Source organism: Halomonas lysinitropha (genome assembly GCF_902500215.1).
In the GTDB taxonomy this organism is placed as follows: Bacteria; Pseudomonadota; Gammaproteobacteria; order Pseudomonadales; family Halomonadaceae; genus Halomonas; species Halomonas lysinitropha.
Genome location: NZ_CABVOU010000038.1, coordinates 56282 through 99724, shown reverse-complemented (window position 1 = coordinate 99724; position 43443 = coordinate 56282). Strand labels below are relative to the sequence as shown.

At 65.2% G+C, this 43443-nt stretch carries 34 protein-coding genes and 1 pseudogene (1 of these 35 running past the window's edge); 19 read left to right on the top strand and 16 right to left on the bottom strand.

Translation table 11 applies throughout. From position 1 onward, the window contains the following. Window positions 1-124: 124 nt before the first annotated feature. Window positions 125-328, top strand: a pseudogene (locus HALO32_RS11595) (transposase domain-containing protein); the annotation flags it as partial. A gap of 1 nt (window position 329) precedes the next feature. Here HALO32_RS11595 and HALO32_RS11590 read toward each other — a convergent pair. From HALO32_RS11590 to HALO32_RS11550, 9 genes are all read right to left on the bottom strand, one after another. Beyond that, a complete protein-coding gene (locus HALO32_RS11590) occupies window positions 330-1217 on the bottom strand; it encodes a nuclease-related domain-containing protein (protein ID WP_151444032.1) in 888 nt (295 codons plus the stop codon). Window positions 1218-1492: 275 nt separating this feature from the next. After that, window positions 1493-3217 (bottom strand): SWIM zinc finger family protein, encoded by a 1725-nt coding sequence (locus tag HALO32_RS11585; RefSeq protein ID WP_151444031.1) that lies wholly within the window; start codon window positions 3215-3217, stop codon window positions 1493-1495. Further along, window positions 3214-3393, bottom strand: coding sequence for a hypothetical protein (locus HALO32_RS11580; protein ID WP_225809960.1), 180 nt, complete (start codon window positions 3391-3393; stop codon window positions 3214-3216). Before HALO32_RS11580 ends, HALO32_RS11585 begins: the two co-directional genes overlap by 4 nt. Before the next feature lie 420 nt (window positions 3394-3813). Beyond that, a complete protein-coding gene (locus HALO32_RS11575; protein ID WP_151444030.1) occupies window positions 3814-4488 on the bottom strand; it encodes an SDR family oxidoreductase in 675 nt (224 codons plus the stop codon). Between the two features lie 86 nt (window positions 4489-4574). Continuing rightward, window positions 4575-5939: a CHAD domain-containing protein gene (locus tag HALO32_RS11570; protein WP_151444029.1), complete on the bottom strand. Its 1365-nt coding sequence runs from the start codon at window positions 5937-5939 to the stop codon at window positions 4575-4577. Window positions 5940-6027: 88 nt separating this feature from the next. Continuing rightward, on the bottom strand, window positions 6028-7335 hold the full coding sequence (locus HALO32_RS11565; RefSeq protein WP_151444028.1) for a carboxypeptidase-like regulatory domain-containing protein: 1308 nt from the start codon (window positions 7333-7335) through the stop codon (window positions 6028-6030). After that, on the bottom strand, window positions 7335-7715 hold the full coding sequence (locus HALO32_RS11560) for a hypothetical protein (protein WP_151444027.1): 381 nt from the start codon (window positions 7713-7715) through the stop codon (window positions 7335-7337). Before HALO32_RS11560 ends, HALO32_RS11565 begins: the two co-directional genes overlap by 1 nt. 195 nt (window positions 7716-7910) lie before the next feature. Then, window positions 7911-8861 carry an ABC transporter substrate-binding protein gene (locus HALO32_RS11555; RefSeq protein ID WP_151444026.1) on the bottom strand — a complete coding sequence of 317 codons (951 nt, stop codon included), beginning with the start codon at window positions 8859-8861 and terminating at the stop codon, window positions 7911-7913. Between the two features lie 128 nt (window positions 8862-8989). After that, window positions 8990-10159, bottom strand: coding sequence for a TauD/TfdA family dioxygenase (locus HALO32_RS11550; RefSeq protein WP_151444025.1), 1170 nt, complete (start codon window positions 10157-10159; stop codon window positions 8990-8992). Window positions 10160-10303: 144 nt separating this feature from the next. On the opposite strand from HALO32_RS11550, the gene HALO32_RS11545 reads away from it, so the two are divergent. The 3 genes from HALO32_RS11545 to argE all read left to right on the top strand — a co-directional run bounded on the left by HALO32_RS11545 (window position 10304) and on the right by argE (window position 13581). Continuing rightward, window positions 10304-11182, top strand: coding sequence for a LysR substrate-binding domain-containing protein (locus HALO32_RS11545; RefSeq protein ID WP_151444024.1), 879 nt, complete (start codon window positions 10304-10306; stop codon window positions 11180-11182). A 192-nt stretch (window positions 11183-11374) separates the two neighbouring features. Further along, entirely contained in the window at window positions 11375-12286 is a 912-nt protein-coding gene (locus HALO32_RS11540) for a homocysteine S-methyltransferase family protein (RefSeq protein ID WP_151444023.1), read from the top strand. A 149-nt stretch (window positions 12287-12435) separates the two neighbouring features. Then, window positions 12436-13581, top strand: a complete 1146-nt coding sequence (gene argE, locus HALO32_RS11535; protein WP_151444022.1) for an acetylornithine deacetylase — start codon at window positions 12436-12438, stop codon at window positions 13579-13581. A gap of 141 nt (window positions 13582-13722) precedes the next feature. Here the strand turns inward: argE and HALO32_RS11530 are convergent, their stop codons facing one another. Then, window positions 13723-15429 carry a DEAD/DEAH box helicase gene (locus HALO32_RS11530; protein WP_151444021.1) on the bottom strand — a complete coding sequence of 569 codons (1707 nt, stop codon included), beginning with the start codon at window positions 15427-15429 and terminating at the stop codon, window positions 13723-13725. Window positions 15430-15853: 424 nt separating this feature from the next. Between HALO32_RS11530 and HALO32_RS11520 the strand changes: the two genes are divergently transcribed. Continuing rightward, window positions 15854-16309: a YaiI/YqxD family protein gene (locus HALO32_RS11520; RefSeq protein WP_151444019.1), complete on the top strand. Its 456-nt coding sequence runs from the start codon at window positions 15854-15856 to the stop codon at window positions 16307-16309. 194 nt (window positions 16310-16503) lie between these two features. Here the strand turns inward: HALO32_RS11520 and HALO32_RS11515 are convergent, their stop codons facing one another. After that, window positions 16504-17535 (bottom strand): glutathione S-transferase family protein, encoded by a 1032-nt coding sequence (locus HALO32_RS11515; protein ID WP_151444018.1) that lies wholly within the window; start codon window positions 17533-17535, stop codon window positions 16504-16506. A gap of 98 nt (window positions 17536-17633) precedes the next feature. Continuing rightward, the gene (locus HALO32_RS11510) at window positions 17634-18548 is read right to left on the bottom strand and encodes a LysR family transcriptional regulator (RefSeq protein ID WP_151444017.1); all 915 of its coding nucleotides are present in this window, start codon (window positions 18546-18548) and stop codon (window positions 17634-17636) included. Between the two features lie 100 nt (window positions 18549-18648). Here HALO32_RS11510 and HALO32_RS11505 point away from each other — a divergent pair, with 100 nt between their 5' ends. From HALO32_RS11505 to HALO32_RS11495, 3 genes are all read left to right on the top strand, one after another. Next, complete coding sequence (locus tag HALO32_RS11505) at window positions 18649-19497, top strand: pirin family protein (protein WP_151444016.1); 849 nt, start codon at window positions 18649-18651, stop codon at window positions 19495-19497. 224 nt (window positions 19498-19721) lie between these two features. Beyond that, on the top strand, window positions 19722-21503 hold the full coding sequence (locus HALO32_RS11500) for a peptidoglycan DD-metalloendopeptidase family protein (protein ID WP_151444015.1): 1782 nt from the start codon (window positions 19722-19724) through the stop codon (window positions 21501-21503). A gap of 308 nt (window positions 21504-21811) precedes the next feature. Further along, window positions 21812-23500: an ABC transporter ATP-binding protein gene (locus HALO32_RS11495; protein WP_225809964.1), complete on the top strand. Its 1689-nt coding sequence runs from the start codon at window positions 21812-21814 to the stop codon at window positions 23498-23500. A gap of 37 nt (window positions 23501-23537) precedes the next feature. Here HALO32_RS11495 and HALO32_RS11490 read toward each other — a convergent pair whose 3' ends face one another. After that, window positions 23538-25160 carry a L,D-transpeptidase family protein gene (locus tag HALO32_RS11490; RefSeq protein WP_225809958.1) on the bottom strand — a complete coding sequence of 541 codons (1623 nt, stop codon included), beginning with the start codon at window positions 25158-25160 and terminating at the stop codon, window positions 23538-23540. A gap of 168 nt (window positions 25161-25328) precedes the next feature. Here HALO32_RS11490 and HALO32_RS11485 point away from each other — a divergent pair, with 168 nt between their 5' ends. From HALO32_RS11485 to HALO32_RS11470, 4 genes are all read left to right on the top strand, one after another. Next, window positions 25329-26063: a murein L,D-transpeptidase catalytic domain family protein gene (locus HALO32_RS11485; protein WP_151444013.1), complete on the top strand. Its 735-nt coding sequence runs from the start codon at window positions 25329-25331 to the stop codon at window positions 26061-26063. Window positions 26064-26358: 295 nt separating this feature from the next. Then, window positions 26359-27711, top strand: a complete 1353-nt coding sequence (locus tag HALO32_RS11480; RefSeq protein ID WP_151444012.1) for an MFS transporter — start codon at window positions 26359-26361, stop codon at window positions 27709-27711. Between the two features lie 145 nt (window positions 27712-27856). After that, window positions 27857-28543 (top strand): SDR family oxidoreductase, encoded by a 687-nt coding sequence (locus HALO32_RS11475; RefSeq protein WP_151444011.1) that lies wholly within the window; start codon window positions 27857-27859, stop codon window positions 28541-28543. 69 nt (window positions 28544-28612) lie between these two features. Beyond that, window positions 28613-29101, top strand: a complete 489-nt coding sequence (locus HALO32_RS11470; RefSeq protein WP_151444010.1) for a peroxiredoxin — start codon at window positions 28613-28615, stop codon at window positions 29099-29101. An 81-nt stretch (window positions 29102-29182) separates the two neighbouring features. Here the strand turns inward: HALO32_RS11470 and HALO32_RS11465 are convergent, their stop codons facing one another. Then, complete coding sequence (locus tag HALO32_RS11465) at window positions 29183-31930, bottom strand: nitrate reductase (protein ID WP_151444009.1); 2748 nt, start codon at window positions 31928-31930, stop codon at window positions 29183-29185. 403 nt (window positions 31931-32333) lie between these two features. Here HALO32_RS11465 and HALO32_RS11460 point away from each other — a divergent pair, with 403 nt between their 5' ends. The 7 genes from HALO32_RS11460 (at window position 32334) to HALO32_RS11430 (ending at window position 41206) form a co-directional block, all read left to right on the top strand. Continuing rightward, the gene (locus HALO32_RS11460; RefSeq protein WP_151444008.1) at window positions 32334-32933 is read left to right on the top strand and encodes an ANTAR domain-containing response regulator; all 600 of its coding nucleotides are present in this window, start codon (window positions 32334-32336) and stop codon (window positions 32931-32933) included. Next, window positions 32930-33961: a CmpA/NrtA family ABC transporter substrate-binding protein gene (locus HALO32_RS11455; RefSeq protein WP_151444007.1), complete on the top strand. Its 1032-nt coding sequence runs from the start codon at window positions 32930-32932 to the stop codon at window positions 33959-33961. Before HALO32_RS11460 ends, HALO32_RS11455 begins: the two co-directional genes overlap by 4 nt. A gap of 234 nt (window positions 33962-34195) precedes the next feature. Beyond that, window positions 34196-35512: an NAD(P)/FAD-dependent oxidoreductase gene (locus HALO32_RS11450; protein WP_151444006.1), complete on the top strand. Its 1317-nt coding sequence runs from the start codon at window positions 34196-34198 to the stop codon at window positions 35510-35512. Next, window positions 35509-38031 carry a nitrite reductase large subunit NirB gene (nirB, locus tag HALO32_RS11445; RefSeq protein ID WP_151444005.1) on the top strand — a complete coding sequence of 841 codons (2523 nt, stop codon included), beginning with the start codon at window positions 35509-35511 and terminating at the stop codon, window positions 38029-38031. Before HALO32_RS11450 ends, nirB begins: the two co-directional genes overlap by 4 nt. A gap of 12 nt (window positions 38032-38043) precedes the next feature. Then, window positions 38044-38439, top strand: a complete 396-nt coding sequence (gene nirD, locus HALO32_RS11440; protein WP_151444004.1) for a nitrite reductase small subunit NirD — start codon at window positions 38044-38046, stop codon at window positions 38437-38439. Window positions 38440-38531: 92 nt separating this feature from the next. Further along, entirely contained in the window at window positions 38532-39566 is a 1035-nt protein-coding gene (locus HALO32_RS11435; protein WP_151444003.1) for a patatin-like phospholipase family protein, read from the top strand. A gap of 227 nt (window positions 39567-39793) precedes the next feature. Next, entirely contained in the window at window positions 39794-41206 is a 1413-nt protein-coding gene (locus tag HALO32_RS11430) for a PhoH family protein (RefSeq protein WP_151444002.1), read from the top strand. A gap of 178 nt (window positions 41207-41384) precedes the next feature. On the opposite strand, the gene HALO32_RS11425 is transcribed toward HALO32_RS11430, so the two are convergent. Further along, on the bottom strand, window positions 41385-43196 hold the full coding sequence (locus tag HALO32_RS11425; RefSeq protein WP_225809956.1) for a complex I subunit 5 family protein: 1812 nt from the start codon (window positions 43194-43196) through the stop codon (window positions 41385-41387). Next, window positions 43193-43443, bottom strand: the 3' end of a protein-coding gene (locus HALO32_RS11420; protein WP_151444001.1) for a complex I subunit 5 family protein. 1255 nt of this gene lie beyond the right edge of the window; the window shows 251 of its 1506 coding nt (coding positions 1256-1506); its start codon lies off the right edge, out of view; its stop codon occupies window positions 43193-43195. Before HALO32_RS11420 ends, HALO32_RS11425 begins: the two co-directional genes overlap by 4 nt.

Genomic DNA, 43443 nt, shown 5'->3' with positions numbered 1-43443 from the left:
GAAAACCACGATCCGGCTGCCGGCACTCGAGGGCGTTGGCGCTGGATCGTGGCCGGGGCTATGCAGGCCACTGCGCATAATCCGGAACTGGGCATAATTGCGGTTATGCGCAGCTGCGCATAACCGCAAGAACTGGCTCTTCAGCCAAACACCGAGCGGTGCGCAGGCCAGTGCGGCGATCTACAGCCTGATCGAGACGGCCAAGGTCAACGGCCTCTCGCCCTACGAGTACCTGCAGTTCGTGTTCGAGACACTGCCGACACTCGGCGAGGATGACGACCTCGGCACGCTGCTGCCCTGGCGCTGGAAAGACACTCTACCGGTCTAACTCAGGCCGCAACAGGTGGGGTTCGTGGAGCGCTTACGTACTGGCCGTACATGCCGGTGAGGCTGTTGGCTTCGCCGCACTGCTTGCAGGCCAGCGGGCTTTGGCGCTGTGCGGTGGGCTCGGTCTTAAACGAAGCAATATCCGGCGCCGGCGAAGCCGAAAAGTGAGGTGCAGGCTCGTCAACGTGGGAGCCCGGTTCTGGCGTTGCGAGTGCGCTAGCACTACTGGCCGAGGCGGTGCTCACTTGGGCGGTATGCTCGAGCAGGAAGCTGGCGACATCGGTGAGCTCTTGTTTCGAAAACTTGGGTTTGGCTTTTAGGTACTCCGTGAAGATATTGCCCACCACCTCTCGAATCTTATTGGCCAAAAACTCAGTCTTGACCACCCTATCGGCAACATCCTTGGGCATCTTGTCACGGTGCAGGATGGCGGTGCTGGAAATGGCACAAAGCACCTGCCAATCGCGCCCGCCTACCTTGGTCTGTATGCCTAGCACCTTGCCAAGCATTTTCTCGACGTTATCCCTGATCAAATGGTGCAAGAGTTGCTTCTGTAACTCACCCTGGCGAATCGGCGACGGCATGCCCATCCAGTTGCCCTGGTAACTGCGCGACCACTCGCCGGCGGCATTGACCGTGACCTCACCGACAATGCTCTTGGACTCGATGACGATGAAGCCGTAGGGATGGAGGATCAGATGATCGATCTGGGCTCTTTCGCCACGGTGTTCGAGGCGCAGGTCGTTGATGACGTGGATCTGCTGATGCTCGCCGAACTCGCGGCGCAGCTGGAAGGCGACGTCCTGTTCCTGCTTGTGGCCGTAGAAGGCGCGCTCGTCGCCGTCGCGGCCAACCCCGTTTGGGGAGACATCCTTTTCCTTAAGGATCATGGGCTATTCCCTGCATATCGGCCCGGTTGGCGGGCCATCGCTGACGCTGTGCAACGTTTCGTTACCAATCAGCCTGACACCAACGCAGCCTGAGGGCCAGCCATGCAAAGGTCGCAGGGGGGATGTTGGGGCGCCTGCGGCGCCTATCGCGCTGCCACAATAGCGAGGAACCACTGGGCAACGACGCGAGTCGGGCGCGTCTTGCTCAGCGGATAAGCGAAGCGCTCGCGAGTGAATGGGCTCCCAGAACGCCTGCTGCCTCTACCGGCCAACAGTCAGGTCGGGAATGCCTCGTTCAGCCACTTGATGAAGTTGCGCTTCTGCTTGAACTCCGTGCGCAGCTGGGTCAGCACCTGCTCGAATGCGGCTTGCTGGGCCGGCGTGACCAACGAGCCCTTGAGCTCCTGCAGCAGGGCGATGCCATTACGGTAAGCCGGGTTGTTGGTCTGTTGCACCTCATGGCGTACCAGGCGGAGGTACAGCGGCTGGCTCTCGTCGGGCTCCTTCAGCGCCTTCGCCAGATGGTGCAGCAACTCGGGGGCCACGGCCCGCTCGGCGCAGAGCGCCTGGGCCTCGGCCAGACGCCCCTCGAACAGCTCGATTTCCAGCAGGCTGTTTTCCGCACGGGGAGCGAAAGCAAAGGGTGAGGATGCCTTGTCGAGCCGGGCCACCAGCCAGTCACGAGCACGCTGACGATAATCGACGGCCAGGCCATGCTCGTCTGCCATCGCCACCAGCCGGCGATAGTCCTCCAGATGCTGCGTCTGCTGGTAGATGTCCCATTGCAGTGCCGCCGCCGCTTCCGCGTCACCGCGATGCAGCAGCAGGCGTACCTCGAGGCGCTGCCGTTCGACCTGCTGGAGGGGATGCTGGTCGGACATCGCCCGCTTCGCTCGCGCCAGCCAGGTCTCCAGCTCGTCCCAGGCCCCATGCTCGATGCACAGCTCGGCGGCATCCAGACAGTCGCGCTCCTTGCTGGCGGTCTTCTCGAAGAGCGCCAGCATCGCCGGCAGGTCGCCGGCGGCCTCGGCACGCTCGAACAAGGGGCGTCGCAGGCGAATGTAAGGATACTGCTCCGACCACCCCGCCCCAGCCGGCAGCGCCGGCAAGGCGTCCCAGGCCTGCTGCAGGCGGGCATGATAGGCCGCCATGCCCGCCTCGCCCAGCGCCTGGGCATAGGCCCCGGGAATCTCCGGGTAGAGGTCCTCGTTACCGAATGCCTTCTCGTAGAGATACGCCGCCAACCTGTCGGGCGACCAGTCGAGCCGCGTCACGGTCTGGACGTGCAGCGTCTGCAGCGTCGCCTCGCAATGAAAGCGAAAGCCGCCGGAGTCGTCGATAGTCTCCAGCGCCCGGCCCAGGCGTGAGAGCGCATAATCCACCAGCTTCAGGCACTGCTCCGCCGGAAGCTGCGGCGCCTGCTCGGCGAGCTGTTCGACGACGGCCTCCGCCCTGGCAAAGTAGGCACTCACCTGGCCGTAGCGGAAGAGGTCCCGGTTGACGGGGAACGCCGCGGTGATGCGCTTTTTCAGCGCCTTGTGGTCCAGCACGCCGAGCACCGCGTCGGCCCGCAGCGACCACTGCTGGCGCAGCACCGGGTCGCTGTCGATGAGGGTCTCGAGCGCCTCGACGAGAGAGGCCTTGTCCATCTGCTGCAGATAGGCGCGAATCCGGTCCGAGGCATCGCCCTCCGTCAGGCGCGTCTGCTCGGCCTGGTCCGCACGGTATGCCAGGGCGGTCGCCACGCAGTGCTTGCAGAAGTCGATGCCCTCTGAGGCCGGGCAATCGCAGCCGCCCTCCAGGCCCCGCTTGCTCAGCTTCAGCACCACGCGATAGCGCTCGCTGCCCTCCACGTCGGCGGTGATGGTGGCGCCCTTCCGGTTCCAGCCGACCACCATCCCTTCACGGTAGTACTCCAATCCGCGGCCGAAGGCAGCCTCGCCGGCGAGCATGGCCAGTTGCCGATCGGAGAGGAGCTCCATTTCATCCTGCTGCATCATGACGCTGTCACTGCCTTCAGGCGCCCCAGCGCCAGCATCGCCTGGTTGATGCGGCCCTGCAGTTTCCCGTCCAGCACCAGTGGCGGCCGGGGCGGCAGCGGGTCGGGGATGAACGCCTGACAGCGCACGCCGCCGGCGATGCTGCCTTCGTAATGGCCTGTGAGTCCGCGTTCCATGGGGCTCTACCTCACCGCTCGAAAGCGAGCCTGGGTAAAATTGCGTCACGCCTTATTTTAAATTACGTGCGAAAGTAAAATAAGGCGCGGCGTTATTTTAACTTCGCCGCACTGCTTGCCGACCAAGGTGTCTACGTCATCGACATGTGGCCAAGACATGTTTAAAGAACGCCGTTTTTTCGACACGTCCCGCGGATATGTCGATAGCATGGACATGTCCGGGCGCCTTCGGCGCCAATCGCGCTGCAAGCAGCGCTCCCACAGGTATGGCTATCCGGTTGAGAGCTGCGAATCATGATTGTTGCCCATCAGCTCACTTCCCAAAGCGCGTCGTTGAGGGCTTCGAGCACTTTGTGGAGGTGGTGGTCGAGGACGATATCCAGGCACTTGCGCTGGGGCTAGACGCTCACAGGCAGCGCCTCACCAGGGCAGTTCCTCGCCGTTGCTGTGCCAGAAACCACCGCTGGTAGGCAAGGTCAGCTCGTCGATGCGCTGGGCGATGCCGTCGGCGGCTTCCTGTGCGCTGATCAGGCCACCGAAGTTGACCATGCGCGTCTGCACGTAGCCGGGGTGGATCTGCGCCACGGCGATGCCGCGGGGCTCGAGATCCACCGCCAGCGACTTGCCGAAGGCGTTGAGGGCCGCCTTGGAGGCGCGGTAGCCATAGCGCCCACCGGAGTCGTTGTCGGCGATGGAGCCCATGCGGCTGGTGATATTGGCGACCTTGCCCCCCTCACCCAGATTACCCAGCAGCGCCTCGGTAACCCGCAACGGCGCGTAGGCGTTGATCTCCATCTGTTCCCGTATGGAGTCGAAATCGATCTCGCCCAGGCTCTCGTCCCTTAGCTTGCCGGCATTGTTGATCAACAAGTCCAGGCGGCGCCCCGCGACTTCCCGTTGCAGGCGTGCGACGTCTTCGGCGCGGGTCACGTCGATACCCTCGATCAGTGTATCGGCAACCTCACGGAGCTCAGCGACCTCCTCGCTGCCGGAACGGCAGACGCCGATGACCGCCCAGCCGGCGGCATGGTAGTGGCGGGCCAGAGCCAGGCCGACGCCGCGGTTGGCGCCGGTGATCAGTACGGTGGATGTCATTTGAACTCCAGGATCGAAAAAAGGTGATACCCGAGGAACGTGGGGGCCGTGTGCCGCAGTTCAACCCGATGCCACAGGCGGCATGGTCAGGTGCCCAATGGCGCCAATGAGATAACCTGCTCGCGCAATGCCCGCTTCTGCTCCTCGAGGGCTTCTCGCCAGGCATCGCACTCCTGCTTTCGCCTGGGGGCGTTGCGCGAGTTTGTGCTGAAGACATCGATCCAGGCCTGGCGGGTGCAGAGGTCCTGCAAGTCGCCGAGCAATCGCTGGCGGTGTTTCAAACCTTCAAGGAAGCGTTTCTGTCGCTGCGGCTCCAGTTCGGCCAGGTAGCGAATGCGCTTCACGCTCTTGCGCAGCTCATGAAAGGCCTCGTCGGTGCTGTCGATGGAGAGCGATGCGAGATCCCGGTCATGGCCAGCGATGCGCTCGGCCAGTACCGCCTCGATGCGCTTCGACGAGAGCTTTTGCAAGGCCTTGTGAAAGCCCTTGGAGATGATAAAGCCGTGCCAGTCCTGCATGTCCTCGTCATAGTCGGGGGTGCTTAGCTGCTGGCACAGCGCCTCATGCTGCTCCTGGTGGCGGGCCTGCAGCCAGCGCTCCAGGGCCTGGAGGGAGCGTGGCGAAAGCGGCGGTGGGGTCTCCGTCAGGCTCTCCAGAAACACGTCCAGGTCACGCAGTTCGCTGGTGGCACGGGCGCGGCGCTTGAGCCGTTTCAGCCTCTTCTTGAGGCCAGGCACCTTGGTGGTGGCCAGCACGGATTCGCCGATCGCTCGGCTGCGACGCAGATTGACGCGATACTGGTGCAGGAACTCAGGATCGACGCCAGCCGTCACCCCCGGCTCCAGGGCCCTGACCATCCGGTACTGATACTCCAGCAGCCCCCGAATGCGCTTGGCCAGACCGACCTTGCGCAAGGAAGGCTTCACAGGTGCCTTGCGCTTGAAGAGCGCATGGCTGGCCTCGTCCGGATTCAGTCTCGCTGCCAGCTCGGCAGAGTGCTGCTCCAGTGCCGACCAGGGCGTATCGGGCAGGGTGACATGCAGCAGGCTGCCGATGGGCAGCGCTTGAGGTACCTCCCCGCAGAGCCAGTGAACCAGCTCGAGCAGGGCCGGATTGTGGCCGATCACCAGCACCCTGTCGGCCTCGTTGGGCAAGGCCTTCAGCCACGCCAACAGTGCCTGGCCATCGAAGTGGTAGAGGGCCTCATCGAAGCGGGCCCGCTCGACCAGGGAGGTTTCCTGCAGCTGCCCGGCGATCTCGTCGAGCGTCTCCCGTGTGCGCGCCGCATCGCTGACGAGGATCTGGCCCTCCAGCGCCTGCCATTGCTGCAGCACCCTGGCCATGGCGGCCGCCTGGCGCCTGCCCCGCTTGCGCAACGGACGCTGATGGTCATTCACGTCGCCGTCGCCCTTTTTCGCCTTGGCGTGGCGCATCACGAAGAGATGCCGCATGGATTCACTCCCAACCACGATGTGTGGTGCCAAGCTTAGGACAACTCGGCCAGCTTCTCCTCAGTGGCACTCGCCTGTTCAGCGATTGCTATCCGCAACCGGTCGATCCTGTCTCGTTGTTCAGCTCCCGCAACCTGACCTCGAGATCATGGCGCTGGTATTCGGTATCGAAGGCCATCACCTCGAAGACGGTAGGGTCACGCGGGCCGACCAGCCTGGGGCCCGAGTGGTGCACGAAGGTCTCGCCAGCCATCGTCAATTGCAGGCGCGGCAGGCGCTCCTGCTCGTAGTCCATGCGCACCGATTCGAAGCGCCACACCAGCGGAGCGTCATCGGCACAGCTTGGCAAGTCCACAGGAACATTCGGGGTGAGCTCGACACCTTGCCGCTCCAGTTCCCTGCCCTGCGCATCCGTTACCACCAGCCGGTAGGTGCGCGGCCCGGCATACGGCTCACCCCCCTCGGGAAGCTCCGCCTGCAGCGCGGCGCGCACGGGCTCGACTGGAAACAGCGGCGGCTGATACGGCAACTGCCGCCCCGGGGTGGGACGATAGACAAAGCGCAGCGAGAACAGCCGTTCGCTGGTGGCGTCCAGTCCCGGGACCGAGCCGGTCATGGCCATTACCACCCCAGGCTCCCAGGCCAGCTTGGCGTATCGATCCTGCGGAGTTCGCAGGAAGAGCGTGCCGGGGGTGCCATCCAGCGTCAGCCGTAATGCCATGGGCGGCTCGGGCGAGGCATCCAGGTAGCGCAGCAGATAGCCCCAGGATTCGTGGGCAATCCCCTGCTCCTCCGCCGATACGAAGTGAAGCCCTCCCCCATCGGGCACCGCCAGGGTGACTCTGAGAGGATCGCGTTTCAGCGCGAGGGGATAGAGGTCGACAAGCGACAGGTCACGGGTCGGAGCGTCGTCGATGAAGGACCAGCCGAACGGCTCGCCCTCTTCATCCCAGCCCAGATAGGCGGTGCCGCCGGGAAGGTGCTCGTCGCGGTCGACCACCGTCTGCAGGGTCAGCTCCGCTCCCGGCGGCACATGGCTCACGTCCAGGGTGTGAAATCCCTCGGCCTCGGCTTTCAACCGGCCTGAGCCGCTACCTACCAGCCATACCGGCCCGGGCATGGGCACGCGAAATCGCCCCTCGGCGTCGGTGGTCGCGGTGGCCAGATAGCGCTTGTCCCAGATCAATTCGCCATGATGCTCGCTGCGGCCCCAGCCATGACGGCTCACGGTGATCACGGCACCGGGCACAGGCGCATCAGCGTGGTATTCGACTAGTCGGCCCGAAACCGGTGCCGGCGACAGCCACCACAGCGCCAGCCATGCCAGTAGCGCCAGCGTGGCCAGAGTCGTGACCAGCCCGATGGCAAGGCAGCGGAAACGCCCCGCGCGGGCCATCAGGGGCCCTTACCGCGCAGAAATTCCGCCGCCTGCCGGGTGACCTCCGGGCGCCGCGAGACCAATACGATGTGCTCGGGGCCCAGCAGGGTGCGAAGTTCCGCCTCCAGCAGGGGCTCGCCGCGGAAGGTAACGGCAAGGCGCTCGCCAAGATGAGAAGCGAGCAGGCCATGGAAGGCCTCAAAACAGACGGCGGTGTCGATCATATCGAAGCGAATATGCACGAGGTCATCCTCGGCGACAGCGTAATCGACCCGCTGGGCGCAGGCCGGGGTCAGGACGTATTGCTCGCCGCCTATGGCGAAGACCACTCCGGCCTCATCGGCCGTGGCCATGGACACCGGCAGAATCAGAACTGCAAGCAACGGCAGGTGCAGCATGACTTCCTCCCAACCTCCACTGCGATCAGCTTAGCGAGGCCAAGGACGTGGCGGAAGGTGCCTGCTCTTTACTGGCCGGATGTTGCGTCACCTGGTGCAGGAGAAGTGGCAGCAGAAGCCACCCGCCTGGTGGTCACCCTCATTTGTAACCGGCCTCGTCGCGTCGTGGAGATTGATGTGCCGAGGTATTGAACTTTAGGGGTTCAGGCCGGCTTCGATGATCGGCCAAGCCGCCTCGCCGTCGCGGTGGGTGACATCGCTGAGCATCGTCTCGACGCGTTCAGCGTTCTCGTTGATCCAGTCGTTCGCCACTTCTCTGGCATCGCGCTCTTCCTGACCGAATTCACGGATCATCCAGCTCTGCTCTTCGGCGCTGAAGGTGAACTGCTCGAAGAAGGTCACCAGATTGGGGTTGGCCTGAGCATAGCCACCACGGATCAGAGTCAGCACATCACTTTCACCATTGTTTTCACCGAACAAGTCCTTGGGATCGTCGAGATAACGCATCGGCAGTTCCAGGTTCATCCAGTGCGGGGTCCAGCCAACCCAGACAATAGGTTCTTCACGGGAAATGGCGACCTGAGCCGCACTGAGCATGCCCACCGTGCTGGTATCCACCAGGCTCCAGTCACCCAGGCCCCAGACGTCATCGTCGATAGCGGCGTTGAGAATCTCGCTGGCCGCCGAACCAGCGCCGAAGCCGTGAATCTGGCCATCGAATAGCTCACGGTTCTCGTCGAGGTCGGCGAAGCTCTGGATGCCCTGGTCGTAGATATACTCGGGCACGGCCAGCGTCATCTGGGCGCCATCGACGTTATTGCCCACGTTAACAATGGCGCCGCTTTCCTCACGCGGAACGAACATGTCGCGCTGTGCGGGCATCCAGCCACCAAGGAAGACGTCGATATCGCCGCTTTCCAGCCCTTGGTAGATCACCTGAAGGCCGAGTTCCTGACTGCTGGTGTCGTAACCCAAGGGCTCGAGCAGCTGCTCTGCGATCTCGGTTTTGACCGTGATGCCCGGCCAGGATGGAACGCCGAAATGCAGTGTGGCGTCATCGGCCTGGGTGGTGCCGGCAAACCCCAGCGCGAGGGGCAGTGCCAGTGAGGTGCGAGTCAGGAGTGCGCGATTCAGAGATACGCTCATGATGATTCCTTGTGTTGTGAAGGTCATTGGATAGTGTTGCGAAAGCTCTCTATACGTTGAGTCAGAGAGCCGACGAACCGCGTCGGTGAGGCTCTCTGGGTCTGATGAACGGATGCCTGGTGATTGGCTCAGGCGGCACGCGCCAGCACCCGCAGGCGTGACTCGAGCATATCGCGGTCGAGATAGGTGCCCTGCAGATGGCGCCGTCCGGTGTTCGGGTCGAAGGCACCACGGCCGTGCAGTACCCGGCGGTTGTCGAAGGCAACCATCTCGCCGGGGACCAGGGAGAATGCGATCTGGTGACGCGGGTCGTGCAGCAACTGCCAGAAACGGCGGTAGGCGCGGTACCAGGCATCGATGGTCTCCGCGGGGAGTCGCAGGGTGTCGCGGATCCAGTTGTTGAAGCGCACCTCCACGACCCGGCCTTCGGCGTTGCAGGTGAGGATCGGTGCGCGCACAGCAATATCCTGCTCCTCGTCCTGGAAGCGGAAGTCGATGGGCGTCTCACTAAGCAGGCGAAAGGCCTCGGGGTCTTCCTGGCGCAGAACCTCTGCGACTTGGTAGCCGTCGGCAAACTGCGACTCGCCGCCTTCGGCGTCGTTCTCGAGGCAGTAGAGCAATTGGATATCCGGCGGCTGGCGCCAGTTGGGCAGGTCGCTATGCAGGGCCAGGCCGATAGCGGTATAGGCGGCGTTGTTGGGGTTGGGCTTGGACTGGACATCGAAGCGAGCGCCGAAATTGGTGGCTCGCAGCGGACCGATGCGCGTGGCCAGGCGGCTGACCTCCTCGTCGGCCAGCGGGCCATTCTCAAGCAGCACAACGCCGTCGCGCAGTAGAGCTTCCAGCCAGGCCCTTTCGCCTTCAACACTGCCGGTGAAGGCAGCATGATCCACCCGTCTGGGAGTGAAGCCTTCTGGCCAAGGGCAGGGGTGGGGTAGCGTTGGCCCAGGCTCGACTCCGGGGCGGCGCTGGTGCAGCCAGCCACCGTCGAAGAGGCTTTCGTGCCCATCCTTCCAAGTGACATACAGGTTGCCACTCTCGACGCGGGCCCTGTCTGGGCAAGCTACATCTTCCAGCGGCAGGTAGAGGCGTTCGCGGGTCAGGGCATGGCGACAGGCGTTGCAGGGGCAGTGGTCGCGCAGCCACAGCCAGGGAAAACGCCCTGACTCGCCATTCACCCAGGTCAGTGTCATGCCGGCGTCGTCGGTGCGGCCGTCCTTCAGCCCGGGGGCCTCGGCATAGGGGGCGAGTTCGCGCATGTCCACGCATTCGGCGGCGTGGGGAGTAACAACATTCATGCGGGACCTCCTCGGGTGTCGAGTCGTGGTTTATCGTGATCGAGTGCCCCAAGGGTGATGATTGGTCCTGCGACTGACAAACGATTAATCTGACCCCTATGCCCAAGCACAGCTTATAGCGAGCTTTTCCATGAGTAACTTTCCTTGAGCGCCTTGCCTCCCTTGCTCTGGCTGCAGGCCTTCGAGGCGGCTGCCCGCACTTTGAGCTTCACCGCTGCCGGTCGCGAGCTGGGAGTGACCCAGGCGGCGATCAGTCAGCGCATCCGGCTGCTCGAGGACCGCCTGGGGCAGAAGCTCTTCGTGCGTCACCCGCGCAGTCTCACGCTGACGCCAGCGGGCCAGGCATGGCTGCCCAGTATCCTTGACGGTTTCGCGCGTATTGGTGAGGGCACGCGCGAGGTCTTCGGCAGCACTCCGACACGCTCGGTCACGCTGCGCACCACGCCGGTCATCCAGCTGCACTGGTTGGCTTCACGGTTGCTGGCCTTCCATCGCGCCCATCCGGCGATTGCCGTGCGCCTGGTCAGCGCCATCTGGTCCGATGAGTTCGGTCCCGAGGGGGCAGATATCGAGATCCGCTACGGACATGCTGGTTGGTCGGGCATGGAGGCGCTGTCGCTGGGGGAAGAAAGCCTGTTACCGGTGTGTGCCCCTGCGGTGGCACGCGGACTTGAGGTGCCCGCCGATCTTGCGGGGCTGACCCTGCTGCATGCGGCAGGCTTTGCCGTGGGCTGGTCAAGCTGGCTGGAGCAGGCTGGGGTGACGGGCATCGAAGAGCAGTGTCCGGCACTGACCTGCGACAACCAGGCCATCACTCTGGCCCTGGCTAGCCAGGGCGGTGGCGTGGCGCTGGTCCACCGTCGCCTGTTCGAGGATCGTGATGACCTCGTCATGCCGTTCGACCTGTCCGTGCCCACCGACGAGAAATTCTGGCTGGTGCGCCCGGAACGTAGCCAGCGCCAGGATGAAGCGTCACTGCTATGGTCTTGGCTGTGCCGGGAGGTTGACGCCGACTCGGATTGAATGAACTCAGTGGGCGGACAACCCGCCGGGGTGGGAGGCCGCGTAGTCCTTCTTCTGCTTGCTAATCTCGACCGTCCACTGGCGTGTCGTGTCGTACCTAACCGGGCGAACACCGCTGAGCAGGGATACCCTTACCCGCAACCCCACAGCTGACAAGGTCACGCTGGCAACTCAACAAAGGATAGTCATCTGATGAGCACTGAAAACCGTGACATCGTGCTGCTTGACGGCGGGATGGGCCAAGAGCTCAGGAAACGCAGCAGCCAACCGGTAACACCGCTGTGGTCCGCGCAGGTCATGCTGGACGAGCCCGAACTTGTCACCGCCGCCCACCGCGATTTCATCGAGGCCGGTGCCCGCGTCATTACCCTCAACACCTACAGCGCGACACCGCTGCGCCTGGCGCGGGATGGCGAGCCCGGCTTGTTCGAGCCGCTACATGCCGCTGCGCTGAGCGCCGCCCATCAGGCACGTGAGGAGAGCGGACAGGACGTGCGTATTGCGGGCTGCCTTCCCCCGTTGGTCGCGAGCTATCACCCTGACAGCGTGCCGGATGATGCCACCTGCCTCTTTGACTACCGCCGCATGGTGGAACTCCAGGCAGACGGGGTCGATCTGTTCCTGTGCGAAACCATGTCGCTGGCCCGCGAGGCGCGCGCCGCCACCTACGCCGCGGTGGAGAGTCAACGCCCGGTATGGGTGTCGTTCACGGTGGATGACGGCGATGGTACGCGGCTGCGCTCCGGTGAAGGGCTGGCCGCCTCGGCCCGGGAAGTGGTGGCCGCCGGCGCCGAGCGTGTGCTGGTCAACTGTTCGGTGCCAGAGGCCATCACGACCGCCATGGGCGAGCTTGCCGGACTCGGCGTGCCATTCGGCGGATACGCCAACGGCTTTACTTCCGTGGCGCCCCTCAAGCCGGGTGGCACGGTCGATTCGCTTGAGTCGCGCACCGATCTGGGACCCGCTGCTTACGCCGAGCATGCGCTGGGCTGGATCGAGCAGGGGGCAACGCTCGTCGGTGGCTGCTGCGAGGTGGGCCCCGCCCATATTGCGGCCCTGGCCGAACGCTTGACCGCCGAGGGATACCGGCTGGTCGCTTCTTGACGGCCTTCGGGTCGGTCGAGCAGGAGAAAGCGCCGTGCGCAGTGGCATTGTCGAGGGCAAGCTCGATGCACTCCGCTATCCGCAAGAAGGGAAGCCGGCACGATCAGGCGTGTTAGGCTTGGCCAACACTTCTACCCGGGAGCCTGATCATGACCGCCGCCGAGATACTCGACCGCCTGGTGGGCTTCGCCACCGTCTCGCGGGATTCCAACCTGGCCTTGATCGAATGGGTCGAGGGCTGGCTCGACGACCACGGCGTGGCGCACTGGCGGGTGGAGAGCGACGACGGCCGCAAGGCCAACCTGCTGGCGCGCATCGGCCCCGCCGTGGCCGGTGGCGTGGTGCTCTCCGGCCATACCGACGTGGTGCCGGTGGATGGCCAGCCCTGGTCCACCGATCCCTTCACCCTGGTCGACAAGGGCGATGGCCGGCTCTATGGCCGCGGCACCTGCGACATGAAGGGCTTCATCGCCTGTGCCCTGGCAGAGGTCCCCCGCTGGGTGGATCAGGCGCTGGCGACGCCCCTCTGGCTGGCCTTCTCCTACGACGAGGAGGTGGGCTGCATCGGCGCCCCGCGAATGATCGAGCGGCTGCTGGCCGACCACCCTCGCCCCGCGGCGGTGATCGTCGGGGAACCGACCATGATGCACCCGGTGGTAGCCCACAAGGGGGCGACCAACCTGTGTACCACCGTGACCGGCCGCGCCGCCCACTCCAGTCAGGTCAGCCAGGGGGTCTCGGCGATCCATGTGGCGGCCCGTCTGGTAACGCGGATCGAGGACGTGATGGCCGAACTCAAGGCCGAGGGGCGCGTGGACGAGGCCTTCAATGTGGTGCACTCGAGCCTGCACGTCGGCAAGATCCAGGGCGGCACGGCCATCAACATCATGGCCCGGGAGTGCAGCTTCGAGTGGGAGATCCGCCACCTGCCCTCGGATCGCTTCGAGGAGCTGCTCGCGCGGGTGAACGATACCGCGGCCGAGCTGGAAGCCGAGATGCGAAAGCGCGCGCCGGACGCCGCCATTGTCACCGAGGCGCTCAACACCACGGTGCCGGCACTGGCCGACGACAACAATGCCGAGGTGCTCGAACTGTGCCGCGACCTGCTCGACGAGCGCCCCGCCGGGGCGGTGGCCTATGCCACCGAGGCCGGCCAGTTCCAGCGCGAGGGACTGCCCACGGTGATCTGCGGCCCGGGGAGCATCGGCCAGGCCCACCAGCCCGACGAGTATATCGACATCGAACAGCTCGAGGCGGGCGCGGCGTTCATGGCGGCACTGGGCAAGCGGCTGTAACGAAAATAGTGCCCGATCTCTGCCATCCGTCGCCTGAAGCGAGACGGAGACCGGATGCGACGCTGAAGACAAAAGGCCCCCGCACCATGATGGAGTGCGGGGGCCTTGGTGTTGCGCGGCCGGGCTCTCGCTCAGCCGGGATCAGGCGATGGTGCGACGGGGAATCGGCGCGTCACCGTCCTGGCGACGACGCGGGGCACGCTCGGGGGCACCCTTGTCCTCGCTGATCTCCAGCGGACGGCCGGCAACGCGGGCGCGGGCCATCTTGGTCAGGATGCTTTCCGGCAGCGAACTCGGCAGCTCGACCACCGAGAAGGCGGTGCGGATGTCGATCCGGCCGATACGGTTCCCCTCGATGCCACCCTCGTTGGCGAGTGCGCCAACCAGCTGGCCGGGCTTGACGCCATCCTGGTGACCCACGGCAACGCGATAGCGGGTCATGCCCTCGCGGGGCGCGCTGTCGCGACGCTTCGTCGGCTTGGCGTCACGCGCGTTGCGGTCGTTGTTGCGCTCGGCACGCGGAGCCTGCACACGACCGATGGGCGCCTCATCGGCACGCGCCATGCGCGCGAAGGCACAGGCCAGCTCGATGGGGTCGTGACCCTCCTCGACCATCCGCTCGACCAGAGCGCGCTGCTCATCGGCCCCGGCCGTCAGGGCAGCGACCACGCGCTGATGGAACATCTCGTCGCGGTGGGCGCGAATGGCGGCCTCGTCGGGCACCGCCATCTCGGTCATCTTCTGACCGGTGGCCTGCTCGAGCCAGCCCACCTTGCGGCCCTCGCGGAAGCCGACGAAGGTGATCGCGATACCGGTACGCCCGGCACGGCCGGTACGGCCGATGCGGTGGGTGTAGGCCTCGGCGTCCTGGGGCAGGTCGTAGTTGATGATGTGGGTCAGGCGCGACACATCGAGACCGCGTGCCGCCACGTCAGTAGCGATCAGGATATCGACCTTGCCACGCTTGAGACGCGTGATGGTGCGCTCGCGCAGGCTCTGGTCCAGATCGCCGGAGAGGCTGGCGACATTCATGCCGCGGGCGGAAAGCTGCTCCATCAGGGTGGTGCAGGCGGCCCGTGTCCGCACGAAGACGATGGCGCCGTCAACCGGCTCGACCTCAAGAATGCGCGCCAGCGCCTCCTGCTTGGCACCGCCGTCGACCCGCACCATGCGCTGTTCGATGCTGGCGGCGGTACCCACCTGGGACGCGATGGCCACCTTGACCGGATCGACCAGGTAGCGATTGACGATACGCTCGATCTCGGTCGGCAGGGTGGCGGAGAAGAAGACCCGCTGGGCGTTCTTCGGGGTATCGGCCACGACGCGCTTGACGTCGTCGATAAAGCCCATGCGCAGCATCTCGTCGGCTTCGTCGAGCACCAGGGCAGAGAGGCCGTCAAGCTTGAGGCTGCCGCGATCCAGATGATCGATGACACGGCCCGGGGTGCCCACTACCACATGGGCGCCACGACGCAGCGCGGAGAGCTGCTCGCGGTATTCCTGGCCGCCGCACAGGGTGGCGACCTCCAGGCCCTTGAGGTTCTGGCCATACTTGCTGAAGGAGACGGCCACCTGCTGGGCCAACTCGCGGGTCGGCGCCAGCACCAGCACCTGGGGCTCGCGGCGGGTCAGGTCGAGACGGGACAGCAGCGGCAGGGCGAAGGCAGCGGTCTTGCCGGTACCGGTCTGGGCCTGGCCCAGCATGTCACGGCCTTCCAGCAGCGCAGGGATGGTCTGCGCCTGGATCGGTGACGGGATCTCATAGCCCTGGGATTCTACAGCAGAGAGAACGTCAGGCAGCAGGGCCAGATCGCCGAAGCTCGGCGAGGCGACAGAAGTCGAGGTCATTAATCACACCTTGGTAAGCCGACGGAGTCGGCAGAAATTCAGTGGCGTCCCTGACGCGTGCAACACGCTCAGGCATCTGCGTTCCGTCCAACGGATCGTCAGATGAGCAAATCGGAGTCGGGGACGCCGGTCGCACCTGGCATTCGGTTCACGCCATCAGGGATGGCCCATGAACCGCTGTGGCGACCGTTTGCGCCGATCTCGCCCGGGTGGCGTGATCTTGGTGGCGCTCCATCTACACAATTCGAACGCGTGTGGGCCAGTACTTGCGTCACTGAGCCCGGCGTTTCGGCGCTCACCTGCCAGAGGCAGCGTGGCGTCGTCATGATGGTGGGGTCAACACATGCGAGGAACGCGCATGCTACCATCGTCGACTGTCACTGACCAGCCTTTTTCGAGGCCCCTACCCCGTCGGGAGTGTTGCATGCCGAATCTGTGGGTCGATGCCGATGCCTGCCCCAGGGTGGCGCGCGATATCATCGTGCGCGCCGCCGAACGTACCGCCACACCGACCTGGTTCGTGGCCAACCACGCGGTGCCACTGCCGCCCTCGCCCTGGGTCAAGGGCCTGGCGGTGAGCCAGGGCTTCGATGCCGCCGACAATGAGATCGTCGAGCGCATCCAGCCGGGCGATCTTTTGATCACCTCGGATCTGCCGCTGGCCCTGGAGGCCATCGAGCGCGGCGCCAGGGTGATGACCACCCGCGGCGAGGCGCTGGATAAGAACAATATCCGCGCTCGGGTGCAGATGCGGGACTTCATGGAAACACTGCGCGCCAGCGGTGAGCATACCGGCGGCCCCAGCGGCTACTCCGATGCCGACCGCCGGGAATTCGCCAATGCGCTGGATAGGTGGCTGGCGAAGAATCCCAGCCGTTGAGGCTGCCGCTTCGCGGCAGATCGCGCTGCAAGCAGCGCTCCCACAAGGATTCGGAGCCACTGGACAGGTTGTCGTAGGAGCTTTGCTCGCAAAGCGATGGGTACACGCCCCTGAGGCTGCCGCTTCGCGGCAAATCGCGCTGCAAGCAGCGCTCCCACAAGGATTCGGAGCCACGGGCCAGCTTTCGTGGGATCTTACCCCTTTTCCCGGATCCCCTTACCCGGCAGACGCTCGCGGTCATGGGGCCGGTCCAGTTCGAGCAGCGGGCCGTAGGGCACGATGCCGGTCGGATTGATGGTGTCGTGGCTTGCGTAGTAGTGGCGCTTGATGTGGTTGAAGTCCACCGTCTCCGCGATGCCCGGCCACTGATAGAGCTCCCGGACATAGTTCGCGAGGTTGGGGTAGTCCTCGATACGCCTCAGGTTGCACTTGAAGTGGCCGTGGTAGACGGCATCGAAGCGGATCAGGGTGGTGAAAAGCCGGATATCAGCCTCGGTGAACCACTCGCCGGCCAGATAGCGGTTCTCCGCCAGGCGCGCCTCCATGCGATCGAGCGCCTCGAACAGCGCCACCACATGTTTCTCGTAGACCGACTGCTCAGTAGCAAAACCGGCCTTGTAGACGCCGTTATTGATGTGGTCGTAGACGTCGGCATTGACCGTATCGATGATCTCGCGCAGATCGGCGGGATAGAAATCCAGGCGATTGCCGGTCAGGTCATCGAAGGCGTCATTCAACATCCTCAGCTGGTCCGCTGACTCGTTGTTGACGATACGCGCCGAGCGCTTGTCCCAGAGCGCCGGCACGGTAACGCGCCCCGTGTAGTGAGGATCGGTCAGGGTATAGAGCTGATGGTGAAAATCCACACCGTTGATCGGGTCACCGCTAGAGCCCTCGTCCTGGCGATAGGTCCAGCCCTTGTCGAGCATCAGCGGGCTGACATGGGAGACACCGATGACCGACTCGAGCCCCTTGAGCCCCTTGAGCCCCTTGAGCCCCTTGAGCCGGCGCATGATGAGAATGCGATGTGCCCAGGGACAGGCCAGTGATACATAGAGGTGGTAGCGATTCTCCTCGGCGGGCAAGCCCGGCTGGCCGTCGGGCCCCGGGTGGCCATTCGGCGTGATCCAGTCCCGCAGCTTGGCGGATTCGCGCACGAATTCGCCGCCGTGCTTGTCGGTGTCGTACCACTGGTCGTGCCAGATGCCATCGATCAGAAGTCCCATGGATGTCTCCTTTATGCCGGTGAGCGACTGCTCGTTAACGGGAATACCCCCAGCATAAGGCGAAAACATCGACGCTCAAGCGCAGGTTTTGCGCTCCATCATTCGATAGCCTCGAATGATTCTCCCCGTGGGCAGGTACTCGCCGCCGCCTTGAGGGCCTTGGCCAGGGCATGAGTCGCCGGTCCCGCCCGATCCCGGTCGCGATGGATCAACTGCACCGGATACTCGCGGCTAGCACCGGCGGCCAGCGGCAGCGGCTCGAGGCGCCCCTCGGCCAGGGCCTGGCGCAGGCGGGTCTCGGGAATCCAGGCAAAGCCGAGGCCTCGCTCGAGCATGTCGATGGACGTCTGCAGGTGGCTCATTGTCCAGCGCTGCTCGGCCTTGAGCCAGCCGGCATCCATGGACTGGTGCAGGGCGGAGTCGCGAACCACCAGCTGGCGGTGCTGTTCCAGGTCACGCAGGTCGAGCGGGCGCCCCAGGCAGTGCAGCGGATGTCCGGGGTGAGCCACGGCAAGGAAGTGCACCGTGACCAGCGGCTCGCCCAGGAAGCCCTGGGCCGAGATACCTGAGACCACCAGGTCGGCACTCCCGTCATAGAGCATCTCGATACCGCCGTTGAGCACCGTCTCGTGGAGCTGCACACGCACATGGGGATAGGCCGCCGAGAAGGCTTCCAAGGCCCGGGCCAGGGCATCGGGAGGAAAGATCTGGTCGACGGCCAGCACCACCTCCGCCTCGAGCCCCTCGGCCAGGCGCCCGGCCACATCCTCCAGCGAGGCGGCATTCTCGAGTAGCTGCCGTGCCCGGCGCAACAGTAGCTCGCCGGCCTCGGTAAGACGCACCTGCCGGCCCACCGGCTCCATCACCGCCACCCCGAGCTGCTCCTCGAGCTTGTGTACGGCGTGATTCAGGGTCGAGGGGCTCTTGTGGATCGCCTCGGCGGCACGGGCGAAGCCGCCATGGTCGACCACAGCCGCCAGCATCTGCCATTGGGCCAGAGTGACACGGGACATTTCGAATTCCTCGAATCCAGAGAGCGAAACATTGCGCTTAATCTTCGAAAAATCCGGCCTAAAATGCCAGTCATACCTCTGACAGATTGGAGACACCCTGATGACCCCCACCCCAATCACTCGACAGGTCGACCATCTGATGGCCAGCCAACCAAGCCAGGATGGAGACGGCGTCAATATCAGGCGCATCCACGATTTCGGCGGTGGCCTCGATCCCTTTCTGATGCTCGATGAGCTGGGATCCGATCGGCCAGACGATTACATTGGCGGCTTTCCTCCCCATCCTCACCGCGGCATCCAGACACTGACCTATGTGATCCACGGCGGCCTCACCCACGAGGATCACATGGGCCACTCAAGCACCATTCAGGCCGGGGATGCGCAATGGATGCATACCGGCCGCGGCATCATCCACTCCGAGATGCCGCTGACCGACCAGCAGGGGCTCCATGCCTTCCAGCTGTGGTTGAATCTGGCGGCCCGTGAAAAGCTGAGCCCGGCCACCTACCGAGACGTACGCGCCGCGGAAATGCCACAGCTGCCCGGCCGAGACGCCATCCTCATCGCCCTGGGAGGACACTGGCAGAACACCGCCGGCGATAGCGTAGCGGGGCCCCTTGATGCCCTGGCCGGCCATGGCGCGGTGGCCCATGCCCGGCTGGCGGCAGGCGGCGAGCTTGCACTAGCCACCCCGACCACGACCTTGCTGGTGTATGTCTTTGCGGGCAGTCTCGATATCTCCGGAACCTCGGTGTCACCAGGACAGCTCGCCCGGCTAGGCAGCGGCGAGTGGCTCGCGTTGGCCAGCCAGGAGGGTGCCCAGGCCCTGTTGCTGGCCGGCGAACCCCATGGTGAACCGATCGCCCACTACGGCCCCTTCGTCATGAACGCGCACGCCGAGCTGGAGCAGGCACTGCGCGACTACCGCGATGGCACTCTCACCGATTGAGGCGACGATTTCGGGACAGGGTTGAAACTCCCCGCCCCAGAGTGTCCAATGGAAACTTAATAAACAGTGTTCGCATACCTGCACCGACCTCGTCTTGCGCAGACGAAAAGATCGGTGCGGGGTATTTCTGTATGTCCGTACAGACTAGGCATCCCCTATGTCATGGGGTATGGTTCTGAAGTCATTATTTTAATTTCCTTTTCATCTGTTACGGCCTGTTACCCATGATGCGAATCCTTCATTCGCTGCCCCGCACTCACAAGTTATTGCTGTTACCCGTTGCCACCATGGTCACCGTGCTGGGCGCACAGAAAATCGTCACCACCCTCGAAGATGTTCAGCGTGATCGTCAGACGCTCGACACCGTCCTTATTCCCCTCGAAGCCGATGCCACTCCCGGTCTGCCTTCGCTACGCACGGAGCGCACGCCGGTGGCCGATGCCATCGAGATGGCCAGCCAGGCCCTCGATGCCACGCGTGGCCATGTCCCGCTGTCCGAGCTCACCGCCTCGGAAATCGTCGATATCGATCTCGTCACTTCGGCCAAGGCCAGCAAAGCCGAGCCGGCAATTCCCGAGACGCTCGCCCTGCCGGTACAGCGCCGCGATATTTCCGAAAGCCATCCTGAAGCATTGGCGGGTAACGTCCCGGGGTTCAACCCCGAAGGCTCTGCCGACGTCCTGACCGATGGCGCAATCAGCCTCGATGATGGCGCCCTGCACATGGCCGTGGTCATCGGGACCATCGGTAGCGGCATGCTGGATCACGATGGCGGCCTGGTGGCCGATGCTACCTCCTACCAGGATGTTTCCGAGGACGAGCTCGCGCTGTTCGACGAGGGACCGATACAGCTGGAGCAAGAGATCGCCGCCAGCGAACCCTACGTGCCAGAGTGGCAAACCTACGAGGTCAAGGCGGGCGATACCTTCGCCATCATGGCGCAGAACCACCTCGGCATGGGGTACCGCGAGGTGATGACGCTGCTGAAGCACCTGCCAGAACCCAGGACCCTGACCCACTGGCGACAGGGCAATCGCTTCGAGTACCAGCTCGACGAGAAGGGACAACTGCTCGCCCTGCGCCTGATGAAGAACGTCCGCGACGGTTATCTGATCGAGCGCCAGGAAGGGGGTTTCGAGGTCGCCACCATCGAACGCGCCGGCGAGGCGACCCAGCGCCTCTTCGCCGGCAGTATCAGTGGCAGCTTCGCACGCTCGGCCAGGGCCACCGGCCTGACCAATGCCGAGATCTCGGAACTCTCCCGGGTCCTGGAAAAGAAACTCGACTTCCGCCGCGACACCCGTCGTGGCGATCGTTTTCAGGTGCTGGTGGAATCCGACATCATCGACGGTCAAAGCCTCGACCCGCGGGTACTGGCGGTGGAATACGATGGTGAGCGTATGGACCTCACTCTGGTGCGCAACTCGGATGACAACCGCTTCTACACCCCTGACGGCGAAAGCCTCGATCCGGCCTTCAACCGCTACCCCTTCGAGGGACGCTACCGGCTGAGCTCGCACTACAACCCGCGCCGCAAGCACCCGGTTACCGGCCGCATCAGTCCCCACAAGGGCACCGATTTCGCCATGCCGATCGGTACCGCCGTACAGACGCCTGCCAATGGCCGCGTGGAGAAGGTTGGCAACCATCCGGCGGCAGGTCGCTACGTGGTGATTCGCCACGACAACGGCTACAAGACCCGCTATCTGCATCTTTCCAAGCCTTTGGTCAGCAAGGGCCAGCGCGTCGCCATGGGCGAGCGCATTGCGCTATCCGGCAACACCGGACGCAGTACCGGCCCTCACCTGCACTACGAGGTACTGGTCAACAACAGCCAGGTGAATGCCATGAAGGTGGCCCTGCCCGAAAACCAGAGCCTCCAGGGCGAACAGCTGGTGGCCTTCAAGCGCCAGTCAGCGCCTGTGCTGGCCGCCCTGCAGAGCGGCGCGACCGGTACCGTGGTGGCCAGCACCGGCGAGGTCGAGGCAATCGACGACGAAGGCTGATCCCGCCGCGCCTCACTCTGCACCGTGCCCCGCTCTCCAGCGGGGCACGGTCGTTGAAGGGGGAGCCGATCCGGCCATGTTCAGCTACTGCGGGAGCGGCCGCCCCGGGGTAAACTGGCGCCCCCACGGATCGGAGACCCGGCGTGTCCTCACCCCATGCCCACCCTCGGCCGGCCGAGCCGCCCGAAAGCCGCCTGGCCAGCTTCCTGGGTGTCTTTCGCTATAGCCACCGTGCCCTGGCACTGGTCTGGCAGACGTCCCGCCCTCTCACTCTGGGCCTTGCGCTCTGCACTCTGGTCGCCGGGGTAATGCCCGCGGTAGCAGCCTGGATCGGTCAGTTGATCGTCGATTCCGTGGTCGCCGCCATGGAACACCACGAAGCCACCGGAGAGGTCGACTGGTGGGGCGTGCTGCGCTACGTGCTGGCCGAGGCAGGAGTGATCGCCACCATCGCCCTGGCCCAGCGCGGGCTTTCGGCCCAGCAGTCGCTGCTGCGCGCCCTGCTCGGTCAGAAGGTCAACGTGATGATCCTCGAGAAGGCCGGCACCCTCTCGCTCGAGCAATTCGAGGACTCCGAGTTCTACGACAAGCTGACCCGGGCCCGCCGCGAGGCCTCTGTTCGACCGCTGGGCCTGGTCAACAAGACCTTTAGTCTGGCTCAGAATGCCATTTCACTCGCGAGTTTCGGCGTGCTGCTGGTGCAGTTCTCGCCATGGGCGCTACTGGTGCTGGTGATCGGTGCCCTGCCGGTATTCATTTCCGAGGCCAAGTTCTCCGGCGATGCCTTCCGGCTGTTCCGCTGGCGCTCACCCCAGACCCGCATGCAGATGTACCTGGAGACGGTGCTGGCCCGAGAGGACAGCATCAAGGAGGTCAAGCTGTTCGGCCTGGAGCCGTTGCTGCTGGATCGCTACCGGGCCATCTTCGAGACCCTCTACTCAGAGGATCGCCGCCTGACGCTAAGGCGCGAGACCTGGGGCTTCCTGCTCGGCCTGCTGGGCACCCTGGCCTTTTACGCTGCCTACGCCTGGGTGGTGGCAGAGACGGTCACCGGGAGGCTGACCCTAGGCGAGATGACCATGTATCTGATGGTCTTCAAGCAAGGCCAGGCTGCTCTCTCGGCAAGCCTCACGGCCATCGGCGGCATGTACGAGGACAACCTCTACCTTTCGAATCTCTACGAGTACCTGGAGCAGCCAGTGCCCGCCGAATGCGGCACCCTGACCAGGGGAGCGCGTCCCGCCGACGGCATCCGCTTCGAAGGCGTGGGCTTCACCTATCCCGGCGCCGAATCCCCGGCCCTGTCCGGCATCACGCTGCACTTGCGCCCGGGGGGAAGTCTCGCCCTGGTGGGGGCTAACGGCTCGGGCAAGACCACGCTGATCAAGCTGCTGACCCGGCTCTACGAGCCCAGCGAGGGGCGCATCCTGCTCGACGGCAGTGATCTGCGCGACTGGGACGTCCAGGCGCTGCGGCGACGCATCGGGGTCATCTTCCAAGACTTCGTACGCTACCAGATGAAGGTCGGCGAGAACCTCGGCGCTGGAGACGTCGCGGCTTTTACCGATGAATCGCGCTGGCAGGAGGCGGCCCGTCGCGGCCTGGCCGAAGAATTCATCGCCGAGATGCCCGGCGGCTACCACACCCAGCTGGGGCGCTGGTTCAAGGGTGGCCAGGAGCTCTCCGGCGGCCAGTGGCAGAAGATTGCCCTGTCGCGCGCCTATATGCGCGAAGGCGCCGATATCCTGGTGCTCGACGAGCCCACGGCAGCCATGGATGCCGCCGCCGAGGCGGCCGTCTATGCCGACTTCCGCGAACACAGCCGCGATCGCATGACCATCCTCATCTCGCACCGCTTCTCGACGGTGCGTGCTGCCGACTGGATCCTGGTAATCGACGGCGGCGAGATCCTCGAGCAGGGTGACCATGAGAGCCTGATGGCCGCCAACGGCCGCTATGCACGGCTGTTTCGCCTGCAGGCCAGGGGCTACCGCTGAGTCTGGCAACGGCGCCAGCCGACCATGACGGAGACCGCTACCAGGTCAGGGGGCGATCCAGTGCTTCCAGGAGCTCGTCGTCGCGGTCGTAGATGTCGGGGCGAAAGGACAGCTCGCCCCCCTCACCGACGTGGGCGGTCCAGTAGTGCAGGATCACCGGCACATGGCGTTCCAGCGGCACGTTGCCTGTCACCCCGTCGGCAATCATGGCGCGGATGTCGCGTTGGGTGTCGGTGTCATCGAGCAGCAGTTGGACCAGCGTCGTGACATTCTCCACGCGGATGCAGCCGGAGCTGATGGCCCGCTGCTGTCGCGAGAAGAGCTGCTGGGCCGGGGTATCGTGGAGATAGACCATGTGGTCGTTGGGGAAGCGAATCACCACGCGGCCCAGAGGATTATCCGGCCCGGCCTCCCGGCGCAACATTACCTTGCCGGGATCTTGCCAGTCGATGGAACGCGGATCGAGTTCGCGACCGGAGTAACTCAACACACGGATGTTGTTGCGCTCCAGATAGCCGAGATCACGACGGATTTCCGGAATCACGTCCTCACGCCGGATGGTGGGGGGAATCGTCCAGGTGGGATTGACGGTCAGGTGGGTGATCTCCGAGCGCAAAGAGGGCGTGCGCCGATAGGGTTGCCCCACCACGATTCGCGATCGCCAGATATCACCGTTGGGCCGGTAGTAGCTGACCCGATAGCCGGCAATGTCCACCAGCACGAAGGTCTCGGGAAGGCCATGCAACAGCCAGCGTGTCCGCTCCAGGTTGATGCGGATCTGATCGATGCGCTCACCTACCGGCACGTTGAGCGCCGCCAGTGTATCGGGCCCCACGACGCCGTCGACCTGAAGCAGATGACGCTCCTGGAAGCGCTCGACCGCCTCTGTCAGGGCCTCGTCGTAGGTGAAGGGATCGGGTGCCACCAGCTTGGCGTCGGGAAGGATCGTGGTATCCGCTGCCGCCACACCGGGTTCGCCGATCACCGCCAGCCGCTCGCGCAGGAAAGGCACGGCATCGTGGACATCGCCTGGACGCAGCAGACCGTCCAGTGGCGGCAATGTCGGCCAGCCGCCTTGCTGTTCGATATCCTGATAGCGAGCCAGGCCGTCTCGCAGGCGCTGGTAGGGGGGATAGGAGGGACGCACGTCGGCGAAGGCCTGTTCGAAGCGCCGGGCATCCACATGGCGGGAGAGCGAGGCCACATCCAGCGCCGGCGGCTCGACAGGGACTTCCCAGCCGGTATCGAGGCCTTGCGGATCGACCTTGCCCTTTTGCAGATGTCGCAGGGCCGTGAGCAGGACATGACTGGTACGCAGCTCGAAATCGGCCAGCTCTTGCGGATCGCCCTCCCCGTCACCCCAGGCACGTCGATGCGCCTCTGACAGCGCACCCGGCCGGTAGTCCGAAGGGCTCAGTCCGTCTCCCTCCAGGGTATGCAAGGCCTCGGTGAAGGCCGTCACCGTTGAAGGATCCTGCCACACCGGACGCCAGTCGCGCTCCGCATAGAAGGCTTCAAGCGTCTTGCCCCTGTCGGCCGACTGCTCGACGAGTGCTCCCTCGAGCGACGTGACAGCCGCCTCTTCGGCGGCCCAGGCGCTCATCGAGAGCATCACCATCACCACGATAAGCAGCGGCTTCATTCCTTTGACTGAGGGCATGGATCCTGGCTCCTGCGTTGAGAATGGGGTCTGGCCATCTTGTTTTCCTTGGTCATAATAGTTCCCGACCTGGGGCCGCAGGGAAGTTGTCCCCACTTCTGCGTCACCGCCCCGCCGTCAGGAAATGGTCGACGAGCGGGCCAGCAAGCCACACGACAGGTTTCCCTAATGCCGACCTCCTTGCTCAATCGATGGCTTCCCGGCACCGCCCTCTGCAGCGCACTGCTGCTGAGCACTCTGGCCGCCCAGGCCAGCAACGACTTTCTTGCCCACGTCGAGTCACCCGATACGCTGAGCCTGCGTCCTCTCGACCAGACCCTGACGCGTCTGGCGCCCGACGCCGATCCCCGGGTCCTGCGCCTGGCGGCCCGCGCCCTCTCCTGCGCCGACCCCGATGCCGAGCGCCTGGCGGTGATCGACTTCTCGCTGCCTTCTACCGAGCCGCGGCTATGGGTCTTCGACCTGCAGCATCGACAGCTGCTGTTCGAGGAGCTGGTCTCCCACGGTCAGGGGTCCGGCAATGCCATGGCCGAGACGTTCTCCAACACGCCCGAGAGCCACCAGTCGAGTCTGGGGCTCTTTCGCACCATGAACAGCTACTATGGCAGAAATGGCTATTCGTTGCGCCTCGAGGGGCTTGAAGAGGGCGTCAATGATCTCGCCTACCAGCGCGCCATCGTGATGCACGGCGCCGACTATGTCAGCGAGGATTTCATCGAGCAGACCGGCCGCCTGGGTCGCAGCCATGGCTGCCCGGCGGTGCGAAAGGAAGTGACCTATCCACTGATCGACAGCCTCAAGGAAGATCAGTACCTCTTCACCTACTATCCGGACCCGGAGTGGCTGGCGAATTCGGACTTCTTTCGCTGTGATCGGGATGAGGCACAGCTGGCCCTGAACTGACCCCTCCTGACCCGTCATGGGGCCCCGCGGGCGGCACCATGACGGGTCACATTAGCTCCCTCCTGCACCTTTCCACACCATCTTCAGAGCATCGATTGATGCTCCGACACCCGCATTTTTTCTAACAATACACTGTTAAAAAACGATTTTTTATTAACTGGCAGCTGCTTTGCTTAGGTATGAACAGCAAGGCAGGCGTGGACCAGGCTCCCGGGAGTACGAGTGCGTCGGACCCGACCTTCAACGGCGAAGGCCCAGGATCGTGTGTTCGACCATCACTCGACGAGGTATTCCCATGGAGATCCGCAACAAGGCCAACAGGATTCGCCTGTTGAACCTCAGTACCCCCCAGATGCGCGCCTTCCACTTCTCGTGGTTCGCCTTCCACATCTGTTTCTTCGGCTGGTTCGGCATTGCCCCTCTGATGGCCGTGGTTCGCGACGACCTCGGCCTGAGCAAGACCCAGATCGGCAACACCATCATCGCCTCGGTGGCCATTACCATCATCGTACGACTACTGATCGGTGTGCTCTGCGACCGCATTGGGCCACGCAAGGCCTACACCTGGCTACTCTGCCTGGGCTCCCTGCCGGTGATGGGCATCGGCTTCGCCGACAGCTTCGAAACCTTCTTCCTCGCCCGTCTGGCGATAGGCGCCATCGGTGCTTCCTTCGTGATCACCCAGTACCACACCTCGATCATGTTCGCGCCCAATGTCGTGGGCACCGCCAATGCCACCAGCGCCGGCTGGGGCAATCTGGGCGGGGGGACCACCCAGATCCTCATGCCCTTGATCTTTTCCGGCCTGCTGATGCTGGGTGTCAACGAGGCCTTCGGCTGGCGGCTGGCCATGGTGGTGCCGGGCGTGGTGCTGTTCATTTGCGGCGTCTGCTACTACCTCTTCACCCAGGATGCTCCCAACGGAAACTTCGAGGACCTGCGCGCCCGCGGCGAGCTGCCACCGGCCAGCGGCGAGAGCGGTGCCGGCCAGACCTTCCTGGCCGCCGCCAGGGACATCCGCGTCTGGGCCCTGTTCGTGGTCTATGCCGCCTGCTTTGGTGTCGAGCTGACCATCAACAACATCGCCGCCATCTACTTCTTCGATAACTTCGAGTTGTCGCTGGCCGCCGCTGGCATGATCGCCGGCCTCTTCGGCCTGATGAACATCTTCGCCCGTACCCTGGGTGGCATTTTCTCCGATCTCTTCGCCCGGAAGGCCGGCCTCAAGGGGCGGGTGCGCTGGCTGTTCATCGCCATGCTCTGCGAGGGTATCGCCTTGATGTTCTTCTCGCAGATGCATGTGCTGGCCTTCGCCATCGGCATCATGCTGGTCTTCAGCCTCTTCGTGCAGATGGCCGAGGGGGCCACCTTCGGCGTGGTACCCTTCATCAACAAGCGCGCACTGGGCGCCGTAGCCGGCATCGTGGGCGCCGGCGGCAACGCCGGTGCGGTGGCCGCGGGCTTCCTCTTCCGCTCTGAGGCCCTCAGCTACCAACAGGGGCTCTTCTACCTGGGCGTTGCGGTGATCATCGCCTCATTGTGCGTACTGGTGGTGCGTTTCTCGGACGAGGTGGAAACACAGGAAGCCAAGGCCTACACGGATGCCGTGGGCGAAGATGCCGGGGCAGGTGCCCTGTCGCTGCGCTGACCCCTGCTTAGCGTCACCCTCAGTTTTAACTGACCCACACCACCGCCCCATCGGGCGGTGGTATTGCGTTGAGCGCCCGCATTGCAGCCATATATCGAACTGGGCCATCCTGAAAACCGAGGAGTCACTAGCACAGGAGAGGACGATGCGACATCGTGTATTACTGATTACCGGAGCGTCGACCGGCATCGGGGCAGCGACGGCCCGGGCGGCCTCAAGGGAAGGCTACAAGCTGGTACTGGCCGCCCGCTCCCGGGAGAAGCTGACGGCGCTGGCCGAGGAACTGGGCCCGGAGAGCGTGCTCGCCATCGGCTGCGACGTCACCGCCATGGAAGAGCAGCAGGCGATGGTCGAGCAGGCCATGGAACGCTTCGGTCGCATCGATGCCGTCTTTGCCAACGCGGGGCGAGGTGGCTCACCCGGCGGCTTCAGCGGCGCCGACCACGAGGCCTGGCGGGAGATGATCCTGACCAACATCTACGGGGTCGGGTTGACCCTGCAAGCCAGCCTGCCGGCCCTGCGTCGAAGCCGCGGCCATGTGCTGCTGACCGGCTCGGCCGCCGGACGCACCACCATACCCGGCTCCATGTACAGCGCGACAAAATGGGCGGTGAGCGGGATCGGCTACAACCTTCGCGAAGAGTTGCGCGGCAGCGGCATCCGCGTGACGCTGATCGAGCCGGGGATGGTCAATACGCCCTTCTTCGACGAGCCCCCGGAGCATGCTCTGGAAGACCGTGACATCGCCAACGCCGTAACCTATGCCCTGGCCCAGCCGGAGCACGTGGATGTCAACGAGATCCTGATTCGCCCCACGCCGCCGCGAGAATGATGCACCCCTCTGTGCGTGAAACATGCTTCCGCACATGCAAGACGATGACATCTAACCAAAGGACTCCCCATGACACTTTCAGTCGGCGACAGAATTCCGGACATCACCCTCAAGACCAATGGCCCCGACGGACCACAGGATCTCTCCACCGGCGACTTCTTCGCCGACAAGCGCGTGGTGCTTTTTGCCGTGCCCGGGGCCTTCACGCCCGGCTGCTCCAACACCCACATGCCCGGCTTCGTGGTGCGTGCCGATGACATTCTCGCCAAGGGGGTCGATGCCCTCGCCTGCCTCTCGGTGAACGATGCCTTCGTGATGGGTGCCTGGCAGAAGGACCAGAATGCCCAGGCGATCACCATGCTCGCCGACGGCAATGCCGAGTTCACTCGGGCCATCGGCATGGACAAGGATGCCACGGCCGGCGGCATGGGCATCCGCAGCCACCGCTATGCCTTGATCGCCTTCGACGGCGTGGTGGAATACCTCGGCGTCGATACCGAGAGGGGCGTGGTAGACAAGAGCAGTGCCGAGACGATTCTCGAAAAATTGGCCGGCTAGCGGACCCTCGATCCAGGCGATCGAAGAGCCAACGACCCGTCCCCCGGCGAGACGTGTCAGCCGCCCACACGCAGGACTAAATCAATCGATATCGGCGGCTTGGGGCTGCGACGTGACGCACGCATGGGTCCCCTCCTCTTCGGCACTTCCTTCGATAAGCGATTTAAGCTCGGGGATGCAGCTGCCGCACTGGGTGCCGCAGGCGAGGCGGGCGCCCAACGCCTCGACGCTGGCATCCCCCCTGCGGATGGCGGCGACGATGGCCCCCTCGCCTACCTGGTGACAACTGCAGACCAGCGGACCGCTGTCGCCGGCCCCGTCGTCGCAGCCGGCCAGCAGCCGACGCCTCTCCCCCGTGGACAGCGCCTCGCCCAGGGCGGCCTCGGCGAAGCGCTTATCGAGCCAGGCCAGGCCGGGTAGCTCGGCGGGCGGCCCCACCATCAGCCACCAGCGCAGATGCCCTTCCTCGATGCCCGCCGCCCGCAGCCGGCCTTGGGCCGGGTCGTCACACCACAGCGACGCTGGCACCGTCAGCCGCTGGGCTACCCAGGCCAGCCAGTCGCGTGCCTCGTCGCCGGCCAGCTGCCAGCGCTGCGCCCGGGCCAGGGGGATGCGTGCCCAGTAGTCGACCTCGTCGCACCAGAACGGCTCGACGGCGAGGTCATCGGCGACCAGCAGGGTCGCTTCCCAACCACAGGCCAGGGGCGCGAGGGAAACGGCACCATGCTTGGATTCTGGCTGGCCCGACAGCGGATCGACGTGACCCTCGAGCAAGGCGCCCATACGCGCCCTGCTGCTGAACTGGTCGGTCCAGTGCATGGGAACGAAGAGCTCACCGCGGCGCTGGGCCCGGGAGAGGCGTGCCCGGCCGACGTAGTCACCGCCGGCGCCTACGAGCCGCGCCAGCTGCTGGTCCACGATCCCATGGGAGGCGGCATCGTCCGGATGGACTTCGATGAAGGGTTCGGCGCGGTGATTCATCAGTCGCGGTGCCCGGCCGGTGCGCGTCATGGTGTGCCACTGGTCGCGTACCCGGCCGGTATTGAGCCGTAGCGGACGGGCCGGGACGAGCGTCTTCGCGGGGCCGCGTGGCCGCACCGGCACCAGTCTGGCTCGCCCATCCGGTGTCGCGAAGCAACCCGTCTCGAACAAGCGTGCGGTGCCATGGGGGGCGTCGGCCGTCACCGGCCACTGGATGGGCGCCAGGGCGTCATAGGCGGCGCGGTCGAGCCCGGCCAGGGCGGAAATATCGAATAGCCGCGACCCCTCGCCCGGGGTGTGAGAAGGGTTCTCGAAGCCCGAGAGCTGCGCATGCTCGTCGAAGATCTCGGCGGGATGGGTATAGGCAAAGGCCTCGCCAAAGCCCAACCGCCTGGCCACCTCGGTGATGATCCACCAGTCGTGGCGTGCCTCTCCCGGCGGCGACAGAAGGCCGCGCTGGCGCGAGATGCAGCGCTCGGAGTTGGTCACGGTGCCATCCTTCTCGGACCAGCCGGAGGCGGGCAGCACGATGTCGGCATAGGGCAGCAGGTCGGTGGCGGCCGCGCACTCGGAGACGATCACCAGCGGGCAGCGCGCCAGGGCACGACGCACGCGGTTGGCATCGGGCATGCTCACCGCCGGATTGGTGGCCATGATCCACACCGCCTGCACCTCGCCGCGCTCGATGGCCTCGAAGAGCGCCAACGCCTTGTAGCCGGGCCCGTCCGGCAGGGTCGGCACCAGGTTCTGGGTCGCCCAGAAACGGGTCACCCGGTCGATGGCGCCGGGCGTGGGGTAGTCCATGTGGGCGGCGAGCTGGTTGGCCAGCCCGCCCACCTCGCGACCTCCCATGGCGTTGGGTTGGCCGGTGATGGAAAAGGGTCCGGCGCCGGGCAGGCCGATCTTGCCGCCCGCCAGGTGACAGTTGATGATGGCGTTGCCCTTGTCGGTGCCGCTGGAGGACTGGTTGATGCCCTGGGAGAAGAGCGTCACCACATGCAGTTGGGTGGTGAACCAGTAGTAGAAGGTCTCCAGCCGCTCCGGGTCGAGATCACAGTCGGCGGCGATTCCCTCCACCGTGGTGTCCTCCTCACGCGCCGCGGCCAGCGCCTCCTCGAGGCCGGCAGTGTGGCGGTCGAGATAGACCCGATCGAGCTTGTTGGTATCGGCCATCCTGGCCAGCAGGCCGGTGAACAGCCGGCCGTCGCTGCCCGGCGCCAGGCCCAGGTAGAGGTCGGCGATCTCGCAGCTATCGGTGACGCGCGGGTCGATCACCACCACGCGCAGCAGCGGGTTGCGGGTCTTGGCGGTCTTGAGGCGCTGGTAGAGCACAGGGTGATTCCAGGCCAGGTTCGAGCCCACCAGCACCACCAGTTCGGCTTCTTCCAGATCCTCGTAGCAGCACGGCACGGCGTCGGCACCGAAGGCACGCTTGTGGGCGGCCACCGCGGAGGCCATGCACAGCCGTGAGTTGGTGTCGAGATGCGGCGTGCCGACGAAGCCCTTGAACAGCTTGTTGGCGACGTAGTAGTCCTCGGTGAGCAGCTGTCCGGAGAGATAGGCGCCAATCGCCGCCGCCCCCTGCGTCTCGCGGATAGCCGCCAGGCGCGTGGCCACGCTGTCCAGCGCGGTGTCCCAGTCGACCTCGACGCCGTCGACCCGTGGCCGGGTCAAGCGGCCGTGATCGCCCAGCGTCTCGTGCAGGGCCGAGCCCTTGACGCACAGGCGACCGTAGTTGGCCGGGTGCTCGCCGTCCCCCTCCACATGGACAATCCGCTCATCGTCCACCTGGGCAAGAACACCACAGCCGACGCCGCAGTAGGGACAGGTGGTTCGGGCCTGTTGCATGTCGACCTCCTCGAGGCTTGCCGGGTATGACCGGGCAAGCGAAGACGCCCACCGCGTCGTCCCGGTCGGGAAGGCGCAGGTGGGCGTCGTTGCCATTTGCCGCCGGGATGACCGCCTAGCCACCCGGCTTGATGTCTCTACCTGAAGCAAGCCATGTGCCAGGCAACGAAAATGCCCGCCATCCTTATGGGTTAGCCTGCCCGCGAGACAAGCGGATCCCGACATGGGTACCCCGCTTGCACCACTTGCAACTCGTCCGATCGAGAACCCGCACCACTGCAGTGCAGCATGAAGCGATCCTGCGGTGTCGCCGCATCGCCAAGACCGCTCACCGCGGGCAAAAGGCGGATCTGGAATGCATCTTGCTTTCGGTGTGTCAGACGCCAAACGACGAGCGATGCCAATGCCCCCACCCTTGAAGATCCTGCTGGTCGACGACGAGCTCGTGCGCGCCGCCATGGTCGAGGAGGCCCTGACCGTGGAAGGTCACGAAGTGGCCTGTCGGCTGCAAAGCCCGGCCAGCCTCAACGAGATGGTCGCCCGTCACCAACCCGACGTGGTGATCATCGACATGGAATCACCCGACCGCGACACCCTCGACAGCATGGCACTGCTCAACCGCGAGAACCCCCGCCCAGTAGTGTTCTTCGCCGACCAGCACGACCCCGACACCATGCAGGCGGCGCTGAAGTCCGGCGTCAGCGCCTACGTGGTCGACGGCCTGGTGCCCGGCCGGGTCAAGGCGATCATCGAGGTCGCTATCGCCCGTTTCGACGCCTTTCAATCGATGCGTCAGGAGCTCGACAAGGCACGCAACCAGCTCGCCGACCGCAAGCGCATCGAACGCGCCAAGGGTCTGCTGATGAAACACCAGGACTGCGACGAGGAGCAGGCCTACCGCATGCTGCGCAAGATCGCCATGGACCGCGGCCAGCGCATCGCCGAGGTGGCCGACAGCGTCATCGACATCCTGGAGCGCCTGGACAAGGGGTCATTGTCATGAGAGAAACTGCCACGACGCCGGAACTCGAGCGTCTAACGCTCGGCTTTATCCCCCTCATCGATGCGGTGCTGTTGATCGTGGCCCGGGAACAGGGCTTCTTCACCGAGCAGGGCCTGGAGGTCACGCTGTCACGGGAGAACGCCTGGTCGACGCTGCGCGACAAGGTCGCGGCCGGCCTGCTCGATGGTGCCCACATGCTTGCGCCCCTGCCGCTCGCCATGAGCCTGGGCATGGAGCGCGCCCCCTGCGACACCCTGGCACCCGCCACCCTCAGCCATAACGGCAACACCCTCGTGCTCGCCACGCGGCTGTGCGAGCAGAGCGGGGCGGCGCTGGGCGATGACCCGGCCGAAAGCGCCCGCGCCCTCGGCGAGTGGCTGGCCCGCCACCCCGACGCGGCGCGGCTCCGCCTGGCCATGGTCTACCCCTTCTCCTGCCAGCATTTCCTGCTGCGCGAGTGGCTGGCCCTGGGCGGGCTCGCCGCCGATCGCGACATTGACCTGATCGCCCTGCCGCCGCCGCGCATGGTAGCCGCCCTGCGCGAGGGTCGGATCGACGGCTTCTGTGTCGGCGAACCCTGGGGCAGCCTCGCCGAGCACGAGGGGGTTGGCCGGCTGGTGGCCAGCGGCGCCCAGCTGTGGCCCGACCACCCCGAGAAGGTATTGGGCGTGACCCGTTCCTGGGCACGACGCTACCCGGCCACGCTCGCCGCCCTGCTGCGTGCGCTGAACAATGCCAGCGACTGGCTCACCGCGACCCCGGAACACCGTCGCCAGGCTCTCGATTGGCTCGCGCTGCCGCCCTACCTGGATCGCTCGGTCAGCCATCTCGACAGCCTGCCCTCAGGGCAGGCACCGATTCTCCAACGCCTCTTCGGTGACGACCTGCTGCGCCCCGACGTCGAGGCCATGGGCCGGATCGCCGAGGCGTTGCAACGTCACCTGCACGCCAAGGGCCGAGCGCTCGATATCCGCACCTTGCACGAGTGCCACGCCCCCGTGCATTTCGACGCTGCCCTGCACCAGTAATGTGCGGTCAGCCTAGGCGCACGATGATCCATCGACCCGCTCTGGCAACATCAAGCTATTGAAAGAATAGAATAAATATTAAAAACCCGGCCTTTTGGCCGGGTTCTTGTCTCTCTAATGAGTAATAACGGCGATCAACGGTGATTGCCCATCCCAGACGAAGACGTCTCAGTGCTACCCGATGCCGGGATAGCGCAGAGGCGTCTTTTTTTGTCACACCGGAGGTGCCAGATCATGCACCCAGCCCTGCACAAGACCGAACACCTGGTGATCATCGGCAATGGCATGGCCGGCCACCGGCTGGTCGAGGCCCTGCTCGAGCGACCGGACCGCCCCGCGCGGATCACCGTGATCGGTGATGAGTCGGCTGCCGCCTACAACCGCATCCTGCTCTCGCCCTGGCTGGCCGGGGAGATGGAGCGCGAGGCCCTCACCCTGCGCGAAGCCACCTGGTACGCCGATCAGGGCATCGAGCTGGTGCTCGGCGAACGGGTCACGTCGATCGAATGCGCTCATCACCGGCTGACCACCGACGCCGGTCGCATCCTTGATTACCACCGCCTGGTGCTGGCGACCGGCTCGCGTCCCACCATGCCGGCAGTCCCCGGCATCGAGCTTGCGGGTGTCCATGGCTTTCGCGACCTCGAGGATGTCGCGACCCTGACCGAAGCCGCCGGGCAGGGAGGGCACGCCGTGGTGATCGGTGGCGGTCTTCTCGGCCTGGAGGCGGCCGAGGGGTTGCGTAAAACCGGACAGAGCAAGGGACCCGGCCTGGACGTCAGCCTGCTGCAACGCTCGAGCCGACTGATGAACCGCCATCTCGATGCCACCGCCGCCGACCTGCTGGAGGCCGAGCTCGTCAGCCGCGGCCTCAGGATCCACACCGAGGCTCGTCTTGCCGCCCTGGAGGGGGACAAGGCGGGTCGGGTGGTCGCCATCCATCTGGAGGATGGGCGGCGCCTGGCCGCCGACTGCGTGGTGGTGGCGGCGGGCATCACCCCCAATGCCGAGCTGGGCCAGCGTGCCGGACTCGACGTCGACCGGGCCATCGTGGTCGACGACACCCTGACCACTTCCGATGCCTCGATCCATGCCCTGGGCGAGTGCTGCCAGTTCGAGGGCACCACCTACGGGCTGGTGGAGCCGATCTGGCGCCAGGTCGAAGTACTGGCCGCGGCCCTGTGCGGTGACGACGTGGCCGGTTATCGCGAGCAGCCCAGCGCCACCAAGCTCAAGATCAGCGGCATCTCGCTGTTTGCCTTCGGCCCCACCGAGGCCGCTCCCGGCCATGAGGTGCTCGCCTACCACGACCCCGAGCAGGGCGACTACCGCCGTCTACTGCTGCGCGATGGACGCCTCGAGGGCGCCATCCTCTACGGCGACACCGCCATGGGCCCCTGGCTGTTCACCCAGGCCCAGGCGGGCAGCGATCTTACCGCCTGTCGCCAGGCGCTGCTGCTCGGCTCGGCCGATGCCGATGCCCTGCTCGATGCCCACCACACCGGCACCGATTCCGACACCCTGGACCGCCCCGTCAAGGAGGCCGCATGAACCGCGAAGCCCAACGACTTATCATTATCGGTAACGGCATGGTCGGCCATCATCTGGTCGAGCAGCTGATCGAACGCGGTGCCACGGCGCACTACGCCATCACCGTCTTCGGCGAGGAGCGTCACCGCGCCTACGACCGGGTCCACCTCTCCGAGTACTTTACCGGCCGCGATGCCGACTCCCTGGCCCTCTCCGACGTCGACTGGTATGCCGCCAACGGCATCGAGCTGCGCCTGGCCGAGGCGGTGACTGCCATCGACCGCGATGCCGGGGAAGTGGTGACCGCCAAGGGCCGCATCCCCTACGACCGCCTGGTACTGGCCACCGGCTCCTATCCCTTCGTGCCGCCGATTCCCGGCAGCGATCGTGACGGCTGCCTGGTTTACCGCACCCTGGACGACCTGGACGCCATTCGCACCGCCGCTGAACAGGCATCCACCGGCGTGGTGGTAGGAGGCGGTCTGCTGGGGCTGGAAGCGGCCAATGCCCTGCGTGGCCTGAACCTCGACACCGCCGTGGTGGAGTTCGCCCCGCGCCTGATGCCCATGCAGGTCGATAGCGAGGGCGGCGAACTGCTGCGCGAGAAGATCGAGGCCCTGGGCGTACAGGTACACACCGAGCGTGCCACCCAGCGCATCGAGGACGGAGAAGACGCGACTCACCGCATGGTCTTCCAGGATGACAAGGTGCTGGAGGCCGACCTGATCGTCTTCTCCGCCGGCATCCGCCCGCGCGACGACCTGGCCCGGAACAGCGCCCTGGAGATGGGCAAGCGCGGTGGCGTGGTGATCGATGACCGCTGCCTGACCAGCGACCCGGCAATTCTCGCCGTGGGCGAGGTGGCACTCTGGAACAACAGCATCTTCGGCCTGGTCGCCCCGGGCTACCAGATGGCCAAGGTCGCCACCGACACCCTGCTTGCCCCTTTTGATCACATTCAGGGCGAGAGTTTCCGCGGCGCCGACATGAGCACCAAGCTCAAGCTGCTGGGTGTCGACGTGGGCGCCATCGGCGATGCCCACGGCAACCAGACACCCGGCGCCCGGGTATTCCGCTACCTCGACCAGATCAAGCAGCAGTACCGCAAGCTGGTAGTCTCCGCTGACGGCAGGCGACTGGTCGGCGCCATGCTGGTGGGCGACAACGGCGTCTACGACACCCTGCTGCAGTACTACAGCAATGGCCTGGACCTTCCCGAGGAACCGTCCTCGCTGATCCTGCCCAGCATTGAAGGCGCCCCGACACTGGGGCCGGACGCCCTGCCCGAGACGGCCACCATCTGCTCCTGCCATAACGTCAGCAAGGGCGATATCTGCGCAACCCTGGATACCGGCGCCAGCGACCTGACAACCGTCAAGGGCGAGACCAAGGCCAGCACCGGCTGCGGCGGCTGCGCGGCCCTGCTGAAGAGCGTGGTGGAGCACGAGCTGGAAGCCCGCGGCGTGGCGGTCGACCATTCCCTCTGCGAGCACTTCGCCCACACCCGGCAGGGGCTCTACGACATCGTGCGTGTCGAGGGCATCAAGACCTTCGGCGAGCTGATCGACAAGCACGGCAACGCCGCAACCCACCGCCTGGGCTGCGACATCTGCAAGCCGGCGGTGGCCTCGATTCTCGCCTCCTGCTTCAACGAGCCGATCACCGATGCCGCCCACATCCCGCTGCAGGACACCAACGATACCTTCATGGCCAACATGCAGAAGAACGGCACCTATTCGGTGGTCCCCAGGGTGCCCGGCGGCGAGATCACCCCGGACAAGTTGGTAGTGCTGGGCAAGGTGGCGCAGAAGTACGCCCTCTACACCAAGGTCACCGGCGGCCAGCGCATCGACCTCTTCGGCGCGCGCCTGGAGGAACTCCCGGATATCTGGAGCGAGCTGCTCGATGCCGGCTTCGAGACCGGCCACGCCTACGCCAAGTCGCTGCGCACGGTGAAGTCCTGCGTCGGCAGCAGCTGGTGTCGCTACGGGGTGCAGGACAGCGTGGGCATGGCGATCCGGCTGGAGCATCGCTACAAGGGCCTGCGCTCGCCCCACAAGCTCAAGTTCGGCGTTTCCGGCTGCACCCGGGAGTGTGCCGAGGCCCAGGGCAAGGACATCGGCGTGATCGCCACCGAGCACGGCTGGAACCTCTATGTCTGTGGCAACGGCGGCATGCGACCGCGCCATGCCGAGCTCTTCGCCACCGACCTCGACGACGACCGGCTGATCCAGCTCATCGACCGTTTCCTGATGTTCTATGTGCGCACCGCCGATCGCCTGCAGCGCACCTCGGTGTGGCGCGAGAACCTGGAGGGCGGCCTGGACTACCTCCAGGAGGTGGTCATCGACGACCGCCTGGGGATAGGCGAGGAGCTGGAGCGCCAGATGCAGACCGTGATCGACACCTACCAGTGCGAGTGGGCCGATGCCATCGACGACCCGGAGAAGCTCAAGCGCTTCCGCAGCTTCGTCAACGACAGCCGCCCGGATCCGGACATCATCGTGACCGAGGAACGCGGGCAGCTTCGCCCCGCGTAAAGGAGTTTTCCCATGACCACTGCAGCAGCCAAGATCATGACCCAGACCTGGCAACCCCTGTGCCACCGTGACGACCTGGTGCCCTTCTCCGGCATCGCCGCCTGGATCGAGACCGACGAAGGCCCCGCCCAGATCGCCATTTTCTACATTCCGGTCGGCCCGAACACGCCGGGAGAGGCCGACCACGAGTGCGAGCTCTTTGCCCTGGACCACCATGACCCTTTCGCCAACGCCAACGTCATCGCCCGTGGTATCGTCGGCGACCTCCAGGGCGAGCCGGTGGTGGCCTCGCCAATCTACAAACAGCACTTCCGACTCGCCGACGGCCAATGCCTGGAGAACGATGACGTGAAGCTGCGCACCTGGCCGGTGGGCCTCGAAGGCGACCAGGTGATGATTCAGGCCTGAGAGCCGCTGGCCGCTCACCGCTGCTACCGTTATGCTGGTATTGATGCATTGCAGCGGCGGCCTGGCCGGGCCGCCCAGGCCAAGGAGCGGAGATGAGCGAGAAGAAACGGGTCGATCTGGCCCTGCAGGGTGGCGGTGCCCACGGCGCCTTTACCTGGGGTGTGTTGGACCGTCTGCTCGAGGATGAGCGCATCGAGATCGAGGGCATCAGTGGCACCAGTGCCGGTGCCATGAACGGTGTGGTGATGGCCGACGCCCTGACCCGTGGCGACGAATCGACCGCCCGCGTGGCCCTGCGTGATTTCTGGAGAGCCGTCAGCCGCGCCGGGATGACGAGTCCCGTGCGCCGCACCCCGCTGGACAGGCTGACCGGGAACTGGAGCCTCGACCACTCCCCCGGCTACATCGCCCTCGACCTGATGAGCCGACTGGTCTCGCCTTACCAGTTCAATCCCTTCAACTTCAATCCGCTGCGCGACATCGTCGCCCAGCGGGTCGACTTCGAACGGGTCCGTGCCTGCAAGGACCTCAAACTCTTTGTTACCGCCACCAACGTGCGCAGCGGCAAGCAGAGAATCTTCACACGCGAGGAGATGAGCCTGGATGCAGTGATGGCCTCGGCCTGCCTGCCCACGGTCTTCCAGGCGGTGGAGATCGACGGCGAGTCCTACTGGGATGGCGGCTATATGGGCAATCCCTCACTCACGCCGCTGCTGCACGACTGCAGCGCAGGCGACATTCTGGTGGTGCAGATCACCCCCATGTACCGCCAGGAGGTACCCACTAGCGCCGCGGACATCCTGAACCGGCTCAACGAGATCACCTTCAATGCCGCCCTGATCAAGGAGGTGCGCACGATCGTGATGCTGCAGAAGCTGCTCGGCGAACATGACATCGACATCGGCTGCTACGGGGAGGCCCGCCTGCATCATCTCAGCGGCGACGAGCCACTGTCTCATCTCTCCGCCTCAAGCAAGCTCAATGCCGAATGGGGCTTTCTCTGCCACCTGCATGAGTTGGGGCGGGAAGCCGCCGAGACCTGGCTCGCTGAGCATTTCGACGACCTGGGCCAGCGTTCCACCCTGGACATGGAGCGCATCTTCCAGGAGGTCGAGGAGACTCGCTGAGATAGCGTTGAGTGTCCACCGCAACATTGCGTTGCCGCATGCTCGAGCACCGGCCATGCTCGAAAGACGGATGGCACCTTGTCATTAGACAAGCATCCAACCAGGCAGGGCCACAGCAAAGGAGGTGAACGTCGTATCGAGCGGGACGACACCGCGGGGCTCCTGTCACGTCGCTGACATCGGGCGCCGGCAGTGTCGATACTATGACGACAAGGAGAACTGCGCCGATGGTACGCATCGACAAGAAGGCCACCCGGCTCTACGTGCTGGACACCAATGTCCTGATCCACGACCCCGCCGCCCTCTACCAGTTCGACGAGCATGAGGTGGTCATCCCCATGACCGTGCTCGAGGAGCTCGACAAGCACAAGAACGGCATCCGCGAGATCGCCCGTACCGCCCGCCAGGTCAGTCGCACCCTGTCCGATCTCACCGCCAACGTCGATATCGACCAGATCCGCGACGGCATCCCCATCCCCCGGCTCAACGGCTCCGATGGCTGCCTGCGCCTGCTCTGCTATAACGACCTGAAACCCCTCGACCCCCTGGAGGAGAGCCCCGACAACCGCATCCTCGCCGAGACCTGCCGGCTGCGAGACGAACGCCCGGATGCCTCGGTGGTGCTCGTCACCAAGGACATCAACCTGCGGGTCAAGGCGGCCGCCCTGGGCGTGCCCGTGGAGGACTATCTTACCGATCGTGCCTTCGACGACAGCGACACCATGATCGACGGCGCACGGATCTATCCCGATGCCGGCCACGACGGAAGCGGCCTCTGGGACAACCTGGCGGTGGACGTCAAGGTCGAGCGCCAGGACCACAAGGTCGTCTATCGACTGGCCGGCGATATCCCCCGGGAGTGGCACCTGGGCATGCTGGTCTCCGACAGCGACAACGGCGCCAGCTTCGAGGCGATCGCGCGCGAGGTGGGACCCAAGCACGCCCACCTCGAGTTGCTCACCAACTACCGTCATGGCACCAGCGTCTGGGGGGTCCACGCCCATGACAGCCGCCAGAACTTCACCCTCAACCTGCTGATGGACGACGACATCGACCTGGTGACCATCGCCGGCAGCGCGGGGACCGGCAAGACCTTCATGACCCTGGCCGCGGCTTTCCAGCAGACCCTGGACGTCAAGCGCTTCGAGCGCATTGTCTTCACCCGGGCACCGATCTCGATGAGCGAGGACATCGGTTTCCTGCCCGGTACCGAGGAGGAGAAGATGTCGCCCTGGATGGGGGCCTTCCACGACAACATGGACAATCTGCTGCGCGACGAGCACGACGGCAGCAGCACCTGGAACCAGGACGCCACCCGCCAGTTGCTGGGCTCACGGGTGCAGATCCGCGCGCCCGGCTTCATGCGCGGGCGCACCTTGAACGACACCTTCCTGATCATCGATGAGGCGCAGAACTTCACGCCCAAGCAGCTCAAGTCCCTGATCACCCGTGCCGGACGCAACACCAAGATCGTCTGCCTGGGCAACGTCGGCCAGATCGACACGCCGTATCTGACTGCCAACACCTGCGGCATGGCGGCGGTGGTCCAGCACTTCCGCGACTGGCCCCACGCCGGCCATGTGACCCTCAAGAGCGTGGAGCGCTCGCGCCTGGCGCTGGCCGGCGAGGAGCTGCTTTGATAGGTGAGCGCGCTTCGCGCTTGTGAGTGGTGAGTGGTGAGTGGTGAGTGGTGAGGTCGGTTAAGGGTGTAGGAGCTCACGGTCCGGCGTTCCGGCTCGCCTGCGCGATTGGAGGCCGAAGGCCTCCTGGTCGTGTCTCGGTTCCGAAGGCCCGGTCACGATGAGACTCGAGACTGCCTCAGGTGGATGTCAGCATCAGCAGGGCCAGTCCCACGGCCACCCCCATCATCAGCACCGCTGCGTGGCGGCGCAGCCACTCCTCAGCGCGGGTCATGCTATCCAGCACCCGGACGACGTCGCGTTCGCGTGCCACCCACCAGGCCACCCAGACATCTCGGGCGCTGACGAGCCGGTCCAGGCTGCCCTGCCCCCGCACTCGCAGCCGCTGCCAGCCCTCTACCAGCAGCCACCAGAGATCCCCGGGCGGCAGCCGCCGGGCAAGATGCAGGGGGCGACGACGCGCCACGGCCCAGACCCCGAGCGAGCCCGCCAGCCCCAGGGCCAGCGGCCACAATAGTCCCGGGAGTTCGGCCAGCGGTGGCAATCCACGCAGTGCCAACTCACCGCCCCACCACCAGGGCAGGGTCAGCGCAGCCAACAGGCTCGCCAGCCAGGCCAGCGGCATGGCCGACACCAGCGGCTCGAGCCCCTCCTCGCGCGCCTGGCGCTCGACATGCCATTGGCACCACAGGGTGCGGGCCATCAGCGCCGAGGTACCTACCGCCGCCAGGGAGAGCCAGGTCACCACGATCGTGTAATCGCCCTCGTGGAGCACCGCCTTGAAGGCCCACTTGGCGTCCAGCCCCGAGGCCAGGGCCCCGGTGAGCGAAAGCGCCGGCAGCGCCAGCAGTGTCCAGAGCAGCCAGGCTGGCAGGCGCGGCGGATGCTCGCCAATACCCACTCCGAGGAACAGCGCCCCCTTGGTCAGGCCGTGATGGGCGGCAAAGAGCACCACCGCCGCCGACAACGCTGGCCAGAGTGTCGGCGCGACAAGCCCCATGGCGACCAGAGCAGTGATCATGCCCATCTGGCTGACACTGGAATAGGCCAGTACCGCCTTGGGGTGGCGCTGGCAGACCCCATAGAGGGCCGCCCCGATGGCGGCCACCAGGCCGGACACCAGCATGGCCCGCCCCAGCCAGGCGAAACCCTCGCCGGCGGCTGTCTCGCCCAACGGCAGTGTGGTGAGCCAGCCGATCAGGCCCGCCTTGATCATGGCCCCGCTGAGCACCGCGCTTGCCGGCGTCGGCGCCACCGGGTGGGCCAGTGGCAACCAGATGTGCAGCCCCACCACGCCTGCCTTGACCCCGAAGCCGAGCCACAGCAACACGCCTATCCAGACACCATTCGGCGCTTCGAGCATCCCCTCGCGCAGCCCGCCAAGCGTGGTGGTGCCGGCGCTTCCCGCTCCCCACAAGAGTCCGGCCAGGATCAGGCCCTCACCCAGTACCGCCATCACCAGATAGGTCAGGCCACCCATACGGGCGTCCCGGGTCTGCGAGTGGACCACCAGGCCATAAGCCGCAAAGGTCATCACCGAGAACCCCATATAGAAACTGGCGATGTCCTCGGCGACGAGCAACAACAGGTTACCGCAGAGCGTCAACGGCCAGAGCAGCGCGAAGCGCATAAGCCTGGCCTCGGCCGCTTCGTCGCCGGCCACCGCTCTGGCCTGCTCGCCGGCCAGATATCCTCGGGCATAGACACCGGCCAGCAACCAGAGCAATGCCGTGACGACGAGCAGCGTGCCCCGCATCCCATCCAGCAACCAGAACCCGCCGAACAGCCACCAGTCGAGGGCCAGCGCCCCTTCATCGACGCTCAGTGCCAGCACCAGGGCGGGCAGTGGTGCGGTGCACCAGAGCCCATCCAGCGGAAATCGCGGCTGGCCGCGATCGGCCAGGGCCGCCATCAGCGGCACCCGCAACATCAGCAGCAACGGCCAGATCAGCATGGCCGGCAACACCAGAACAAGAAGCGCATCGCTCACGGAAGGTACTCCGTGTTGACGACCCGGGTCGCCCACTCCAGTGGACTGAAGGGCATGCCCGCCAGCAAGCCGGCCACCAGGCTGAAGAGCGCCGTTGCCACCGCCGGCACCAGCAGCCAGGCATGTGTCTCCAGTCGACCCAGACGGCGTTCCTCGGGCCACTCTCCCACGCCGTGATCGGGTCCGGGAAGAAACCACAGCCGACCGAGGATCGGCAGGAAGTAGGCGGCATTGAGCAGGCTACTGG

Excerpts from the sequence above, each read along its gene's own strand:
- HALO32_RS11450 (WP_151444006.1), top strand. The coding sequence starts at position 34,196 with ATGCACCCAGCCCTGCACAAGACCGAACACCTGGTGATCATCGGCAAT.
- HALO32_RS11475 (WP_151444011.1), top strand. The coding sequence starts at position 27,857 with ATGCGACATCGTGTATTACTGATTACCGGAGCGTCGACCGGCATCGGG.
- HALO32_RS11560 (WP_151444027.1), bottom strand. The coding sequence starts at position 7,715 with ATGCTGCACCTGCCGTTGCTTGCAGTTCTGATTCTGCCGGTGTCCATG.
- HALO32_RS11555 (WP_151444026.1), bottom strand. The coding sequence starts at position 8,861 with ATGAGCGTATCTCTGAATCGCGCACTCCTGACTCGCACCTCACTGGCA.
- HALO32_RS11585 (WP_151444031.1), bottom strand. The coding sequence starts at position 3,217 with ATGATGCAGCAGGATGAAATGGAGCTCCTCTCCGATCGGCAACTGGCC.
- HALO32_RS11500 (WP_151444015.1), top strand. The coding sequence starts at position 19,722 with ATGATGCGAATCCTTCATTCGCTGCCCCGCACTCACAAGTTATTGCTG.
- HALO32_RS11435 (WP_151444003.1), top strand. The coding sequence starts at position 38,532 with ATGAGCGAGAAGAAACGGGTCGATCTGGCCCTGCAGGGTGGCGGTGCC.
- HALO32_RS11590 (WP_151444032.1), bottom strand. The coding sequence starts at position 1,217 with ATGATCCTTAAGGAAAAGGATGTCTCCCCAAACGGGGTTGGCCGCGAC.
- HALO32_RS11430 (WP_151444002.1), top strand. The coding sequence starts at position 39,794 with ATGGTACGCATCGACAAGAAGGCCACCCGGCTCTACGTGCTGGACACC.
- HALO32_RS11550 (WP_151444025.1), bottom strand. The coding sequence starts at position 10,159 with ATGAATGTTGTTACTCCCCACGCCGCCGAATGCGTGGACATGCGCGAA.
- HALO32_RS11460 (WP_151444008.1), top strand. The coding sequence starts at position 32,334 with ATGCCCCCACCCTTGAAGATCCTGCTGGTCGACGACGAGCTCGTGCGC.
- HALO32_RS11510 (WP_151444017.1), bottom strand. The coding sequence starts at position 18,548 with ATGTCCCGTGTCACTCTGGCCCAATGGCAGATGCTGGCGGCTGTGGTC.
- HALO32_RS11540 (WP_151444023.1), top strand. The coding sequence starts at position 11,375 with ATGAGCACTGAAAACCGTGACATCGTGCTGCTTGACGGCGGGATGGGC.
- HALO32_RS11490 (WP_225809958.1), bottom strand. The coding sequence starts at position 25,160 with ATGCCCTCAGTCAAAGGAATGAAGCCGCTGCTTATCGTGGTGATGGTG.
- HALO32_RS11530 (WP_151444021.1), bottom strand. The coding sequence starts at position 15,429 with ATGACCTCGACTTCTGTCGCCTCGCCGAGCTTCGGCGATCTGGCCCTG.
- HALO32_RS11575 (WP_151444030.1), bottom strand. The coding sequence starts at position 4,488 with ATGACATCCACCGTACTGATCACCGGCGCCAACCGCGGCGTCGGCCTG.
- HALO32_RS11515 (WP_151444018.1), bottom strand. The coding sequence starts at position 17,535 with ATGGGACTTCTGATCGATGGCATCTGGCACGACCAGTGGTACGACACC.
- HALO32_RS11505 (WP_151444016.1), top strand. The coding sequence starts at position 18,649 with ATGACCCCCACCCCAATCACTCGACAGGTCGACCATCTGATGGCCAGC.
- HALO32_RS11470 (WP_151444010.1), top strand. The coding sequence starts at position 28,613 with ATGACACTTTCAGTCGGCGACAGAATTCCGGACATCACCCTCAAGACC.
- HALO32_RS11565 (WP_151444028.1), bottom strand. The coding sequence starts at position 7,335 with ATGGCCCGCGCGGGGCGTTTCCGCTGCCTTGCCATCGGGCTGGTCACG.
- HALO32_RS11580 (WP_225809960.1), bottom strand. The coding sequence starts at position 3,393 with ATGGAACGCGGACTCACAGGCCATTACGAAGGCAGCATCGCCGGCGGC.
- argE (WP_151444022.1), top strand. The coding sequence starts at position 12,436 with ATGACCGCCGCCGAGATACTCGACCGCCTGGTGGGCTTCGCCACCGTC.
- HALO32_RS11570 (WP_151444029.1), bottom strand. The coding sequence starts at position 5,939 with ATGCGGCATCTCTTCGTGATGCGCCACGCCAAGGCGAAAAAGGGCGAC.
- HALO32_RS11465 (WP_151444009.1), bottom strand. The coding sequence starts at position 31,930 with ATGCAACAGGCCCGAACCACCTGTCCCTACTGCGGCGTCGGCTGTGGT.
- HALO32_RS11455 (WP_151444007.1), top strand. The coding sequence starts at position 32,930 with ATGAGAGAAACTGCCACGACGCCGGAACTCGAGCGTCTAACGCTCGGC.
- HALO32_RS11480 (WP_151444012.1), top strand. The coding sequence starts at position 26,359 with ATGGAGATCCGCAACAAGGCCAACAGGATTCGCCTGTTGAACCTCAGT.
- nirD (WP_151444004.1), top strand. The coding sequence starts at position 38,044 with ATGACCACTGCAGCAGCCAAGATCATGACCCAGACCTGGCAACCCCTG.
- HALO32_RS11485 (WP_151444013.1), top strand. The coding sequence starts at position 25,329 with ATGCCGACCTCCTTGCTCAATCGATGGCTTCCCGGCACCGCCCTCTGC.
- nirB (WP_151444005.1), top strand. The coding sequence starts at position 35,509 with ATGAACCGCGAAGCCCAACGACTTATCATTATCGGTAACGGCATGGTC.
- HALO32_RS11520 (WP_151444019.1), top strand. The coding sequence starts at position 15,854 with ATGCCGAATCTGTGGGTCGATGCCGATGCCTGCCCCAGGGTGGCGCGC.
- HALO32_RS11495 (WP_225809964.1), top strand. The coding sequence starts at position 21,812 with ATGCCCGCGGTAGCAGCCTGGATCGGTCAGTTGATCGTCGATTCCGTG.